The organism is Streptomyces laurentii, assembly GCF_040635425.1.
GTDB classification, from domain to species: domain Bacteria; phylum Actinomycetota; class Actinomycetes; order Streptomycetales; family Streptomycetaceae; genus Streptomyces; species Streptomyces laurentii.
On the sequence record NZ_JBEYHT010000012.1, the window covers coordinates 112,537 to 156,341 of the forward strand.

Annotated in this window: 34 protein-coding genes and 2 pseudogenes (1 of these 36 running past the window's edge); 11 read left to right on the top strand and 25 right to left on the bottom strand. The window is 71.2% G+C overall.

The annotated features are described in order from the left end of the window. A protein-coding gene (locus ABZ693_RS10895; RefSeq protein ID WP_359875485.1) for a hypothetical protein crosses the window boundary here: on the top strand, window positions 1-447 show its 3' portion. 354 nt of this gene lie to the left of the window's left edge; 447 of the gene's 801 nt are visible here — the last part of the coding sequence; the start codon falls outside the window, past its left edge; it ends in the stop codon at window positions 445-447. On the opposite strand, the gene crcB (ABZ693_RS10900) is transcribed toward ABZ693_RS10895, so the two are convergent. The 3 genes from crcB (ABZ693_RS10900) to crcB (ABZ693_RS10910) are packed head-to-tail and all read right to left on the bottom strand — an operon-like array spanning window position 431 to window position 1,655. Beyond that, entirely contained in the window at window positions 431-784 is a 354-nt protein-coding gene (crcB, locus tag ABZ693_RS10900; RefSeq protein WP_359875486.1) for a fluoride efflux transporter CrcB, read from the bottom strand. The genes ABZ693_RS10895 and crcB (ABZ693_RS10900) overlap by 17 nt on opposite strands. Further along, window positions 781-1,236, bottom strand: a complete 456-nt coding sequence (locus ABZ693_RS10905) for a DUF190 domain-containing protein (RefSeq protein ID WP_359875487.1) — start codon at window positions 1,234-1,236, stop codon at window positions 781-783. Before ABZ693_RS10905 ends, crcB (ABZ693_RS10900) begins: the two co-directional genes overlap by 4 nt. Then, window positions 1,233-1,655, bottom strand: coding sequence for a fluoride efflux transporter CrcB (crcB, locus tag ABZ693_RS10910; protein WP_359875488.1), 423 nt, complete (start codon window positions 1,653-1,655; stop codon window positions 1,233-1,235). The genes ABZ693_RS10905 and crcB (ABZ693_RS10910) overlap by 4 nt, the downstream gene beginning before the upstream one ends. A 684-nt stretch (window positions 1,656-2,339) precedes the next feature. On the opposite strand from crcB (ABZ693_RS10910), the gene ABZ693_RS10915 reads away from it, so the two are divergent. Next, window positions 2,340-3,551 (top strand): IS701 family transposase, encoded by a 1,212-nt coding sequence (locus ABZ693_RS10915; protein WP_359875489.1) that lies wholly within the window; start codon window positions 2,340-2,342, stop codon window positions 3,549-3,551. Window positions 3,552-3,719: 168 nt separating this feature from the next. Here ABZ693_RS10915 and ABZ693_RS10920 read toward each other — a convergent pair whose 3' ends face one another. The 4 genes from ABZ693_RS10920 to ABZ693_RS10935 form a co-directional block, all read right to left on the bottom strand. Then, window positions 3,720-5,810 carry a helix-turn-helix domain-containing protein gene (locus ABZ693_RS10920; RefSeq protein ID WP_359875490.1) on the bottom strand — a complete coding sequence of 697 codons (2,091 nt, stop codon included), beginning with the start codon at window positions 5,808-5,810 and terminating at the stop codon, window positions 3,720-3,722. A gap of 224 nt (window positions 5,811-6,034) precedes the next feature. Next, on the bottom strand, window positions 6,035-6,982 hold the full coding sequence (locus ABZ693_RS10925; RefSeq protein ID WP_359875491.1) for an AfsR/SARP family transcriptional regulator: 948 nt from the start codon (window positions 6,980-6,982) through the stop codon (window positions 6,035-6,037). Window positions 6,983-7,293: 311 nt separating this feature from the next. Continuing rightward, window positions 7,294-7,974 carry a ScbR family autoregulator-binding transcription factor gene (locus ABZ693_RS10930; protein WP_359875493.1) on the bottom strand — a complete coding sequence of 227 codons (681 nt, stop codon included), beginning with the start codon at window positions 7,972-7,974 and terminating at the stop codon, window positions 7,294-7,296. Window positions 7,975-8,262: 288 nt separating this feature from the next. After that, window positions 8,263-8,757, bottom strand: a complete 495-nt coding sequence (locus tag ABZ693_RS10935; RefSeq protein WP_359875495.1) for an anthrone oxygenase family protein — start codon at window positions 8,755-8,757, stop codon at window positions 8,263-8,265. 327 nt (window positions 8,758-9,084) lie between these two features. Between ABZ693_RS10935 and ABZ693_RS10940 the strand changes: the two genes are divergently transcribed. Continuing rightward, the gene (locus ABZ693_RS10940; protein ID WP_359875496.1) at window positions 9,085-9,795 is read left to right on the top strand and encodes a helix-turn-helix transcriptional regulator; all 711 of its coding nucleotides are present in this window, start codon (window positions 9,085-9,087) and stop codon (window positions 9,793-9,795) included. Window positions 9,796-9,817: 22 nt separating this feature from the next. Here the strand turns inward: ABZ693_RS10940 and ABZ693_RS10945 are convergent, their stop codons facing one another. From ABZ693_RS10945 to ABZ693_RS10960, 4 genes and pseudogenes are all read right to left on the bottom strand, one after another. Further along, complete coding sequence (locus ABZ693_RS10945; RefSeq protein WP_359875497.1) at window positions 9,818-10,447, bottom strand: DUF4291 domain-containing protein; 630 nt, start codon at window positions 10,445-10,447, stop codon at window positions 9,818-9,820. A 149-nt stretch (window positions 10,448-10,596) separates the two neighbouring features. Next, window positions 10,597-10,728, bottom strand: a pseudogene (locus ABZ693_RS10950) (DUF397 domain-containing protein); the annotation flags it as partial. Between the two features lie 29 nt (window positions 10,729-10,757). After that, window positions 10,758-10,970, bottom strand: a complete 213-nt coding sequence (locus tag ABZ693_RS10955; RefSeq protein ID WP_435842393.1) for a DUF397 domain-containing protein — start codon at window positions 10,968-10,970, stop codon at window positions 10,758-10,760. After that, complete coding sequence (locus ABZ693_RS10960) at window positions 10,967-11,809, bottom strand: helix-turn-helix domain-containing protein (RefSeq protein WP_359875499.1); 843 nt, start codon at window positions 11,807-11,809, stop codon at window positions 10,967-10,969. Before ABZ693_RS10960 ends, ABZ693_RS10955 begins: the two co-directional genes overlap by 4 nt. Window positions 11,810-12,323: 514 nt before the next feature. Between ABZ693_RS10960 and ABZ693_RS10965 the strand changes: the two genes are divergently transcribed. After that, window positions 12,324-12,686, top strand: coding sequence for an ATP-binding protein (locus ABZ693_RS10965; RefSeq protein ID WP_359875500.1), 363 nt, complete (start codon window positions 12,324-12,326; stop codon window positions 12,684-12,686). Between the two features lie 76 nt (window positions 12,687-12,762). On the opposite strand, the gene ABZ693_RS10970 is transcribed toward ABZ693_RS10965, so the two are convergent. From ABZ693_RS10970 to ABZ693_RS11000, 7 genes are all read right to left on the bottom strand, one after another. Further along, window positions 12,763-13,182 carry a hypothetical protein gene (locus ABZ693_RS10970; RefSeq protein ID WP_359875501.1) on the bottom strand — a complete coding sequence of 140 codons (420 nt, stop codon included), beginning with the start codon at window positions 13,180-13,182 and terminating at the stop codon, window positions 12,763-12,765. Between the two features lie 75 nt (window positions 13,183-13,257). Next, window positions 13,258-13,704 (bottom strand): glycine-rich domain-containing protein, encoded by a 447-nt coding sequence (locus tag ABZ693_RS10975; RefSeq protein ID WP_359875502.1) that lies wholly within the window; start codon window positions 13,702-13,704, stop codon window positions 13,258-13,260. Between the two features lie 562 nt (window positions 13,705-14,266). Then, window positions 14,267-15,115, bottom strand: coding sequence for a helix-turn-helix domain-containing protein (locus ABZ693_RS10980; RefSeq protein ID WP_359875503.1), 849 nt, complete (start codon window positions 15,113-15,115; stop codon window positions 14,267-14,269). Between the two features lie 19 nt (window positions 15,116-15,134). After that, window positions 15,135-15,659, bottom strand: coding sequence for a DUF6879 family protein (locus ABZ693_RS10985; protein WP_359875505.1), 525 nt, complete (start codon window positions 15,657-15,659; stop codon window positions 15,135-15,137). Beyond that, window positions 15,640-15,873 (bottom strand): hypothetical protein, encoded by a 234-nt coding sequence (locus ABZ693_RS10990; RefSeq protein ID WP_359875506.1) that lies wholly within the window; start codon window positions 15,871-15,873, stop codon window positions 15,640-15,642. Before ABZ693_RS10990 ends, ABZ693_RS10985 begins: the two co-directional genes overlap by 20 nt. A 161-nt stretch (window positions 15,874-16,034) precedes the next feature. Beyond that, window positions 16,035-18,314, bottom strand: a complete 2,280-nt coding sequence (locus tag ABZ693_RS10995) for a peptidoglycan recognition protein family protein (RefSeq protein ID WP_494485945.1) — start codon at window positions 18,312-18,314, stop codon at window positions 16,035-16,037. Window positions 18,315-18,589: 275 nt separating this feature from the next. After that, entirely contained in the window at window positions 18,590-19,420 is an 831-nt protein-coding gene (locus tag ABZ693_RS11000; protein WP_359875507.1) for a glycoside hydrolase domain-containing protein, read from the bottom strand. A gap of 445 nt (window positions 19,421-19,865) precedes the next feature. Between ABZ693_RS11000 and ABZ693_RS11005 the strand changes: the two are divergent. Both ABZ693_RS11005 and ABZ693_RS11010 read left to right on the top strand, forming a co-directional pair. Then, window positions 19,866-26,146: pseudogene (locus ABZ693_RS11005) on the top strand (DNRLRE domain-containing protein). Between the two features lie 456 nt (window positions 26,147-26,602). Beyond that, the gene (locus ABZ693_RS11010) at window positions 26,603-26,938 is read left to right on the top strand and encodes a hypothetical protein (RefSeq protein ID WP_359875508.1); all 336 of its coding nucleotides are present in this window, start codon (window positions 26,603-26,605) and stop codon (window positions 26,936-26,938) included. A 107-nt stretch (window positions 26,939-27,045) separates the two neighbouring features. Here the strand turns inward: ABZ693_RS11010 and ABZ693_RS11015 are convergent, their stop codons facing one another. The 4 genes from ABZ693_RS11015 to iolC are packed head-to-tail and all read right to left on the bottom strand — an operon-like array spanning window position 27,046 to window position 32,357. Next, entirely contained in the window at window positions 27,046-28,554 is a 1,509-nt protein-coding gene (locus ABZ693_RS11015) for a CoA-acylating methylmalonate-semialdehyde dehydrogenase (protein ID WP_359875509.1), read from the bottom strand. Between the two features lie 14 nt (window positions 28,555-28,568). Continuing rightward, a complete protein-coding gene (gene iolD, locus ABZ693_RS11020) occupies window positions 28,569-30,428 on the bottom strand; it encodes a 3D-(3,5/4)-trihydroxycyclohexane-1,2-dione acylhydrolase (decyclizing) (protein ID WP_359875510.1) in 1,860 nt (619 codons plus the stop codon). Next, window positions 30,425-31,255 (bottom strand): 5-deoxy-glucuronate isomerase, encoded by an 831-nt coding sequence (gene iolB / locus ABZ693_RS11025; RefSeq protein ID WP_359875511.1) that lies wholly within the window; start codon window positions 31,253-31,255, stop codon window positions 30,425-30,427. The genes iolD and iolB overlap by 4 nt, the downstream gene beginning before the upstream one ends. Before the next feature lie 31 nt (window positions 31,256-31,286). After that, window positions 31,287-32,357 (bottom strand): 5-dehydro-2-deoxygluconokinase, encoded by a 1,071-nt coding sequence (gene iolC / locus ABZ693_RS11030; RefSeq protein ID WP_359875533.1) that lies wholly within the window; start codon window positions 32,355-32,357, stop codon window positions 31,287-31,289. Window positions 32,358-32,690: 333 nt separating this feature from the next. On the opposite strand from iolC, the gene ABZ693_RS11035 reads away from it, so the two are divergent. The 4 genes from ABZ693_RS11035 (at window position 32,691) to ABZ693_RS11050 (ending at window position 37,013) form a co-directional block, all read left to right on the top strand. Beyond that, window positions 32,691-33,608, top strand: coding sequence for a sugar phosphate isomerase/epimerase family protein (locus tag ABZ693_RS11035; protein ID WP_359875512.1), 918 nt, complete (start codon window positions 32,691-32,693; stop codon window positions 33,606-33,608). 254 nt (window positions 33,609-33,862) lie between these two features. Then, the gene (locus ABZ693_RS11040; protein ID WP_359875513.1) at window positions 33,863-34,066 is read left to right on the top strand and encodes a helix-turn-helix transcriptional regulator; all 204 of its coding nucleotides are present in this window, start codon (window positions 33,863-33,865) and stop codon (window positions 34,064-34,066) included. A gap of 240 nt (window positions 34,067-34,306) precedes the next feature. Further along, window positions 34,307-34,624, top strand: a complete 318-nt coding sequence (locus ABZ693_RS11045) for a heavy-metal-associated domain-containing protein (protein WP_359875514.1) — start codon at window positions 34,307-34,309, stop codon at window positions 34,622-34,624. A gap of 133 nt (window positions 34,625-34,757) precedes the next feature. After that, the gene (locus tag ABZ693_RS11050) at window positions 34,758-37,013 is read left to right on the top strand and encodes a heavy metal translocating P-type ATPase (RefSeq protein ID WP_359875515.1); all 2,256 of its coding nucleotides are present in this window, start codon (window positions 34,758-34,760) and stop codon (window positions 37,011-37,013) included. 557 nt (window positions 37,014-37,570) lie between these two features. Here ABZ693_RS11050 and ABZ693_RS11055 read toward each other — a convergent pair. From ABZ693_RS11055 to ABZ693_RS11065, 3 genes are all read right to left on the bottom strand, one after another. Continuing rightward, window positions 37,571-38,860 (bottom strand): citrate synthase, encoded by a 1,290-nt coding sequence (locus ABZ693_RS11055; RefSeq protein WP_359875516.1) that lies wholly within the window; start codon window positions 38,858-38,860, stop codon window positions 37,571-37,573. A 179-nt stretch (window positions 38,861-39,039) separates the two neighbouring features. After that, complete coding sequence (recD2, locus tag ABZ693_RS11060; protein ID WP_359875517.1) at window positions 39,040-41,268, bottom strand: SF1B family DNA helicase RecD2; 2,229 nt, start codon at window positions 41,266-41,268, stop codon at window positions 39,040-39,042. A gap of 56 nt (window positions 41,269-41,324) precedes the next feature. Then, window positions 41,325-42,260 (bottom strand): LysR family transcriptional regulator, encoded by a 936-nt coding sequence (locus tag ABZ693_RS11065; protein WP_359875518.1) that lies wholly within the window; start codon window positions 42,258-42,260, stop codon window positions 41,325-41,327. Between the two features lie 206 nt (window positions 42,261-42,466). On the opposite strand from ABZ693_RS11065, the gene ABZ693_RS11070 reads away from it, so the two are divergent. Then, the gene (locus tag ABZ693_RS11070) at window positions 42,467-43,792 is read left to right on the top strand and encodes an MFS transporter (protein WP_359875534.1); all 1,326 of its coding nucleotides are present in this window, start codon (window positions 42,467-42,469) and stop codon (window positions 43,790-43,792) included. The last annotated feature ends 13 nt before the right edge of the window (window positions 43,793-43,805 follow it).

The following is a 43,805-nucleotide window of genomic DNA, read 5'->3' on the forward strand; positions in this document are numbered from 1 at the left end:
CATCTGACGGCCGAGGCGGACGGAGTGCCGCGCACAGTGCGGGTGATCGCGCCGGGGCGGCACTGCCCGTCGAACGCCTTCCTCACGGCGGCCCTGACCCGGACCGGCGCCGGTCTCCTCTTCGTCACCGCGGCCCACCGCCCGGGCGAACCGCCGTACGGCTGCGGGGAGTCGGCGCGGGCGGGCTTCGGCGGCGAGCCGGACGTCCGGGTCCTGGCGCACGCGGACGACGCGGCGGCCCGGCTCCGGCATCCGTTCCACGCGCCCGCGCCCGTGCCGGTGAGCGTGATCGCGTTCCACCGCGCGGCGGGCCATGGCCGGGCGGATCTGCCCGTCCTGACGCTGGAGCGGGCCGGGTCCCTGTCGGAGGACCACATCCGGTCGCTCGCCGCCCGCAACGGCTTCGCCCTGTCCCCCGCCCCGGGTGCCGTCAGAGCAGGTGGGTGAGTTCCACGCCCAGCCACACCGCGCCGAGCCCGGCGGCGGTACTGCCGGCGACGTTCGCGGCGGCGTAGGCGCGCGCCCCGCCCTCGTACAGCTTCAGCGTCTCGTAGGAGAACGTGGAGTACGTGGTCAGGGCGCCGCACAGGCCCGTGCCGACGAGTATCCCGACGCTGGTCGAGGCCACACCGGTGAGCAGGCCGAGGATGAAGGAGCCGGTGACGTTGACGAGGAAGGTGCCCCACGGGAAGACGGAGTCGTGGCGGGACTGCACGGCACGGTCGGTGAGGTAGCGCAGGGGCGCGCCGACGACGGCACCCGCGACGACGAGCAGCCAGTTCACGCGGGCGGCTCCCCCGCGGGACCGGCGCCCGGCTCGGGCGGCGCGCCGGCCGCCCGGCCGTCCCCGTCCCCGTCCCCATTCCCGTCCCCGTCCCCGTCCCGTACGACCTCACAGGCGTCGAGCAGCACGAGGCCGTCCGTCACCAGCTCCTCGATGCCCGGCAGGAAGGCGCGGATCCGCTCCTCGGTGTCCACCACGAGGACGGACACGGGCAGGTCCTGGCCGAGCGAGAGCAGCCGGGCGGTGTGCACGTGCGAGGAGGCGCCGAAGCCCTCGATGCCGCGGAAGACGGAGGCGCCGGCCAGCCCGGCGGCGTGCGCGCGGTGGACGATCTCGGTGTAGAGCGGCCGGTGGTGCCAGGTGGCGTTCTCACTGACCAGCACGGTCAGGCGCAGCGCCCGGCCGGCCGGCACGCGCGGGGAGTGGGAAGAGTGCGGGGGGTGCGGGGTCATCCCTGCCTCCTTGCCGGTACGGCCCGGACGGCGGCCCGGGTCGCCGCGACGGCCGTGGCCACGGCGGCGAGCGCGGTGACGGTGGTCCCGGCCATGTAGAGCAGACCGCGCGGGAGATCGCCGCGGGCGAGCAGCCGCTGGAGGTCGAGCGCGTACGTGGAGAAGGTGGTGAAGCCGCCGCAGACGCCCGTGCCCAGGAAGGGGCGGAGCAGCGGGTGCGGCGGGGTGAGGGTCTCGGTGGCGAGGACCATGATCACGCCGAGGGCGGCACAGCCGACCGCGTTGACGGCGAAGATCGTCCAGGGGAACGCGCCGGGCGGGGTCGGCCAGGCCAGCGTCGCGGCGTAGCGGGCCACGGCGCCGAGCACGCCGCCCACGGCGACCACCCCGACGACCGGCAGCTGCGCGCGGAATCCCATGCGTCCAGGCTATCCGCGCCCCGGACGCCCGTACGAACCGAGGGCCGGAACGCGCACCAGGGCCGCGACGGGGCAAGGGAACCGGGAGGCGGGGCGTGGTGTGCGGTGGTGCCGGGTCGGAACGTGCGGGGCGTACGGTCACGGCCGTACGGAATGCGCGGCCGTACGGATTTCGTGGTCGTACGAATTCCGTGGTCGCGATTCGTGGCCGTGCGCGTCACGCGGGCGTACGCGTCGCGCCCACAAGGCGCACAGGCGGACCCCGGCCTGGGGCATTAACCGGAGTCCGGCCCGTGCAGCCTCGTCCTGATGGTCCGGGCACGGCGTGTGACCGTCAAAGTCCGCGCGGTGAGTCTGTCACCTCCCGGACACGGCGTTTCTCGGAGGCACGTGTCAGGGGCTCATGCCGCGCTCCCGCAGGACTCAGGCGGGACTCAGGCTGGACTCGAGCGGGACTCGAGCGGGGCTCACGCGGCCTTCCCGGAGGGTGTGGCGAGGGCCGGAACGGGGTCGCCGAGGGTCCGCTATAAGATGGTTTCGCATTCCCCCCGGGGGTATAGGGGTGGTCCGGCCACCATCTGGGCGCCCAGACCGGTGCCGAGTCCACCTCGTGCCCGCCGCCCCGAACCGGAAGGGTGGAGGGGCAGCTGGAGGGAGCTGCGAAATCCGTAGGTCAGGAGTGCCGTGAGTACATCCGTCACCACCAGATTCAGAAGCGTCGCGCCCCCACGGGGCCCAGTCGGCGACGATCTGTACGGCGAGCTCTGCGCCGTGCTCTTCTCCGCCTTCCCACGCCGCGACCAGCGGCTGAAGGCCGAACAGTACCTGCGCGGTCTGCTGACCGCGCAGGGCCGCAAATCCATCCGCAACATCGCGGCGCAGATCGGCGGCCCGGCCGCCGAACAGAGCCTGCACCACTTCATCTCCAGTTCCACCTGGGACTGGCAGCCGATGCGGGCCGAACTCGCCCGCTTCCTGCAACGTCAGGGCACCCCGCAGGCCTGGGTGGTCCGGCCGATGCCGATACCGAAGGCCGGCCAGCACTCGGTCGGCGTGGACCGGCGGTTCGACCCGGAGCAGGGGCAGGTCTTCCGCGGGCAGCAGGCGTTCGGGGTGTGGTTCGCCGCGGACGAGACCAGCGTCCCCGTCCACTGGCGGCTCTTCCTGCCCGACCCCTGGGTGAAGGACCGCAACCGCGCGGACCGGGCCGAGGTGCCGGAGGGCGCGACCGAGGAGACGCTGGAGGAGTGCGCGGTCAACGCGGCGCTCGACATGGCCCGTTGGCCGGAGATCGCGCGCAAGCCGGTGCTGCTCGACATCCGGGGCGGCGCGGGACGGGCCGCGCTGCACCGGCTCGGGCTCGCGGGCGTGCCCGTGGTCGCCCGGATCAGCCCGAACAGCCGGCTGACCGTCGCCGACCGCTCGCTGCCGGGCTTCGGCGCCGGTCCGCTGACCGCGCTCCAGATCCTCGAAGCGCTCAAGGGGCTGCGCCGGCCGGTCAGTTGGATCGACTCGGTGGCCGGGGCCCGTACGTCCCGGACCTCGCTGGCCACCGCCGTACGGGTCACGCTGCCCGTACCGCCGGGCGAACGGCAGCGGCCGCTGCTCCTGCTCGGCGAATGGGACGACCCGCGGCGCGCGCCGGTCCGGCTGTGGATCACGGACCTGACCGGCTCGGCGGTCGGCCCGCTGCTGCGGCTCACCAAGCTGTCGCGGCGGGTGGAACGGGACCTGCGCCAGGTCGGCGAGGGCGCCGGGCTGCGGGACTTCGTCGGACGGTCGTTCCGCGGCTGGCACCGGCACATCACGCTGGCCTCGGCGGCGCACGCGGTGACCGTCCTCGGCGCCGACCGGATCGCCCCGTACTGCGAGATCCAGGCCCGCTCGGCGGGCTGACCCACCCACCGTCCGGGGATACGGACGGAGCACGAACACGGGCGGGACCCGCTGTAGGGAGCGGGTCCCAGGGGCTCGGAGGCCGACTGGGGCTTCCGGGCCTTGTTCATGTGCGGGCCTTGTTCATGTGGGCGGTGCGGCGTGGGGCGGCACGGCGTGGTGCGGGGGTCAGCCGCCCAGGGCCGGGCCGGTGCGGTCGACGGCGGAGGCGGCGGGGCGGGGCTCGGTGACGGTGACACGGCGGCGGGCGAGGACGTCGCGGGTGCGCTGGAGCCGCAGCGCGAGCTGGACTTCGAGCACCTGGCCGGGCCTCTGCCATTCCGTGCCGAGGAGTTCGCCGATGCGTTCGAGGCGGCGCGAGACGGTGTTCGGATGGACGTGCAGCGCCTCGGCGGCGTTGGTGGGGCTGCCGCCGGAGGCGAAGTACGCCTCCAGGGTGCGGATGAGGTCGGTGAACCGTTCGGCGTCGTACTCCAGGACCGGCCCGATCGCCGACTGGATGAAGCCGTCCACGTCGTGGTCGTCCGAGAGCAGCAGCCCCAGGAACCCCAGGTCGTCCACCGAGGCCGCCGTGCCCGCCCCGCCCAGCGCGCTCATCGCGTCCAGGCAGCGCAGGGCCTCCTGGTAGAGCCGGGACACGCTGTCCGCGCTCCAGCCGGGCCCGGCCGCGCCCACCGACACCGGGTGGCCGAGCAGCGGGCCCAGTTCGGCGGAGACGGCCTTGGCGGCGGCCGAGGCGTCGGTGCCGGGCAGCAACAGGACGACGCTGCCGCCCTGCACGGTCTTCAGGCCGGACATCCGGTACGCGTACGAGGACGCCCACACGACGGCACGGCCCGGCTCGCCGCCCTCGGCGCGGGCGACCACGACCACGTGCGGCCGGCGCAGGTCGAGGCCGAGGCGGCGGGCGCGCTGGGTGATCTGCTGCGGAGCGTGGCGCGGCTCGGTGAGCAGGTCGTCGAGGAGCTCGTCGCGGACGGGGCCCTCGGCGACGGCGGTGGAGCGCTGCATGAGGAGCAGCAACGCGACGGACTGGGCGGCGAGTTCGAGGAGCCGCTCGTCCTCGCCGGTGAGCGGGACGGCGGCGCGGACGACGAGGACGCCCAGGTCCTCGGAACCGGCGATGACCGGGGCGACCCAGGTGCGGTGCCGGGCCGCCACGCCCTCGTCGCCTTCATGGGCGTGGTGGGCGTCGAGTCCGGCCGCGGTGTCCGCGCGGACGGGGCGGCGGCCGGCGTGGGCGTCGAGCGCGGCCTTGGCCACCGCCGCCTCGTCCAGCCCCTCGAACTCCCCGGTGGACGCGAGGACGCGGCCGCCGGGGTCGCGGATCACGACACAGGCGTCGAGCGCGTCCCCGGCGGCCTCGGCCACATGGCGCAGATCACCGCCGGCCAGGATCAGGTTCATGATCCGGCCGTGCGCCTCACCGGTGTACCGCATACGGGTCAGCGCCGTGCGGGCGCGCGAGCTGTCCTGTTCGAGTTCGGCGACCTCGGCCCGGGTCCGGTCGAGCAGTCCGGCCCGCCCGGCGGCGACCGCCGCCAGATCGGCGAGCGAGGCGACCAGGGCGACCTCGCCGGAGGTGTAGCGGCGGGCCCGGCGGTCGACCCCGTACAGCACGCCCGCGACCACGCCGCCGACGCGCAGCGGTACGGCGAGGACGGCCCGCAGGCCCTCGTTCCGGACGAACGCGTCGAGGCCGGCCGTGTGGGCGAACCGCCGGTCCTGGAGGTAGTCCTCCGTCCAGACGGGTTCGCCCCGCGCGTGCACGAGGGCGCCCAGTCCGTCCTCGTCGAGGGCGGTGGCGCAGCCGGCCTGGTCCAGTGGGGTGAGCACGCCCTCGGAGGCGTGCACGACCCGGACCTCCTGGGCGGTGCCGTAGGACAGGGCGAGACAGACCAGATCGAGGTCGAGCAGCCGTTTGGCCCGGCGGACGACGGTCCGCAGCAGGTCTTCGAGGCCGTACGACAGGGTCAGGTCGCGCGCGGTGTCGGCGAGGGCGTCGAGGCCGGCCTCGCAGCGCTCGCGGCGGGCGAGGGCGTGGCCGACGCCGGTCGCGAGGTGGACCGCCCGGGTCAGCTCGGCCAGTTCGGCGCCCTCGACGCCGGACTGCCGTGCCTGGTCGACGAGTTCGGCGAACCGCTCGGGTGGCTCCTGCCGGGACAACAGCTCCAGCACGGCGAGCGCGCCGGCGCCGCCGCTTCCGGCCGCACCGCGGCGCTCCTCGCCCGCGTGCCCTTCCGTGTCGTGCTGGGTCATGCCTCAACTCCCGCTGCCAAGCGGAGGGATGCCGCAGGGGAGGCCCCGCAGACCCGTACCGCTGACCGATTTCCGTGTCCGTCGTGGATGACGGTCAACGGCGGCACGGATCTCTTCATTCCCGACCGTTGCGCTCGCGCACGGTCATCTGCTAGTGCTGCGCTATTTTTTGATGTCACGTCGGCTCGTTGTTCCGGCGGCGGGCCCGGGGGTGGGCGGGCGGCTCAGACCGTCGCGCCGGCGGCGCTCGGGACCGACAGGGGGGCCGGAATCGACGACAACGGGTGCGGAGGCACCGGGTTCGGCGACCCCGCGTTCGACACCCCCGGGTTCAGCGACACCGCGGGACGCGTGGGCCGGAGGGCGCGCGGCTGAGCGGGCACCCGGCGCGGGGGCGCGTGCCGGGCGGCGAGCAGCAGGTCGCGCAGCCGGCGCAGCCGCGCCGAGGGCTCCCGGCCGCCGTCGCGCCGGAGCAGCGCGCACAGCCGGCGGTGGACCTCCAGGGCGTCCTCGACGCGGCCGGAGCGCAGCAGGGCGACGATGAACTGGGCGTTCAACGGCTCGTCCAGCGGATGCCGGGCGGCGTGCAGGGCGAGTTCGGGGATCAGCTCGGCGTGCCGGCCGAGTCCCAGGTGCGCCTCGGCCCACTGGTCGAGGACGCTGAGCCGGGAGGCGCCGAGACGCTCGGCCTCGGCGCGCAGCCGCGGCCCGGCGGCGACTCCCGCGTACGGTTCGCCGCGCCAGAGCGCGAGGGCCTGGCCGAGCCGCAGCGTGGCGCGGGTCAGGTCGCCGGCCTCCATCGCGCGGTATCCGGCCCCGGCCGCGCGCTCGAACTGCCAGACGTCGTGGGAGCCCCGGCCGGTGTCGAGCCGGTAGCCGCCGGGCTCGGCGGCGAGAATGGTCTCGACGGTGCGCCCGTCTCCGGCGCCCCGGCCCTGCGGCAGCGCGGCGGTGATCAGGAAGCGCAACTCGCCTATATACGCCTTGAGTTCGTGGCGCGCGCGGCGCGGCGCACCGGCCGGCCAGAGTTCTTCCATGAGCACGGACGCCGGGACGATCTGACCGGCGAAGGTGGCCAGCAGGGCGAGGATCTGCCGGGGCACGGCGGCTGCCGGGGTGACCGACGCCCCGTTCTCCCGTACGGAGAGTCCCCCCAGAATCCGGACGTCCACCCTTGCCCCCCTCAGCTCATTCGTCTGCGCAACGGGATGCCCCGGTCGATTAGAAAAGAGACCGTCCGGCATGTCAATAAGAAACCGCAGAGTACGGAATCGGCACCTCCCCGTCGGATGCCGTTGCCCCCTTTGGGGGTTTTGTTGTCATCAACGAGGCTTCCGGACAAGGGAAAACGTACTCGCGGATCGCTCGACTCGCCCCACGGGTATGGTTTTCGGTCCGTTTTCGATCCGCCTTCGATACGTCGCCGATCCGTCGCCAATCCATCGTCGGAACCGACGAGGATACGGCCGCCGGGCGGCCCGGCTCAGCGGAAACCGGCACCGGGGCCCGGCGTCCCGGGTACTTCCGTCTCCTCGACGCCCAGGGCCCGGGCACCCCGGCCGGGCTCCAGATCGAGGGCGGTCAGGACGGCGGGGACGACGACGCTGGGCAGTACGTGGCGATAGAGCGCGGAGGCCCAGCGCTCCATGGACGACCGGTGGCCCTCCAGCGCGTGCGTCATCAGATTGAGCCCGGCGTAGGCGCCGACGAACAGCCCGGCCAGCTCCTCCGGGTCGGCGTGCGGCAGGAGTTCACCGCTCTCCTTGGCCGCGCGCAGCAGCCGCCGGTTGATGTCGGTCCACTCGCGGTACGGGCCGCTGCGGTCGAGCTCGTGCCCGCCCTGGTCGAGAGTGAGCCGCACGCTGCCGCTCAGCACCGGGTCGCGGGTCAGCCGGTGCACGAACACCATGCCGGTGTCCACGAACTCCTGCACCTTGGAGGGCTGCGGCGGCGCCGGGGGCACGACCGACACCTGCGCTTCGAGGACGGCGTGCGCGAGGTCTTCCTTGGAGTCGAAGTGGAAGTACAGCGCGCCTTTGGTCACATGGGCGAGCGCGAGGATGTCGGACAGCTTCGCCGCCTCGTAGCCTCGCTCGTCGAAGACGACGGCCGCCGCCTCCAGGATCGCCTTGCGGGTCCGGATCGCACGGTCCTGCTTCGCCACTGGGAGTCACGTCCCTCTCATCGCGCGAACCGGCATTCCGCGGCCCGGGAAAACAAACCTCCGGGTACCCATTTTCCGGCAGCTGGAAGATACCCGAAGCACTGTGCGCCGGGAACCCGCGACCGGGACATCCACCCGTCGCACCGCCCTGACCACGACTTTTGACGGTGCGACAGCTTTCCAGAACGTCAGGTCCACGATGCGGAGCGCTCCTGACCGCCCGCCGCGGTCACGCTGCGCGACGGGAAAACCGACGCGTCGGCCGCGTACCGGCCGCACCGGACGTGGTCACGCGGACGCCGGGCCGGCCGGATCGGCCAGGACCGCCGAGGCGGCCAGCAGGACGAAGGAGGCGAGGATCAGCAGGGTGCGCAGGAGGTGGAAGCGGTTCCAGCGCGCCTCGAAGGCGGCCCGCACGGTGGCGGCGGGCGTGCCCTCGGCCTCGGGCGCGGCGAGGGCGGCGTTGAGCGGGATGTTGCCGGCGACGGTGACGAGATGGTTGGCCAGAGCGGCCACGAGCCCGGCCACGACCAGCCACTTCCGGGTGTCGCTCCGCCCGTCGACGGGCACGAACAGGGCCGCCGCCGGGAGCACCGCCACGCCGAGGAAGACCAGCAGGAACACCGGCTTCGGCACGTACTCGTTGATCCGTCGCATGACGGTCACGAACTCCTCGTCGGTGAGCCGGGCGAGCGCGGGCATGATCCCCGTACGGAAGATCAGCAGGAACCCGGCGTACAGACCGGTGGACACGACGGCGAGGAAGAGCAACAGGGCGGCCATGGGCCCATGATGCCGATCATGGGGCCGCCGGGGCAGAGGGAAGAGCCCGGGAAATCCGGGCCGACGGCGGGGTCGGGAAGGGGTCGGGACGGGGACGGGAAGGGGCCGGGACGGGGACGGGACGGGGACGGGACGGGGAGGGGACGGGGAGGGACCGTCGGCCAGGAAAGAGGGCAACGGAGGGACACGGAGGGGTCAAAGCGGAAATGGCGGCGAGGGCACGCCGGTGTGGCAGGGACTCGCCATCCTTTTCAACAGGGGTTGTCACCGTGTGAAGTCGCGTGCGTACATGGAGTGGCACAGCCAGGAGGGCGGGGGTGGTCGACGGTGACGGATACCGCGGGCTCCGTGACGCTCGCCCGGTCGGCGATGGGCCGGGGCGGCCCCGAGCCCCAGCGCCCGCCCGGACGCCCGGTCCGCGGCACCCGCCGGGTCAGCGCCGCGCTGGCGGGCCTGGCCGCCTCGGTCCGGCAGGAGTTGCTGACCTTCGACGACCCGGTCGCCTCCATGACCCGCGAGATCCCCGAGCCGTTCCTGGAGCTGGCGGGAGCGTGCATGCGCGCGGCGGTGGAGCGGGCCGCGGAGGTCCGCCGTATCGTCCCGCGTCACGCCGTTCCCCATGTGGCGGGCGCGGCACGGGTCCCGGGCCGGGCTCGGGTCACCGACGCCATCCCGTTCAAGATGATCGTCGTCGACCGCGCCATCGCGGCCGTCCCGCTGGATCTGGAGATCCTCTACAACGGTCTGCTGCTCATCCGCGACCCCGTCGTGGTCCAGGCCCTGGTCCGCGCCCACCACACCTCCTGGGACACGGGCCGGGAACTCGCGGGGCTCGCCCCGCCGTCCCGCGACCTCCCCGCGCAGCTCCGCCCGGTCCTCGAAGCCCTGCTCGCCGGCCTCACCGACGAGACCGCCGCGGCCCGGCTCGGCATGTCCCCGCGGACGTACAGCCGTCGCGTCGGCGAACTGATGGCGGCCCTCGGCACGACCAGCCGCTTCCGCGCGGGCGCGGAGGCCGCCCGGCGGGGATGGGTCTGAGGAGCCGGTCCGCCGGGCGCCGCTACCCGAGGGCGATCCGGTCCAGGAGACCGCCCTCCGCCGGGTAGGGCCGCTCCTCGGGCAGCAGCCGCGCGGCCTCGTCGGTACGGCCGTCCCGGACGAGGGCGTGGATCTCGTGCGCGAGCGGTGTCACGTCGCGGATCGCGACCGTCCACTCGTCCGCGTACCGGCGCGCGGCCTCACCGCTCAGACCGAGCTGGAGCGAGCGGTGCGCGAGCGGCCGGAGGTGCAGATCCCGCTCGGGATCCCACTGCACCCGAGCCGGCGACCGCCGCAGCTCCCGCTTCCAGGCGTCGCGGTCCGGGTGCAGACCCCTCACGTAGTGCGACAGGCAGGCGTTCCGCAGCGCCCAGTCGAAACCCTCCCGGGTGATCTCGACGGCGAGCACGGTCTCCTGCCCCTCCTTCAGGCCCCAGCCGCAGCGGTAGGCCATCCACAGGAACGACGGCTTGATCCACGTCATCCGGTCCCGCTTCCACGCCTCCGGAAACCGCCCGTCCCGAGCCGCCGCCAGCCCGATCTCCGGCCGATACGCCTGATGGACGGTCACCGTGGTGCCGGTGTGAACGGCGCGGATCTGATGCTTCGGGGCGGAGACCGGGGGCGCGGGCTCGGGCATGGGTACGTACATGACCCCAAGGGTGCGTCGGGACGCACTCCGGGGGCCAGTCGATTTCGCCTACGGGCAATCAGCGCACCGCGCGAACCCGGTCAACGCGCACTCTGGTCCTTCAGCCCTCCGACGAACAGCTCCCAGGCGTTCGCCCCGAAGGCCAGTCAAGGCCCTGCGGGCCGCTTGCTGTCCCGCACGGGCACGACGCCCGGCAGATGATCCGCGACCTCGACACACTGTCCGTTACCGCTGCTGTAACTGCTGCTGCGCCACACCGGCGCGACAGATTCATGCCGCATGCCCCACACCGACCTCTCCGGTAGCTCTCTCAAGAACCGTTGCGGGCATGGAGCCCGGCCGTGAAGCATGCCCAGACGTCGGCCGCGAAATGCAGCGCCGGCCCGCAGGGCCTCTTGCTGTCACGCACGACGGCCGCACCCTCAAGGCGACCGGCTTCGACGCAGTTGCTGTTGGCTCCGCTGCGGCTCGACTTACGCCATGCAACGGAGAGAGTCGATGCGTCCGGGGTGATCACGTTCACGATCCTGCCTCTTTCTTCTTGTCCTCGATGAAGGTCAGCGACTGATCGAACGAGAGGGCCGAGGCAGTGAGCCGCTCGAATGCCTCCGTGTAGCCGTCCACATCGGCGGATTCCTCGATGTAGAGGCTGCTGTTCAAGTGTTCCAGCAGTACGACGTCCAGTCCTGGCAGCCCGAAGCCCAAAATGGCAAAGCTGCCGGCCGCGCCAGGGTGCAACGCGGCATCGGCAGGGAGTACCTGGATCGTCACCTGCGGGTACTCCGCCACGTCGAGCAAGCGCTGCAACTGGTCCCGCATGACACCTGTGCCTGGCGCACGGGCAGTGAGGGCGGCCTCGTGGATGATCGCGCGCAGCTTCAAGGGGGTGGGGCGCGTCAGAACGGACTGGCGAGCCATGCGAACTTCGACCAGCCGCGAGACTTCCTCCGGGGTCCTGGTCATGCCCACAGCACCGATGGCGGCGCGGGCATAGGCCGCCGTCTGCAACAGGCCAGGAACCAGAAGAGTCTCGTAGTTGCTGACCGAAGCGGCGTCGCCTTCCAAGCTGATCAGGTCGGCGTACACCGGAGTGATGTCGTAGGTCTGCCACCAGCCCCGCTTCCCACCGTTCTTCGCGAGCGACAGCAGGAACTCCGAGTGGGCCTCATCGGCCCCGAACAGGCCCAAGAGCAGCTCGACATCAGCCGGCCGCGCCCCTCGCGTCGCGCTCTCCAGCCGCGAGAGCTTCGAGGCACTGAGGCCGGTACGCGCTTCTACATCCTCAAGAGTGAGTCCGGCCTGATCCCGAAGTCGGCGCAGCTCCATCCCAAGTCTGCGGCGCCGCACGGTGGGTGGTGCCATGTCCGCGTACCCCCTCTGGCCCGCCGACCACTTCAGATGCCCTGGGTCCCGATGCGGGCACCATGCTCGCACAGATGGCCCGCACCCCATTCGATCGAGTTGGCAAATATGCCAACTCAGTGATTCCGCTTGCCATCACATTGGCATGTGGCCACTCTGATTCTGGATCGCAATCCGCCCCGGCTGTGTGCGATCTACCGCACAAAAACGAAGACCCCCGCGACCGTTGCACCGGTCCGGGGGCGTGGCCAACGCTTTCGAGGAGCGTCAACATGAGCAACCCTATCGTCCACCTCATCGGACTACTCGTGGGGCGGCTGTGGCCTCGCAGGGGTGCCGTCAGCCTCGCGCCGACGGCACCCGTCGGGCCCCCAGGCGCCGGCCTTCGCCCCACCGATCTCCTCCCCCGCGTGATCCGCAGTGTGGAGGTGGCCTGGTGACCCCGTCCTCCGCGGCTTCCTGCGGGAGCGACCCGATCGTCCTGAGGTGGACGCAGGGATCCAAGAGCGTCCCCATGGCCCGGCGTGAACTGCGCAAGACGTTGGCCGACTGGGGGCTCGTCGACATCGAGGACGCCGCGTCGCTCGTACTCTCCGAACTCCTGACCAACGCCGTCCGGCACGCACGCGTGCCAGGGCGGGAGATCGAGACTCGTTTCTTCCCCCTCCTCAACGGGCTCCGGATCGAGGTCCACGACTCCTCCGAGCAGCGGCCCTTGATGGCCATGCCGGAAACCGGAACCGTCGGCGGGTGGGGGCTTCCGCTGGTGGACACGCTCTCGGAGAACTGGGGCGTATCGGACCGTCAGGGTCCGGGCAAACTCGTCTGGGCCCACTTGATCAGCGATCCAGTGGACGGCATTCCCCGACATCTCTGAGCACGCCCGACAGCCCCGGCTTCCCGTCTCCTTCCTCCCGACGGTCGGCCGGGGCTTCTTCCAGCGAAGCCGCGCCTCAAACCGTGGGGCGGGGTGCCACCATGGCGGGCGTGGTGCCCTCGACGGTCAGGTTCCCGGTCCACAGCTCGTACCGGTTGCAGTAGGCAGCGCCACCGAAGTCGACGCGCCGCCCTCCGGGCTCCAGCTTCCAGCCCGCCTCGTCCCAGCGGGCGAGGAGGGCGCCGCAGATGAAGGCCCGATGGGCCTGCAGCATGATCCATTTGCCCTTGTCGGTCTCGGTGGCGGTCTCCTTGTTCAGGTCGGCCGCCAGCCGCCACAGCATGGACCAGTCCGCGCCCGGCGTCAGGGGGCCGACGACACCGACCTCCCCCAGCTTCCGTTCGTTCCAGTGGTGCGTGGCGTAGCCGAAGACGACTCCGAGCATGTGGAAGACGCAGGTGCGAGTGCGGCCTTCCGCGCCGCTGACGTGGTGCATATCGTCTACTCCGGTAACAGCGCGGCCCGGACGTCTTGTCCACGTCCGGGCCGTACCTCGTTCAAGTGAAGCAGGTCAGCAGCACGGGCCGTCGGAGCAGCACGTGGGCTCGTTGCAGTCCGCCGCGATGCCCCACAGGGACTTGTCGACCGCGAACCCGGCGGCGGTGATCGCGTCGGTGACGTCGTACATCAGGCCCCTCGTGCGGGTCTTGGAGTTCGGCGCGTGGTGCAGATAGCGGCCGAAGTGCTGCTCGCACCAGGCGGCGTACTCCTGGGTGTGCAGCATGAACGTGTGCCAGGCGGGATCCACGGCCCTACTGGGCGCCATGATGTGTTCCCGCTCGGTGGTACCGGCCACGTAGAGGAACGCCAGAGCCTCGTCCATGATCCGCGCGGCCATGCCGGCATCGAGGCTGTACTCGTCGGCGCAGAACGTCGTGAGTCTGTCGAACAGTTCGGGGGACACCAGGTCCCGGCCCTGCCGCAGAGCGGCGACCGGCCTCTCAGGTGCAACCGTCATCGGAAGTTCCTTCCATGAGGGTGATCGGCACGTGCAGCCGCCCCACCGCGCCGGCAGGCATCGGTCACAAGAGGGGCGGGGCTTGGGGAAGCGGGGTCGTGCCCTCGCTCGATGGGTTGGCGTAGCCGCACCAGGTGCAGGCGTAGCGGCCGTTCACGCCGAGGACTCTGTGACCGCATTGGCCGCAGCGGTGTGCGGTGATCGCGCTTGCAGGCGGCTGACCGTGTTCGGGGGTGCCAGCCACTCCCTACCACCGTTCTCAGGGATCAGAAATGCCATGCTCTGGGGGCGTCGTTCCGAGGGCATGACGGCCGGGTCCTCGAAGTCGCGGACCACATCGCGGAGGATGCCCACGCGTCCGTGTGCGTCCTGGACGAGATTCCCGATGTCCTTCGCGGTGATCACGACGACTGGTGGCACCCGTCCCCCACTGGCTCGTATGGGCCGCGTTCCTGCTCGCTGTCCGCCGCCATGGCGCACCCTCCGCTGTCGTTCGTCGATGGAACGACGTTAGGAAGTCGGCTGGTTGGCAGTCCACGGTGTTGCATGCGGTTGCACGCATTCACCCGATCGCGGCAAGAGCCTTCCCGATCAGGTCGCGGGCCGGTGCTCCATGTACGGCCAGCTGCGACAACTGCGAGAACGCCCGGAGATACGTCTCGATCTCCCCGGGAGTGGTCACGTTGATTTCTGCCGTCAACGTCTCCACGGCTACCTGTTGATCGTCAAACGCGTAGAAAGCCTCCAGCGGCCACACCGTCCGGCGGGCTCGTGCGGGGATGATCCCGAGCGACACGTTCGGCCTCCCCATGGCAGTGAGCAAGTACTCAAGCTGCTCGGCCATGGCTGCTTCGTCACTGACCAGGTAGTAAAGAACCGTCTCCTCGATGATCAACGCGAACCGGTGATCGCCCTCACTCAGGACTCGCGATCGCCGTTGACGGGCGGCCACCGCCTCAGCCACGTCATCCGGAGTACCTTGAAACGTGGTGATGGCTTTGAGGAGCCCCGTTGTGTATCCGGCGGTCTGGAGCATGCCAGGCACGACGTTCGAGGCGTAGACGCGAAACGAGCGGGTCCGCTGGTAGAGCGGTGTCGTCTGTTCGTGGACGCGGCGCATGCCGTCGCGGTGAAGCTGGCGCCACTCCATATACATGGACTCGGCGTTTCGAGACGCGGCGATGATGTCAGCCGCGTACTCGTCGGCTCCGCAGGCCGCACACCATGCCCGGATGTCCGAGTCCGAGGGTGGGGTGAGGCCCCGCGCAACGCGAGACGACTTCGACTTGTGCCAACCGCACCGAGCGGCCAGCTCGTGCCCTGAGAGACCGGCGTCCTTCATGAGCCCTTGCAGGCGGGCGGCCACGGCTGCCCGCGCTGCTTGGGCGCTGGAAAGCGGGGAGGAAGGCATGAACTGACCGGCCAGTGATTCAGACGGTGTACTTCTCGTGCGGGACGGCGCGGTCCCAAACAGCTTCGAACGCGGCCACGCACAACTCGGTCACGGCTGGGTCGTCAGTCTGGTCGGTGTGAACCCACCTGCCGACGCCGTCGAAGATGTTGAACTGCACAAGTCGGCCATCGAAGATCCAGCAATCATTGCCGGGCAACGCCAAGTCGGATGCTTGGCGCCGGGGTAGCCAGCGGACCTGTTCGCCGGCAGCCACGTTGGTGAAAGTGCCGGAGTGCTCGAAGGCGATGTAGTCGCTGACAGGCTCAGAGACGATGCGGGCCCTTCGAATCAGCACACCCCTAGCAGTGACCTCTTGCACAAGATCGAGCCAAGGCCGCCACCATGAGGCGCAGTCATCTCGGTCGAGCCGGTGGCCTCGCTTCCAGGCGTCGAAGCCCTCGACTTCGTTTGCGACGCCGTATGTATCGCGCATCTCAAGATGCACGGCTGACACCTGCGCGGACCGGATGAGATCAGCGAAGTCAGTCAGACTCTGCGACACGGAGCGCCTCCCTGAGAAGCGGCACCATCCGCTTCGGAACCCTGATCACCGACTCATGCCCGGGGATTGACACGTCCTGAGAACTCTCGCCCGTGGTCTGGTCGTCTGCCGTCCACCCTTGGATCACAAGATCCTTCGTCTCCTGGTCCACCCACACAGCCGGTGATCCGTGATCTCCGGACTCGGGATCTTTGCCGACGAACAGTAAGGCCATGGTGTCCCTCCCTGTCGAGCACGTGGCGCTTGGTTGCACAGGCTCACTCTGGAGGAGAGTGCCGGTCAAGGAGGCCGGAACGACTAAATACCGCCTGAGGGTGGCCAGGGGAATCCGGCATGATGCCGGGCGGGGGTGGGACCCCCGCCCAGCGTGCACGGCTACTTGAGGTAGACGAGGCCGTCGGTGGTGAGGGTGGGACGGCCGCTGGTGCCGACCACGACGACCTTGACGGTGTGCTTGCCGCTGGTGGCCCAGGTCTTGGTCCAGATCGCGTCGCGGTACTTGGTGGTGCCGGACTTCAGATCGACCGTGGCGGTCTTCACGCCGTCGACGTAGATGTACGCCTGGCCCGAGGTGGCCGCGCGGGACACGACCCAGGTGGCCGAGCGGCCGGTGAACGTCCACGTCAGGGACGCGTTCTTCGAGGAGCTGCTGAGGGACTTGCCACCGAGGTAACTGGTGGACGACTTGGACGTCCACGTGCCGGACCTGGTGGCCGAGGTCTCCTGGAGGATCACCGGCGTGGCCGTGACCGACCCGCCCGCGGTGTTGCCCGCCTGGTCGTAGGCGGTCATGTTCCACGCCGTCGCGACACCGGACTTGGCGGTGTGGGCGGCGCTGGTGACGGTCGGGCCGTACGTCTTGGCGGCCGGCGCGGTCAGCCGTACCTCCTTCAGCGCCTTGTTGTCGGCGGCCTTCCAGGACAGCGTGACCGGGACGGCGGTGGTGTTCACCGTGCCGGTGCGCAGGGCCAGGGCGGGCTTGGTGGTGAACGTGGGCGCCGTGGTCTCCGCGACCACGGTCTTCGCCGCGCTGGTGGTCTTCTTGCCGGAGACGTGGGTGGCCCGCACGGCCACCGTGTGCGTGCCCGCGGCGAGGGTGGCGGACGCGGAGGTCGCGGTGCCCGCGACGGTGACCGCCGGCTTGCCGTCGACGAGCAGTTCGTACTGCTTGATCAGCGAGGCCGGGGTGGTGGCCGACCAGCCGACCGTGACGCGGGACTTGGTGTAGTACGTCGTACCGGACAGTCCGGCGCCGGTGACCGACTTCACGGTCAGGCCCGCGACGGGGCCGCCGGCCCAGGTGCGGAGGGTGGCCAGCTGCGGGTAGAACGCGTTGCCGGGGCACTGGGTGTTGTAACCGTCGCGGTGGCCATGGATGACGGGGAACGACAGCTGGGCACCCTTGGCCCAGGACTTGCCGAAGAAGTTGGTTCCCGCGTCGCCCGCCGTGAGCGTGGTCGTACCGGCCGGGTCGACTCCGTACTGGCCCAGCTTCCACGCGGCGATCCGGGCGACCGAGACCATCGCCGCCTGCGAGGGGGCGGCGTCGGTGTAGGTGCCCAGGACCGAGATGCCGGTGGTCTCGGAGTTGAAGCCGTAGGCGTGCGCGCCCTGGACGGGCTGGTCGACACCGCCCTTGCGGCCCTCGTAGACCGTGCCGCACTTGTCCACGAGGAAGTTGTAGCCGATGTCCTTCCAGCCCAGCTGCTTGACGTGGTACGCGTAGATGCCGCGCACCACCGCGGGGGCGTCCGCGCAGGTGTACGTGTTGGACTCGGCCGTGTGGTGCACGACGACCGCCTTGATCTTGCCGCCGGGCAGGTAACCGGGCTCCTCCGGGCTGATCGACTCGTCCGCGCCCCATCCGGCCCGCGACGTGATCGGCGGCCGCGGGGCGGTAGAGGGCGGCGCCGGAGGCAGGGTCGTCGCGGACGGGCTCGGGCTCGTGGTCGGCGTCGCGGTCCCGGTCGGGCCGTCCGTCGGACCGTCGGTCGGGGACGCGGAGGTGGAAGGCGTCGTGGTCGGCGGCTCGGTCCCGGTGTCCGGCGTGCTGGTCGGCGGCTCGCTCGTCGGTTCACCGGTGGCGGGCGTCTCCGGGGTGCCGGTCGCGTCCGGGCCGGGGTCCGTGGACTCGGTGCCGGACGGCGTGGGCTCCTCGGTCCCCTCGACGGCGAAGGCCGCCGGAGTCATGGACTTCACGCTCCCCTTGCCGGGGTCGACCATGTCGAGGCGCAGTCCGGCGGGCAGCCCCGCCGACGTCTTGCCGGCCGAGGTCATCCGTGCCTCGACGCCGTCGGACGGCCCGACCCAGGCCGGTTCGGTGCCGCCGCGCGCGGCACCTCGCTCGCCCTGACCGCTGTCACCGTCCAGCCGCAGCCAGGACGACCACTTCCCCGAGCCCACCGCCCGGGTACGGACCTCGACCGTGCCCTTGACGCGCGCGGTCGGGTCGGTCCACGTCACCCCGAGCATGCTGAACGGCTCGGTCTCCCGCCGCGCGAGCGAGGCGCTGCGCCCGTCCGTGCTCGCGGTCAGCGGCGCGGTCTGCCCCCGCGTACTCACCGGCCCCGTCGTACCCTCCGCTCCAGCCGGGGCATCGGCGTTGCCGGTGACCCCCTGGAAGACCAGCACACCGGTCACACCGGCGACGGCCACAGCGGCCGTTCCCCATATTCGACGCCGCTTCACGCAGCCCCACCCCTCAAGACGAACGAGAATGAACAAAGAACGGCGATGTCCGCGGCTCCCCGCGGCGGCCCGATCCCCTGTCCGACGGTGCGCGTCAATCCGACAGGTCCCGCGCACACCTGCTCCGGGCCCGCTCTACGCGGTCGATGGTACGTAAAAAGGCATATTTCCGGTGCCGCGGGACTGACCCGGCTGGTTCCCCCCTGCCGGGCCATCCCGCTCGACGAAACCTGGCGCCGCCGTCAGCCGACGATGGCGACCGGGGCGTCCCAGGCGTTGCGGTCGACGTTGATGGTGTAACCGCCGCGGGTTTCCTTGCTGTTGGCCTTGTACTGGTGACCGCGGCTGTGGTCGGTGTACAGCTTCGGGTCCCAGGGCCAGTCCTTGGTGGTGGTCTCCTGACCGTTCCACAGCGCGTACCAGAGGTTGCCCGGGAGGTCCGTACGGTCCTTGGCGGTGGCGATCGCCTTGGCGCTGGAGCTGCTGAACCCGTAGAGACCGGCCCGGTAGGTCTTGGCACGCAGGGTCTTGGTGAAGGACCTCACGTAGGTGAGGGTGGCGTCGTTGCACGCCTTGTTCGTGATGTCGTACGACTCCATGTTGAGGTAGATCGGGCTACCCGGCTTCATCCCGAGCGCCGCCGCCTTCGCGACCGCGTCGTTGGCGTTGGCGGCCCCGACCGAGGCCGCGGTGGCGGCGGTGAACCTCTCCTTGTTCCCGCTCTGCTGGCACGGCGGCTGCGCGCCGACGTACAGCGGGATGACCTTCCAGCCGAGCGTGTCGATCGACTTCACCCAGGACTTCGTCAGATTGGCCTGGGTACATCCGCGGTTCTTGCCGCCGATATAGACGGCGACACCGCTGTAGTAGCCGTCCTTCTTCCACGCCGTCATCGCGCTGAGCGAGGGCGCCGCGCAGGCGTCGAACGCCCGGCCCGTGTACGTCTTCTGCGCCGGCCACACCGTCGCGGCCATCGAGGTCTGCGCCGCGAACCCGGCACCGACGACAACGGCGACGCCCGTCGTCGCCAAGGCTATGTAACGGCCTCTCTTCGACAGCCGGTGCTTCGCCATGTCCCCACCCCATCCGGTAAACGCCCCCCGGGATCCCGGGGTTCGCACACTTTATCCAGGGGCGGCGGGCACGCGGCGGCGGGCCGGTCGCTTCCTCATGAGCGAGGGGGCGTTCTGGCGCATCATCGCTCCCGGACGTTCCGCAGACGCTGGTCACTTCCTACAGCAAACGCGACCCGGCATGCGGTTGTTCGGCGCGCCGGTGCAGCGCGAGCTCGCCGGGGCTGCACATCGAACAGTCGGCGCGAAGGCATGCAGTTCCCCTCGCGCAGGGCCGTCGACTGCGCTGCGGGCGCGCAACAGCCCCCTCCGCGCCTCGGGCCAACCACGAGACCTATCGGGCGAGTGCCGATTGGCCATTTTACGATCTTTACCTTTCCACTTCACTCGCGATTGGATCACATTTGTAATTATCATGTAATTGAGAGGTTGAGGATCAGTGAAGATGAATCCACCCGCGCCGGCGGAGCGCGGGCGCATCTGGTCAGGAAGGAGCCTGCGCTACATTGCGGGCAGCCTGTCCCTTGCCTTATCCGTTGCCCTCCTCGATGGCGTGAGTGCCACGGCCGCGGCGCCGGCTGGGCCAGTTGCCGCGCCGAAGAAGCCGGCCGCCGCGCAGGCAGCGGATATCCCCTCGGCTCGTGTGGCGGCCCGGTTGTCCGGGCAGCGGGTTGAGGCGTTGTCGGAGCGGACGGAGACGTCGACGACCTGGGCGAACAAGGATGGTTCGCTCACCACCGAGCTGGCTGCCGGTCCGGTCCGGTTCAAGGACGAGCTCAGCGGGGACTGGCGTGACGTCGATGTCGAGCTCGCAGAGCTCGGGGATGGTTCGGTCGCGGCGAAGGCGCATCCGCTGGGATTGCGGCTCGCGGGCAAGTCGGGCACTCCCGCACGTTCGCTGAAGGCGGCGCAGTCCGAGCCGGCCACGGACCTGGTCACCTTGGGACAGGGCGACGGGGCGATCACGCTGCAGTGGCGAGGGGGACTGCCCGCGCCGGCCATCGACGGAACCCGCGCGACGTACGAGAACGCGGTGCCCGGTGCGGACGTGGTGGTCGAGTCCACCCGGATGGGTTTCGAGCAGTTCGTCGAGGTCAAGGAGAAGCCCGGGAAGGACGGCTTCTCCTACACCCTGCCGCTGAGGACCAAGGGACTGAAGGCCGAGCAGCAGCCGGACGGCAGCGTGCTGTTCACCGACAAGAAGTCGAAGAAGACCGCGGTCATGCCCGCCCCAGTGATGTGGGATGCGACCGTGGACCCGGCCTCCGGTGAGCACACCCGCCGGGCCGCTGTCGCGATGAAGATCGTCAAGGTCAAGGACGGTGTGGACCTGGTCCTCACCCCGGACGCGAAGTTCCTGGCCAACCCGGCGACGAAGTACCCGGTGACGGTCGACCCTTCGGCTTCGTCGCTGTCGAACGTGTTCGACACCTATGTCCAGCAGGGTGAGACGGTCGACTGGTCGAATGATGTCGAGCTCGACCTCGGCAACCCGGGTACGAAGAACGACGCCGACGGTACCCCGCGCACGGCCCATTCCTTCATTTCCTGGAACACCACGCCGATCTCCGACGCGCTGGTGATGGACGCGAAGCTGTCGCTGTGGAACTTCCACTCCGGCAACTACACCGGCACCTCGTGCCCGAACCAGTCCTGGTCGGTGTGGTCCGCCGGCGCCGCGTCGACATCCTCGCGGTGGACGGCCGAGCCGGCCTGGATCGCGGAGAAGGCGACGTCCACGGAGACCCGGGGCAACGCCTCCTGCACCTCGCAGCCCGATGGCTGGATCAACGCCGACGTCACCACGATGGTGCAGGAGTGGGCGTCGGCCAAGGCCGCCAAGTCCCACATGGGCCTGCGCGCTCCCGATGAGGACAACACGGGTCAGTGGAAGCGGGTCAACTCCGCCAACGCCGCGTCCAACCCGCCGAAGCTGACGGTCACCTACAACTACCGGCCACGCACGGGCACCAAGCAGGAGGCGGGTCCGCCGTTCTTCTCCTACAGCGGCGCCTACGTGGTCAACACGCTCACCCCGACGCTGCGGGATACCTTCGTCGATCCCAACGGTGACAAGGTCAACGGCACCTTCCAGATCTTCGACTCGGCCACCAACGCCCAGGTCGGCAACGTCATCGTCTCTCCCTGGGTGAACTCCGGACAGGTCGCCTCCGTGACCGTTCCGGCCGGCGTGCTCGCGAACGGCAAGACGTACAAGTTCCGCACGTCGCCGTATGACGGCACGCACTACATCACCGGCTGGTCGGAGTGGAAGACCTTCACGGTCGACACCCTCCCGCCCGTCGCGCCCACCGGCATCACGTCGACGGACTACCCGTCCACGTCCTGGGTCAAGGGCGCCGGCCAGGCCGGCACCTTCACCGTCACCCCGACCGGCACCGACCACAACTGGCTCGGTCCCTGGACGGCGTGACCTGGACCAAGGTCGCCACCAGCGGCTCGACCGCGGCCAAGGCCATCAGCGTCACCCCGCCGAAGAACGGCACCCACACCCTTCAGGTGCGGCAGGTCGACAAGGCCGACAACAAGTCCGAACCGGTCGAGTACACCTTCCACGCCGGACCTGGTGGCTTTGTCCAGCCGAGCGACGGTGAGCGCACCGCCCGCCGTCTGCCCCTCGTGGCCGAGGCCGACGGCGGCAAGTTCAACGCGGTGTCCTTCTCCTGGCGCCGCTCCGAGGCCGACCCCTGGGTGCAGATTCCGGCCGGTCAGGTCACCTCGGGCGGCACCGCGCTGACCGCGTGGCCGGTGGCCATGACGGGCGGGAAGAACAGCCCGCTCGTGTGGAACGCCACCGACACCGTCAACCCGGACGGCACCGTGCAGATCAAGGCCGATTTCACCGGCCCGAACTCCGCGACCGGCAGCACCGAGCCGCTCTCCGTCGTCGTCGACCGCAACGCCTCTGGTGCCGCGAGCGAGTCAGCCGGTCCCGGTTCGGTGAACCTGCTCACGGGTGACTACACGCTCTCCGCGGGCGATGCCTCCGCCTTTGGGCTGTCCGTGTCCCGTACGGCCGCCTCCCGCACTCCGGACAAGGGGGCCACGCAGGAGGGCCAGGCGCCGATCTTCGGCAAGGAGTGGGTCTCCGGCACCGTCGCCGAAGCGACCGAGTCCGACTACTCCCACATCCGCCGGATCTCCGACACGGCGGTCGCCATCGTCGATTCCGAGGGCGAGGAGACGCACTTCACCGCCAACGCGGCGAAGACCGGCTGGATCCCCGAGACCGGTGCCGAGGACCTGACGCTGACGGGTAGCGTCACGGGCTCGTTCACCCTGACCGACACCGAGGGCACGGTCACCCAGTTCACCAAGCCCGACGCTGCCGCCACCACCTGGCAGGTGTCCTCCACTCTGCTGGACGGGCTGTCCAACTCCACCACCACGGTCGTGTCCGAGACGGTGACCGTGGACGGCAAGAAGTTGGTCCGGCCCAAGCGTGTCATCGCCCCGACCTCGGCCGCGTCGGCCGCCACGTGCACGGCGACGCCCTCCACCAAGGGCTGCCGGGCACTGGAGTTCGTCTACGCCACCTCCACCACCGCCACCGAGGCCGTCTTCGCGGACTTCATCGGCCAGGTGAAGGAGATCCGTCTGTGGTCCACCGAGCCCGGCGCCGCCGCGGCCACGGCCAAGGCCGTGCAGACGTACGCCTACGACGCGTCCGGCCGCCTGCGCCAGACGTGGAACCCGCAGATCAGCCCGGCGCTGAAGACCGAATACGCCTACGACGCGGCGGGCAGGGTCACCGGCCTGACGCCGGCCGGGGAACTGCCCTGGACCTTCACCTACGGCAAAGCGGGAAATGCTGCCACGGCCGGTGACGGCATGCTCCTCAAGGTGTCCCGTTCCGGTCTGAAGCAGGGCGCCGCCGACGTCCAGGAAGGCACCGCCGCCACCTCGATCGTCTACGACGTGCCGCTGACCGGCACCACCGCCCCGTACAAGATGGGCGCGGCTGACGTGAGGACGTGGGGCCAGCTCGACGCTCCGACCGACGCGACCGCCGTCTTCCCCGCGGACTCCGTGCCCGCGTCCAACGCCGGCAGCGGCCTGACCGCCGCCTCCTACACACGCGCCAACGTCACCTACATGGGCGTCTCCGGACGTCCGGTCAACAGCGTCACCCCAGGCGGCCACATCTCCACCACGGAGTACGACCGCTTCGGCAACACCGTCCGCGAACTGAGCGCCGGCAACCGCGCGATCGCCCTGGGCATCAGCACCGCCGACAAGGCCGCCCAGGCCGAACTCGGCATCGCCCAGCGCACCAGCGCCGAGCGCGCCGACCTGCTCGCGACCAAGTCGGTCTACAACGACAACGGCACCCGCGAACTCGAAGAATTCGGCCCGCTGCGCCGGATCGACCTCACCGCCGACCTGAAGTCCGGCACCACCACCCTCGTCCCCACCGGCACCCCGGTGACCGCCCGTTCGTGGACGGTCAACGAGTACGACGCCGGCCGCCCCACCGACGGCACCGCCAAGGTCAAGGACCAGGTCACCAAGGTCACCACCGGCGCCCAGGTGCGTGAGCACCCGACCGTGCTCGGAGAGGCCCGGTCCACCCAGACGGTGTACGACTGGGTCAAGGGCCTGGCCACTCAGACGGTCAAGGACCCCGGTGGTGTCGCGATCACCGAGACCACCGGGTACGACGACCAGGGCCGCGTCACCAAGCAACTGCTGCCCGGTGCCACCGGCACCGACGCCGCGACCCGGGTGACCACCTACTGGTCCGCGACCGGCACCGGCGCCTGCGCCGGCCGCCCGGAGTGGGCCGACCAGGTCTGTTCCACCGGCCCGGCCGGCACGATCACCGGCGGCGGTTCGAACCCGGCCCAGCTGCCGACCACCACCACCGAGTACGACTGGTGGGGCAACCCGGCCAAGGTCACCGAGACCGCCAACTCCATTACCCGCACCACCACGACCACCTACGACAACGCCGGCCGGCCCACCAAGACCGCGCTCACCGGCGGAATAGGCCAGGCCGTCCCGGAATCCACGATTGAGTACGACCCGGCCACCGGCCAGGCCGTCAAGACGGTCTCCCCGACCGGCGGCACCATCACCAAGACGTTCGACAAGCTCGGCCGCCAGATGTCCTACACGGACGCCGACGGCGGTGTCACCACCACCGAGTACGACCTGCTCAACCGCCCGGTCAAGGCCACCGACAACGCGCCCTCGACCGTCACCTACACCTACGACCACGCAGCTGAGCCGCGCGGTTTGGCCACGAAGACCACCGACTCCGTCGCCGGCGCCTTCCAGGCCACGTACGACGAAGACGGCTCCGTGGCGAGCGAGAAGCTGCCCGGCGGCTACACCCTCACCACCACCGAGGACACCACCGGCGCCACGCTGGACCGCGCCTACAAGCGCGACAGCGACGGCACCCTCGTCTACGCGGACACCGTGACCGAGTCCATCCACGGCCAGGTCACCAGCCACGCCGGCTGGTCCGACCAGACCTACCGCTACGACACCACCGGCCGCCTCACCACCGTCGAAGACACCGCCGACACCATCTGCACCAACCGGACCTACACCTTCGACAACCGAGCCAACCGCAAGACCCGCACCACCACGGTCGGCACCCCCGGCCTCGACTGCACCACCACAGGCGGAACCACCACCAGCCACACCTACGACAGCGCCGACCGCCTCGTCGACACCGGCTACACCTACGACGCGTTCGGCCGCACCACCGCTCTGCCCGGCAGCACCCTTGGCTACTACGCCAACGACCTCGCCTACCAGCAGACCGCGAAAGGCCAGCGCCAGACCTGGCAGCTCGACGCCGCCCTGCGCTTCCGCTCCTGGAAGACCGAGACCGGCAGCGGCACCACCTGGACCCAGACCGGATCCAAGCTCAACCACTACGACAGCGACGGCGACAACCCTCGCTGGATCACCGAGGACACCGCCACCGGCACGCTGACCCGCAATGTCGAGTCCGCCAGCGGGGACCTCGCCGCCACTACCAGCAAGACCGGCGACACCACGCTCCAGCTGACCACCATCCACGGCGACGTGGCCCTCCAGCTGCCGCTGGACACGAGCAAGGCCCCGGTGGCACTGGACGCCGACGAGTACGGCAACCCCCGCACGGGCCAGCCGGTCACCCGCTACAACTGGCTCGGCGCAAAGCAACGCTCCGCCGAAACCCTCACCGGCCTCACCCTCATGGGCGCCCGCCTCTACAACCCGCAGACCGGACGCTTCCTGTCGCTCGACCCTGTCTACGGCGGCGGAGACAACCGCTACGGCTACCCAGCCGACCCCATCAACCAATTCGACCTTGATGGGAAGAACTGGTTCACGAAGGGGTGGAACCGAATCAGGAAGAACAAGGTCGTTCGCTGGGGCGGCTGGCGCACGGTCTGGAAGGTCGGCGCCATCGGCGTCGGCGTAGCCGCTGCACTTGGATGTGGTGTGTCCATCGTCTGCGGCATAGCGGCGGGGGCCGCCGTTGGAGCCATGGGCTACTGGGGAAGTTCGGGCCGGAAGACCTGGCGAGGTACGGTATCGGCGGCTGGCTGGGGAGCTGCTGGAGGCTTCTTCGGCCGCACATGGACCAATGCCATCAAGGTTGGGCGGTCTGGTAAGTTCGCTGGCTCCGCTTACCGACGGGTGAGAACTTACCGTGGCTGGCGTTCCTACAGGAACATGCGCTTGTGGCGGACCATGAACTAAGCCCTAGGAGGGGTGGGGCGTACCCCCCCCGCCCCTCCCCGCGTACATCCTCAGCACCCACTGGAGTCACCATGAACCGATGGACTTCATACGGCGCAATTGCCGTAGGCATTGCGCTCCTTGCCCTGTACCTCTCCGACGTCATCGCCATGGTCCCCTACTCAATCTTTGCCATTCTTGTGGGCACAGGTCTCATCGTCGAAGGTCTTCGAAGGCTGCTTCAACACCGAAGTCCGAGGGGCCCCCAGAACCCGTAACAGCCCACGTGTAGGGCCCCGTCGCAATATCGAAGGCGGAGTTCGCGGGCCGCTTCGAGGACGAGAGAATAGGGCGGCGTCTCAGTGCCTGGGGGCCGAATAATACGTCGTGCAGCCGCAACAGATACTGCGCAGCAGTCAACCGGAACTTCGCCTGGAGGCTGTGGTACGGATACGCCCAAGCCCTGAGTAGGTTCATGTGATTGCTGTTCGCGTTGTCCTGCCCGTGGTCGCGCTCGGGTTCTACGCGCTGATCGCACTGTGGCTCGCCGCCCGCGGCATCCACCTGATCGAGGCGGAGGCGCCGACGTTCACGTCCACTCCGGATCCCGAGGTGGGGCTGACGCGCGGTGACGTGGAGCGGCACGGCTATAGGCAGCTGGCGGTGGCCGCCGCTCCGCCGTTGCTCGCCGTCGCCGCGGTGATCGGGGCGGCGGCGCGGGCTCCTCGCTGGGGCCACTGGGCGGTCAGCGGTCCGGTCGTCCTGATCGGCGGCACCCTCCTCGCGGCCATCGTCGCGGTGTTCACCGGCTGACGGCACGACAACGAGGCGCCCGCCCTCTCCCAGGAGATGGCGGGCGCCTCGTTGTCGACGGGCGCCGGGGAGGCTGCTGTCGTCAGGGGCGCCGGGCAGGCGGAGTGTCAGTGGTTGCGCGGGAAGCCGAGGTCGACGCCCGTCGGGGCGTCGGCCGGGTCGGGCCAGCGGGTGGTGACGACCTTGCCGCGGGTGTAGAAGTGCACGCCGTCGGTGCCGTAGATGTGGTGGTCGCCGAAGAGCGAGTCCTTCCAGCCACCGAAGGAGTGGTAGCCCACCGGGACCGGGATCGGCACGTTGACGCCGACCATGCCCGCCTGGACCTCCATCTGGAAGCGGCGGGCGGCGCCGCCGTCGCGGGTGAAGACGGCGGTGCCGTTGCCGAACGGGGAGGCGTTGATGAGGGCCAGGCCCTCCTCGTACGTCTCGGCGCGCAGCACGCACAGGACCGGGCCGAAGATCTCGTCGCGGTAGGCGGCCGCGGTGGTCGGGACGTGGTCGAGCAGGGAGAGGCCGATCCAGTGGCCGTTCTCGTGGCCGGCCCCTTCGTAGGTGTACGCCGAACCGTCGAGGACGACCTCGCAGCCCTCGGCCGCCGCGCCGTGCACGTAGGAGGCGACCTTGTCGCGGTGGACGGCCGTGATGAGCGGGCCCATCTCGGAGGTCGGGTCGTTGCCGGGGCCGATCTTGATCTTCTCGGCGCGCTCGCGGATCTTCTGGACCAGCTCGTCGCCGACCGAGCCGACGGCGACGACGGCGGAGATCGCCATGCAGCGCTCGCCGGCCGAGCCGTAGGCCGCGGAGACGGCGGCGTCGGCGGCCGCGTCGAGGTCGGCGTCGGGCAGCACCAGCATGTGGTTCTTGGCGCCGCCGAGCGCCTGAACGCGCTTGCCGTTGGCGGAGGCCGTGGTGTGGATGTGGCGGGCGATCGGGGTCGAGCCGACGAAGGAGATCGCGGAGACGTCCGGGTGCTCCAGGAGGCGGTCGACGGCGACCTTGTCACCGTGGACGACGTTGAAGACGCCGTCCGGCAGGCCGGCCTCGGCCAGCAGCTCGGCGATCTTCAGGGACGGCGACGGGTCCTTCTCGCTCGGCTTGAGCACGAAGGTGTTGCCGCACGCGATGGCGACCGGGAACATCCACATCGGCACCATGGCCGGGAAGTTGAACGGGGTGATGCCCGCCACCACGCCCACCGGCTGGCGGATCGAGGCGACGTCCACCCGGCTGGAGACCTGGGTGGACAGCTCGCCCTTGAGCTGGGTGGTGATGCCACAGGCCAGGTCGACGATCTCCAGGCCGCGGGCGACCTCGCCGAGGGCGTCGGAGTGGACCTTGCCGTGCTCGGCGACGATCAGCTCGGCGATGGCGTCGCGGTTGGCGTCGAGCAGCGCGCGGAACTTGAACAGGATCGTGGTGCGCTGGGCCAGCGAGGAAGTGCCCCAGGTCTCGAAGGCGGCCTTGGCGGCGGCGACCGCCGTGTCGACCTCCTCGGTGGACGCGAGCGCCACCCGCGTGGTGACGGCGCCGGTGGCCGGGTCGGTGACCGGGCCCCAGTTGCCCGACGTGCCCTCGACGGTCTTGCCACCGATCCAGTGGTGGACGGTCTTCGTCATGACGAGTTACTCCTTCAGAGATGGCGGCGTCGGGCGGTGACGTGCCGTTCGTACTCCTCGCGGGCCTTGACCGCCGACGGACGGGTCGACGTCGCGGCCACGGGCACATCCCACCACGCCGGGGCGGGGGGCGCGCCCGACACACTGTCTGCCGTTTCGGTCTCGACGTAGACACATGTGGGAACCGTCGCCTCCCGCGCGTCCGCGAGGGCTTCCCGCAGGTCACGCATGGTGTGGGCGCGGAGCACGCGCATCCCGAGGGAGGCGGCGTTGGCGGCCAGGTCGACGGGCAGCGGCGGGCCGGTGAAGCCGCCGTCGGGGTCGCGGCGGCGGTAGTCGGTGCCGTACCGCTCGGCGCCGACCGCCTCCGACAGGCCGCCGATGGAGGCGTAGCCGTGGTTCTGGAGGATCACCACCTTGATCGGGAGTTCCTCCTGGACGGCGGTGACGAGTTCGGTGGGGTTCATCAGGTACGTGCCGTCGCCGACGAGTGCCCAGACGGGCCGGCCGGGCGCGGCGAGGGCGACGCCGATGGCGGCCGGGATCTCGTAGCCCATGCAGGAGTAGCCGTACTCGACGTGGTACTGGTCGCTGGAGCGGACCCGCCACAGCCGGTGCAGGTCGCCGGGGAGCGAACCGGCCGCGTTGATCAGGATGTCGTCGGCGGTGACCAGGGCGTCGAGGGCGCCGAGCACCTGGATCTGGGTGGGACGGGCGCGCGGGTCGGGCGCGGCGTAGGCGGCGTCGGTCCGCTCCTGCCAGTCCTGCTTGGAGAAGGTCCACTGCACGGCATGCTGCTGGTGGTCGCCGAGGGCCTCGGTGAGCGCGGTGAGTCCTTCGCGGGCGTCGGCGACGAGCGGCAGGGTGGCGGCCTGCTTGTGGGCGTCGACGCCGGTGATGTTGAGGTTGAGGAAGCGGGTGCCGGGGCGGAAGAGGGTGCCGGAGGCGGTGGTGAAGTCGGTGTAGCGGGTGCCGACGCCGATGACGAGGTCGCTGGTGCGGGCGAGCGCGTTGGCGGTGCCGGTGCCGGTGTGGCCGATGCCGCCGGCGTCGCAGCGGTGGTCCCACGGCAGGACGCCCTTGCCGGCCTGGGTGGTGGCGACGGGCAGGCAGACCCGCTCGGCGAGGGTGCGCAGGGCGTCCTCGGCGGCGCTGTGCTTCACTCCCCCGCCCGCGATGATCATCGGGCGCCGGGCCTTCCGTACCGCCTCGGCGGCGGCGTCGAGTTCGGCGGCGTCGGGCCGGGGCCGGCGGACGGTCCAGGTCCGTTCGGCGAAGAACTCCTCCGGCCAGTCGTAGGCCTCCGCCTGTACGTCCTGCGGCAGGGCGAGGGTGACGGCGCCGGTCTCGGCCGGGTCGGTGAGGACCCGCAGGGCGGCGAGCGCGGCCGGGATCAGGGCCTCGGGGCGGGTGACGCGGTCGAAGTACTTCGAGACGGGGCGCAGACAGTCGTTGACGGACACCTCGCCCGCGTAGGGGACTTCGAGCTGCTGGAGGACGGGGTCGGCGGGGCGGGTCGCGAAGGTGTCGCCGGGAAGGAGGAGGACGGGCAGCCGGTTGACGGTGGCGAGGGCCGCGCCGGTGACGAGGTTGGTGGCGCCGGGGCCGATGGAGGTGGTCACGGCGTGCGTCCGCAGGCGGTTCGACTGGCGGGCGTAGCCGACGGCCGCGTGCACCATGGCCTGCTCGTTGCGGCCCTGGTGGTACGGCATGAGGCCGGGGTACTCGACGAGCGCCTGGCCGATCCCGGCGACGTTGCCGTGCCCGAAGATGCCCCAGGTGCCGGTGATGAAGCGGCGCCGGACGCCGTCGCGCTCGGTGTACTGCGCGGCGAGGAAGCGCACCAGGGCCTGGGCGACGGTGGAACGCGTCACTGGTATCCCTCCGTGTGGTCGGGGTGGAAGCGGATCCGCCACTCCCGCTCGGGGCCCGGTCCGGCCATGACGTTCAGGTAGTAGAGGTCGTGCCCGGGCTGGGCGATGGACGGGCCGTGCCAGCCGTCGGGGACGAGGACGGCGTCCCCCGTGCGGACTTCGGCGAGGAGTTCGGCGCCGCCCGGGCGGGACGGGCTGACGCGCTGGTAGGCGTAGCCGTGCGGCGGCCCGGCCACCTCGTAGTAGTAGATCTCCTCCAGGACGGACTCCTCGCCGGGGCGGTGCTCGTCGTGCTTGTGCGGCGGGTAGGAGGACCAGTTGCCGCCGGGGGTGATCACCTCGACGGCGATCAGCCGGTCGCAGGGGAAGACGCCCGCCGCCGCGAAGTTGCGCACCTGGCGGGCGCGGTTGCCGCTGCCGCGTGTCTCGACGGGGACCTCCGGCGCGGGGCCGTAGCGGGCGGGGAGTCTGCGCTCGCACCTCGCTCCTGCCAAAGCGAAGCGGCCTCCCGCACCGGAGGCGATCTGGACACGGGAGTCCGCGGGCACGTAGGCGAAGTCCGAGACACCCTCGAACACGCTTGACCGGCCCGCGAGTTCGAAGTCTTCCCCGTCTGCGCGCACCGTACCTCTCCCGGACAGGGGAAGCACCACCCATTCACAGACACCTGTCTCGAACTCGTGCGTTCCGCCGGGCGGCAAGTCGAGTACGCGCAGCGCGCCGTACGTCCAGCCGGCCCGCGCGGGGTCGACGTCGACGGCGTACGGGCCGCGGGCGGCGCTGCCGGCCGGGAGGTGGAGGCGGTGCGGGGGCCGCGTGGTGTTCATGGTGGGGTGCCTACCCGTTGTCCCGGCGCGCTCACCGGGGGCGGCCCGGGTTCCGGGTGATCTCGGGGGCGGGGTCCGGGGCGCGCTCGGGGTCTCCCGGATCCGGGGGCTCGGGGATCGACCCGGTGCCGTCGGCCAGGGCGCGGGCGATCTCGGCGTCGTACGGCATGGCGGTGGAACAGGCGAGCCGGCCCGCGACGATCGCGCCGGCCGCGCCCGCGTACCGCAGTGTCCGTTCCAGGTCCCAGCCGGCCAGCAGACCGTGGACGAGCGCGCCGCCGAACGCGTCGCCCGCGCCGAGGCCGTTGACGACGTCAACCGGGAGCGGCGGGACCTCGGCGAAGGTGCCGTCGGCGGCGAGCGCGAGGACACCCTTGGGGCCCTGTTTGACGACGGCGAGGCGCACGCCCGTGGCGAGCAGGGCACGGGCGGCGGCGTGCGGTTCGTGCTCGCCGGTGGCGACGGCGCACTCCTCCGCGTTGCCGACGGCGACCGTGGCGTACCGCAGCGCCTCCCGGTAGAGCGGGCGGGCCTGGTCGGCGGGGGTGTCGCCGTCCCAGAGGGCGGGGCGCCAGTCCAGGTCGAAGACGGTGAACGCGTCCTCGCCGGCGGCCGGGGCCCGCTCGGCCCGGGACCGCAGCGCGGTCAGGGTGGCCGTCCTGCTCGGTTCGGCGCTCAGTCCGGTGCCGGTCATCCAGAAGGCGCGGGCGGCGCCGAGGGCGGGCAGGTCGAGTTCGTGCGGGCGGATCTCCAGGTCGGGGGCCTTGGGGCGGCGGTAGAAGTGGATCGGGAAGTGGTCGGGCGGGAAGATCTCGCAGAAGGTGAGCGGCGTGGACTGCTCCGGGACCTCGGTCACCCAGCGCGGGTCCACTCCGAATCCGCACAGTTCGCGTCGGAGATACGTGCCGAACGGGTCGGCTCCGGTCCGGCTCACGAGCGCGGTGGTCCGGCCGAGCCGCGCCGCGGCGACGGCGACGTTGGCCGGGGAGCCGCCGAGGAACCGGCCGAAGGTCTCGACCCGGTCCAGGGTCACTCCGCCGCGCAGCGGATAGAGGTCGACGCCGAGCCGGCCCATCGTGATCAGGTCGTACGGCCCGTCGATCGGTCCGTCCGCCGGTCCGTCCGTCGGCCTGTCGCGCGGTACGGTCTCCGACTCGACCTCCGGCCCGGTCCCCGGCCCGGTCTCCGGTCGGTCATATGCCGGGCGCGGCCCGTCGTTCGGTGCGGCATATGACTGTTCGTACGGCTTCGACGCCATGCCCTGCCACCTCTCGCCACGGCCCCGCCTGCCCCACCGGGCCCACGCCTCCAGATCTATCCACGGCCCGGGGCCGTGTCAACGCCATCCCCTCGCTTCCGGACCCGCGCCGCCCACCTCGCCCGGTGGCCCCGCGATGCTTGACGACTCTCCGGAAACGCCGTCAAGGTGGCGTTCATGACGAACCCGACGAACCCGACGCCGCCGTCCCGCATCCGGGTCGGTTCCGCCCCGGACTCCTGGGGTGTCTGGTTCCCGGACGATCCGCGGCAGGTGCCGTGGCAGCGGTTCCTCGACGAGGTGGCGGGCGCCGGCTACCGGTGGATCGAGCTCGGCCCGTACGGCTATCTGCCCACCGACCCGGCCGTGCTCGCCGAGGAGACGGCCCACCGGGGGCTGCGGGTGTCGGCGGCGACCGTGTTCACCGGGCTGCACCACGGCCCGGACGTGTGGGACCGCACCTGGGTCCACGTGGCCGAGAACGCCGCGCTCGCCCAGGCGATGGGCGCGGAACACCTGGTCGTGATCCCCTCCTTCTGGCGCGACGACAAGACCGGCGCGGTCCTGGAGGACCGCACCCTCACGGCCGCGCAGTGGCGGCAGCTGACCGGCCTGACCGAGCGGCTCGGCCGCGAGGTCCGGGAGCGGTACGGCCTGCGGATCGTCGTCCACCCGCACGCCGACACCCATCTCGACAGCGAGGAGAACGTGACCCGGTTCCTCGACGCGACCGACTCCCGCGACGTGTCGCTGTGCCTGGACACCGGGCACTACGCCTACTGCGGCGGCGACAGCGTGAAGCTGATCGAGACGTACGGCGAGCGGATCGGCTACCTCCACCTCAAGCAGGTCGATCCGGAGGTGCTGGCCGAGGTCGTCGCCGACGAGGTGCCGTTCGGTCCGGCGGTGGCGCGGGGCGTGATGTGCGAGCCGCCGGCCGGGGTGCCGGCGCTGGAACCTGTGCTGGCCGCGGCGCGGGCCTTGGACGTGGACCTGTTCGCCATCGTCGAGCAGGACATGTACCCGTGCGAGCCGGACCGGCCGTACCCGATCGCCGAACGGACCCGCCGCTTCCTCCGCTCCTGCGGGGTCTGACGCCCGCGGCCCCCACACGGCCGCCGCGGATTCGGTCAGGCGAGTGAGATCCGTACCGCCTTCGTCACGCATGTCTCCTTTTCGCAGTGTTTCTGTCACAACCGGCCGACAGCCGCAAGCCTCCCGCCGGATGCATCCGTTCCCCGGGCACAGGCTCGGTGATCGCAAGTGATCACCAGTGACTTCCGGCGGCTTCCCCCGACGGCCTCCCCCGCCGCCGCGCCGCCGGGCAGCACGCAGGAGAGGTGCCACGCATGACGGACAGAAGGCTCTGGTCGTACAAGGACATCGCCGCGCACATCAGGGTGCAGCCGGACACCGTCCGCTCGTACCGGAAACACGGCCTGCTGCCGACGCCCGACCACGTCGAGTCGGGCAAGCCCTACTGGTACGCGGACACGATCCGCTGCTGGGTCGCGAACCGTCCCGGCAACCGCGGCCGCCGGGTGGACGGCTGACCGCCTCCCCCGCCCGCTCCCCCCCGGGACAGGCCCGGAGCCCCGTACCGCCCACCTCGCGGTGCGGGGCTCCGCCCGTCCGCCGTACACCCGCGGCACCGGGCGCCGTCCACCCGGTGCGACAGGCCCGCCACCGGATTCCATACCCCCTAGGGGTACAGTGGGTGGTAAGTACGGCGTGCGGCCCCGCACACCGCGGGACCACGCACCACAGCGCACCGCCTCGAAGAGGAGAAGCCCATGACCGCCGAGACCCGGACCGAACTTCCGCAGGCCACCGCCTCCTGCTGCTCTCCCACCGGCGCGTGTCACGACGGCGGCGCGAAGGCGGCGGACACGGCGGACGGCATCACCACCGTCTACCAGGTCAAGGGCATGACCTGCGGCCACTGCGAGGGGGCCGTCAACAGCGAGATCTCCGAGATCGAGGGCGTCGCCTCGGTCGCCTCGGTCTCCGCCACCGGCCTGGTCACCGTGGTCTCCGCCGCCCCGCTCGACGAGGAGGCCGTCCGCGCCGCCGTCGACGAGGCCGGCTACGAGCTGGTGGGCCTCGCCTGAATCCGAGGCGTAGAGCACAGACGTCACACAGGCAGTACCTGGTCGGACCCGTCCGGCCCCGAGGCGGTCCCCGCCTCGCCTTCGCAGGGTCGTACGGTGACTACGTACGGCCCTGCTCCTGTTTGGAACCGCCATGACCTCCACGATCACCGAGCTGACGATCGGCGGGATGACCTGCGCGTCCTGCGCGGCCCGCGTCGAGAAGAAGCTCAACCGGATGGAGGGGGTGACCGCGAGTGTCAACTACGCCACCGAGAAGGCCCGCGTCGAGCACCCCGAGGACCTCCCGGTCACCGATCTGATCGCCACCGTCGTCAAGACGGGCTACACCGCCGCGGAACCCCCGCCCCCGGAACCCGAACCGGAACCGGACGCGGAGCCGGCGGAAGCGGCGGACCCCGGCCGGGACCCCGGCCGGGACCCCGACCGCGACCCCGAGGTCGACGCCCTGCGGCAGCGGCTCACCGTCTGCGCCGTCCTCGCCCTGCCGGTCGTCCTCCTCGCGATGGTCCCCGCGCTCCAGTTCGACCACTGGCAGTGGCTGAGCCTCACGCTCGCCGCGCCCGTCGTCGTCTGGGGCGGGCTGCCCTTCCACCGCGCCGCCTGGACCAATCTGCGGCACGGCGCCGCCACCATGGACACCCTCGTCTCGGTCGGCACCCTCGCCGCCTTCGGCTGGTCCCTGTGGGCGCTGTTCCTCGGCGACGCCGGCATGCCCGGCATGCGGCACGGCTTCGACCTCACCGCCTCCCGCGAGCACGCCTCCTCCACCATCTATCTGGAGGTCGCCGCCGGAGTCGTCACCTTCATCCTGCTCGGCCGCTATCTGGAGGCCCGCGCCAAGCGCCGGGCCGGCGCCGCCCTGCACGCCCTGATGCGGCTCGGCGCCAAGGACGTGGCGGTGCTGCGCGGGGGTACGGAGGTACGGATCCCGGTCGGCGCGCTGCGGGTCGGCGACCGTTTCGTGGTCCGGCCCGGCGAGAAGATCGCCACCGACGGCACCGTCACGGAGGGCGCGTCCGCCGTGGACGCGTCCATGCTCACCGGCGAGTCCGTCCCGGTCGACGTGCTGCCCGGCGACAGTGTCACCGGCGGCTGCGTCAACACCTCGGGCCGCCTCGTCGTCGAGGCCACCCGGGTCGGCGCCGACACCCAGCTCGCCCGCATGGCCAAGCTCGTTGAGGACGCCCAGAACGGCAAGGCGGAGGTGCAGCGGCTCGCCGACCGGATCTCCGCCGTGTTCGTCCCCGTCGTCATCCTCATCGCGCTGGGCACCCTGGTCGCCTGGCTCCTGCTGACCGGCGAGACCACGGCCGCCTTCACGGCCGCCGTCGCCGTCCTGATCATCGCCTGCCCCTGCGCCCTCGGCCTGGCCACCCCGACCGCCCTCATGGTCGGCACCGGCCGCGGCGCCCAGCTCGGCATCCTCATCAAGGGCCCGGAGGTCCTGGAGTCCACCCGCAAGGTCGACACCGTCGTCCTGGACAAGACCGGCACGGTCACCACCGGCCGGATGGAGCTGACCGGGACACACGTGTACGGGGGCGCGTACGGCTCCGGCGGTACGGACGAGGCGGAGCTGCTGCGCCTCGCGGGCGCCCTGGAGCACTCCTCCGAGCACCCGGTCGCCCAGGCCGTCGCGGCCGGCGCCGCCGCGGTGGTGGGCGAGCTGCCCGTACCGAAGACCTTCGAGAACGTGCCGGGCCTCGGGGTGCGCGGCTCCGTCGAGGGACATCTGGTCCTGGTCGGGCGCGCCGCGCTGCTCACGGCCGAGGGGATCGAGGTGCCGGGGCAGGCCGCCCCGGGCGTGGTGCACGTCGCCTGGGACGGGCGGGCGCGCGGCACGCTGACGGTCGCCGACGCGGTCAAGGAGACCAGCGCGGAGGCGGTCGAGCGGCTGCGCGGGCTCGGGCTGCGGCCGGTGCTGCTGACCGGGGACGCGCGGAGCGTGGCCGAGCGGGTGGCGGCGGAGGTCGGCATCGACGAGGTGATCGCCGAGGTGCTGCCGCAGGACAAGGTGGACGTGGTCCGGCGGCTCCAGGCCGAGGGCCGGGTGGTCGCGATGGTCGGCGACGGCGTGAACGACGCCGCCGCGCTGGCCACGGCCGATCTGGGCCTGGCGATGGGCACCGGGACGGACGCCGCGATCGAGGCGAGCGATCTGACCCTGGTCCGCGGGGACCTGCGGGTCGCGGCGGACGCGATCCGGCTGTCGCGACGCACGCTCGCGACGATCAAGGGGAATCTGGGCTGGGCCTTCGGCTACAACGTCGCGGCGCTGCCGCTGGCCGCGGCCGGGCTGCTCAACCCGATGATCGCGGGCCTCGCGATGGCCTTCTCGTCGGTGTTCGTGGTGACCAACAGCCTGCGGCTGCGGCGTTTCTCGTGAGCCTGCGGGGGCCGCGCGAGGGCCGCACCGGGGCCGGATCGGGGCCGTACGAGTTCGGCGGCGAACCGCCGCCGAACTTGACCCGCCCGTGACGCCACGGGACCTTCCCAAAGAGATCTAGATCACAGATATTGGGGGGTAACCATCTGGGCCGTTCGTGAGTCTAAGTGGGCGATGCCAAGAACGTCTTGGGGGACGTTCATGGGATGTCTTGGGGGACGTCCCAGGCAAGCGCGGCCGGGGCACGTGCATCGGGGAGCTTTGAGCGGCCCTCCCGTACGTACCCCGGCAGACCGCGCCGACCGGCGCCCGGCCCGGATCCCGTGGGGGGAATCCGCACCGGGGATATGGGAAGCGCCCCGTTCGTCGACCCGTGGGGGGATCGGCGGCGGGGCGCTTCCGCTTACGCGGCTCAGGCGACCGGGACAGCCCGGCGGCCTACGCGTCCGAGACAGCGTGAAGCCGGACCCGGGCGGTACGCACGGTGTCCGGCTTCGAAGCCTTGACAGAGCGGGACCGGCCGCGGCACGGCGGGCCGGGGTCCGTCAGACCTGGCTTCAGCGGGCCTCGACCGGGACGAAGTCGCGCTCGACGACGCCGGTGTAGATCTGGCGCGGGCGGCCGATGCGGGAACCCGGCTCCTTGATCATCTCGTGCCACTGGGCGATCCAGCCCGGGAGGCGGCCGAGGGCGAAGAGGACCGTGAACATCTCGGTCGGGAAGCCCATGGCGCGGTAGATCAGACCCGTGTAGAAGTCCACGTTCGGGTAGAGGTTGCGCGAGACGAAGTACTCGTCGGAGAGCGCGTGCTCCTCCAGCTTGAGCGCGATGTCCAGCAGCTCGTCGGACTTGCCGAGGGCCTTGAGGACGTCGTGCGCCGCGGCCTTGATGATCTTGGCGCGCGGGTCGAAGGACTTGTACACCCGGTGGCCGAAGCCCATCAGGCGGACGCCGTCCTCCTTGTTCTTCACCTTGGTGATGAAGGTGTCGACATCGCCGCCGTTGGCCTTGATGCCTTCGAGCATCTCCAGCACGGACTGGTTGGCGCCACCGTGCAGCGGGCCCCACAGGGCCGAGATGCCGGCGGAGACCGAGGCGAACATGTTCGCCTGCGAGGAGCCGACCAGACGCACGGTGGAGGTCGAGCAGTTCTGCTCGTGGTCCGCGTGCAGGATGAACAGCTTGTTGAGCGCGGAGACGACGACCGGGTCGAGGTCGTACTCCTGGGCCGGGACCGAGAAGGTCATGCGCAGGAAGTTCTCGACGTAGCCGAGGTCGTTACGCGGGTAGACGAACGGGTGACCGATCGACTTCTTGTACGCGTAGGCCGCGATCGTCGGCAGCTTGGCGAGCAGCCGGATCGTGGAGAGGTGACGCTGCTGCTCGTCGAACGGGTTGTGGCTGTCCTGGTAGAAGGTGGACAGCGCGGAGACCACGGAGGACAGCATGGCCATCGGGTGGGCGTCACGCGGGAAGCCGCGGAAGAAGTTCTTGACGTCCTCGTGGACCAGCGTGTGCTGGGTGATCTCGTTCTGGAAGACGGTGAGCTCGTCCTTCGTGGGCAGCTCGCCGTTGATCAGGAGGTAGGCCACCTCCAGGAAGGTCGACTGCTCGGCGAGCTGCTCGATCGGGTAGCCGCGGTACCGCAGGATGCCCTTCTCGCCGTCCAGGTAGGTGATGGCGGATTTGTAGGCGGCGGTGTTGCCGTATCCGCTGTCGAGAGTGACCAGACCGGTCTGGGCTCGGAGCTTCCCGATGTCGAAGCCCTTGTCGCCGACGGTGCTCTCGACCACCGGGTAGGTGTATTCACCGTCCGCGTACCGCAGTACTACAGAGTTGTCGCTCACGTCATCCCTCACCGACGTAGTGCCTCTTCTTCGAGGTGCCCTGACTGTCTCTACCATCCCCCATTTGGCTCAGGAGAGTGCACTCGGGGTCGACCATTGGGCCAATTGGCGGCACTCAGTGCCGCCAACCTGCTTATCCTGCCCCCTTCGCCCCGGTTCCGAAAGCCCCTCGTGATCTTTCACACGACAGCACCCCCTGTGAGCCGGTACGCGAGTGCGGTAAAGCGCCGTCCGGCCGAGACCGTGCGCACCGCCTGGGCGATCGCGCGCCGGGAGCCGACCAGCACCACGAGCTTCCGGGCACGGGTGACGGCCGTGTAGAGCAGGTTGCGCTGGAGCATCATCCAGGCACTGGTGGTGACCGGGATCACCACGGCCGGGTACTCGCTGCCCTGTGAGCGGTGGATGGTCACAGCGTAGGCATGGGCCAGCTCGTCCAGCTCGTCGAAGTCGTACGGCACCTCCTCGTCCTCGTCCGTGCGGACGACGAGCCGCTGCTCGACCGGGTCGAGGGCGGTCACGACGCCGACCGTGCCGTTGAAGACGCCGTTGGCCCCCTTCTCGTAGTTGTTGCGGATCTGGGTGACCTTGTCGCCGACCCGGAAGACCCGGCCGCCGAACCGCTTCTCGGGCAGATCGGGGCGGGCCGGGGTGATCGCCTGCTGGAGCAGTCCGTTGAGCGAGCCGGCCCCGGCGGGGCCCCGGTGCATGGGGGCGAGGACCTGCACGTCGCGGCGCGGGTCGAGGCCGAACTTCGCCGGGATCCGGCGGGCCGCGACCTCCACGGCGACCCGGGCCGCGTCCTCCGTCTCCTCCTCGGCGAACAGGAAGAAGTCCGGCAGGCCGGTCGTGACGGGCGGGACGCCCGCGTTGATCCGGTGCGCGTTGGTGACCACCCCGGACTGCTGGGCCTGCCGGAAGATCCGGGTGAGCCGGACCGCCGGGACCGGGCCGCCGGGGGCGAGCAGGTCCCCCAGGACCTCGCCGGCGCCGACCGACGGCAGCTGGTCCACGTCGCCCACGAGCAGCAGGTGGGCACCCGGTGCCACCGCCTTCACGAGCTTGTTCGCGAGCAGCAGGTCGAGCATGGACGCCTCGTCGACGACCACCAGGTCGGCGTCGAGCGGCCGGTCCCGGCCGTACGCCGCGTCCCCGCCCGGCTTCAGCTCCAGGAGCCGGTGCACGGTCGACGCCTCGGCGCCGGTCAGCTCCGCGAGACGCTTGGCGGCCCGGCCGGTGGGCGCGGCGAGCACGACCTTGGCCCGCTTGGCCCGGGCCAGCTCCACGATCGAGCGGACCGTGAACGACTTGCCGCAGCCGGGGCCGCCGGTGAGCACCGCGACCTTTTGGGTCAGCGCCAGCCGTACCGCCTCCTCCTGCTCCGGCGCGAGCGACGCCCCGGTCCGCCGCGCCAGCCAGGCCAGCGCCTTGTCCCAGTCCACGTCCCGGAACCCGGGCATCCGGTCCTCCTCCGCGCGGAGGAGCCGGCGGACCTGTCCGGCGAGGGACAGCTCGGCCCGGTGGAACGGGATCAGGTACACCGCCATCACCGGCAGCCCCTCGGGACCGGGCACCTTCTCCCGTACGACCCCTTCGGGGTCCTCCGCCAGCCGGCCCAGGCACTCGATGACCAGGCCCGTGTCCACCTGGAGCAGCTTCACCGCGTCCGCGATCAGCCGCTCCTCCGGCAGGAAGCAGTGCCCCTGGTCGGCGGACTGCGACAGCGCGTACTGGAGCCCGGCGCACACCCGGTCGGGACTGTCGTGCGGGATGCCGACGGCCTGGGCGATCCGGTCGGCGGTGAGGAAGCCGATGCCCCAGACGTCGGCGGCGAGCCGGTAGGGCTGGTTCTTGACGACGGAGATCGAGGCGTCCCCGTACTTCTTGTAGATGCGGACGGCGATGGAGGTGGAGACGCCGACGCCCTGCAGGAAGACCATCACCTCCTTGATCGCCTTCTGCTCCTCCCAGGCCGCGCCGATCAGCTTCGTGCGCTTGGGGCCGAGCCCGGGCACCTCGACGAGCCGCTTCGGCTCGGTCTCGATGACGTCGAGGGTGTCCGTGCCGAAGTGGTCGACGATGCGCTCGGCGATCCGGGGGCCGATGCCCTTGATGAGGCCGGAGCCGAGGTAGCGGCGGATGCCCTGGATGGTGGCGGGCAGGACGGTGGTGAAGTTCTCGCAGGTGAACTGCCGGCCGTACTGCGGATGCGAGCCCCAGCGGCCCTCCAGGCGCAGCGACTCCCCCGGCTGGGCGCCGAGCAGCGACCCGACGACCGTCAGCAGGTCGCCGGAGCCGCGGCCGGTGTCCACGCGGGCGACGGTGTAGCCGGTCTCCTCGTTGGCGTAGGTGATCCGCTCCAGGACCCCGGTGATCACTGTCAGGCTGGGCGTCGTCGGGTGGGACATGCACTGACGGTAGCGAAGCCCTCGGACAGCGCGCGGGGCCTGTGGACAACTCGGGGTCAGTGGGGGGATGTCCAGGGCGGGACCCAGGTGCCGGTGGTCGCGGGGCCCGGGGCCGCGGTCTCCAGATGGGCGCGGAGGGCGGTCAGGGCCGGGTGCGGGTTGTCGCGGTGCCACAGCAGCGAGTGCGGGTAGACGGGCGTGGGGTCGGTCACCGGGATCCGGCGCAGGTCGTGGCCGGTGGGCCAGACGAGACGGGTCTGCTCGCTCATGAAGGTGGCCAGGGCCGGGGTGTCGGCGATGGTGTCGAGGAGCGCGTCGGAGCCGAAGTTGGGGCCGGTCGACTCGATGGTGAGGCCGTACGCGGCGACGAGGTCGGCGTAGTAGGCGGCCCACTCGGTCCCGGGGACGACGCCGGGCATCCAGATCCGGTGCCCGGCCAGCTCGGCGAGCGGCACCGAGCGGACGTGCGCGAGGGCGTGGGCGGGGCCGGTGAGGAGCTGGAGGGGCTCGTCGAGGACGCGGACGGACACGATGTCGGCGGGGAGCGGCCGGCCGGGCTCGCCGACGGCCCGGAAGGTCGCGTCGAGGGTGCCGGAGCGGAGGGCGGCGATTGCCTCGTCGATGTCGAACAGTTTCAGGACGTCGAGCTCGATGTCGGGGTGCCGCCGGTGGAAGTCGCGCATGAGGCCCGAGGCGGCGCCGCGCAGATTGATCACGTCGACGCGCAGGGGACGGCGGCCGACGCGGACGGACGCGACCGCGCGGTCGGCGACCCGCAGCAGTTCGCGCGCGTGGGGCAGGAAAGCCCGCCCGTCGATGGTCAGCTCGGCGCCGCGCGGCGTACGGGTGAACAGCCGTACGCCGAGTCCGCGCTCCAGCGCGGCGACGCGCTTGGAGACGGCCTGCTGGCTGACCGCCAGCTCGGCGGCGGCTTCCTGGAAGCGCCCCGTGTCGGCGGCGGCGACGAAGGTCCGGACGGTGTCGAGATCCATGCGGACACTGTAGGGGCACAACTGTTGGTTGTAGCCCGGGCGCCTTTTGGTTGTTTGATCCCTGGTGGTGCCGCTCGCTTGGATGGCTCCGATCGCGGATCGGTTGTACGGGTGAGCGGCGAGAGGGGTCGTGCGTGAGCGGCGGGCAAGGGCGGGGGCCGGCGCGGGGGCGGGGACCGGGACCGGGACCGGGACCGGGGCCAGGGCTGGGGCGGGGGCCAGGGCTGGGGCTGGGGCGGCGGTTCGGGTGGCTCTGGGCGGCGTACGGGACCAGCGCGCTCGGTACGTGGCTCGCGTTCGGCGCGCTGCCGCTGATCGCCATCCAGGTGCTGGACGCCGGTCCGGCCCGGGTCGCCGCGCTGTCCTCCGTGGGGGCGGCGGTGGGCGCGGTGGTGGCGGTGCCGCTCGGCCCGTGGGTGGAGTTCCGGCGCAAGCGGCCGGTGCTGATCGGCCTGGACCTGGCGCGGTGCGCGGCGCTGCTGACGATCCCGGTCGCGTACGCGCTCGGGGTGCTCACCTTCGTCCAGCTGCTGCTGGTGTCCGTCGTCGTCGCGGCGGCCGACATCGGCTTCCGGGCCGCCTCCGGCGCGTATCTGAAGACCCTCCTTCCGGCCGGGGACCTGCTCGTCGCCAACGCCCGGTTCGAGTCCACGGCCTGGACGACCACGATCGTCGGGCCGCCGCTGGGCGGTGTGGCGATCGGGCTGCTCGGGCCGGTGGCGACGGTGGTCGCCGACGCGGTCAGCTATCTGCTCTCGGCGCTCGGCATCCGCGCGATCGGGAACGGGGACGGGAGCGGGGAGGCCCGGCCGGTGAGACGTGCCGAAGACGCACGGATGCGGGCGGGGGACCTGCTCGACGGGTGGCGGTACATCCTCGCCGACCCGACCCTGCGGCCGCTGTTCCTCCACACCGCCGTCTTCAACGGTCTGGTGATGGCCACGGAACCCCTGCTGGCCGTCCTGATGCTGGGCCGGCTCGGCTTCACCCCGTGGCAGTACGGACTCGCCTTCGCCGTGCCCGCGATCGGCGGGCTCGTCGGGGCGCGGCTCGCCCGGCCGCTGGCCGCCCGGTTCGGGCAGCACCGGGTCCTGGCCGGGTCCGGGGCGCTGCGCGCGCTCTGGCCGCTCGGCCTCGTCTTCCTGGGGCCGGGGACCGGAGGGCTGCTTCTGGTGATGGGCGTCGAACTGGGGCTGATCTTCTGCTGCGCGGTCTTCAACCCCCTCTCCGCCACCTGCCGGCTTGAACGCACCCCGGCCGACCGGGTGGCCCGCACGCTGACCGCCTGGTCGGTGACGACCAAGGCGACGATCGCGCTCCTGACGGCGGTGTGGGGCGTGCTGGGCACGCTGCTCGGCCCCCGGACCGCACTCGGGGTGGCCGGCCTGCTCGTCCTGGCGACCCCGCTGCTGCTCCCGCGCCGGGCGGCGGCCCTCCCCGTCGAGCCGGGCACCGAACCGGGCGCGGAGCCGGGCACCGAACCGAGCGCGGAGCCGGGTGCCGCGCACGACCCGGCGCCGGGCCGCACCTGAGGGAAGGGGCGGC

What these genes read in the sequence shown, in the direction of transcription:
- ABZ693_RS10905 (WP_359875487.1), bottom strand. Translation starts at nt 1,236, where the DNA reads ATGACCCCGCACCCCCCGCACTCTTCCCACTCCCCGCGCGTGCCGGCC.
- ABZ693_RS11045 (WP_359875514.1), top strand. Translation starts at nt 34,307, where the DNA reads ATGACCGCCGAGACCCGGACCGAACTTCCGCAGGCCACCGCCTCCTGC.
- ABZ693_RS10990 (WP_359875506.1), bottom strand. Translation starts at nt 15,873, where the DNA reads ATGGCCTTACTGTTCGTCGGCAAAGATCCCGAGTCCGGAGATCACGGA.
- iolB (WP_359875511.1), bottom strand. Translation starts at nt 31,255, where the DNA reads ATGAACACCACGCGGCCCCCGCACCGCCTCCACCTCCCGGCCGGCAGC.
- recD2 (WP_359875517.1), bottom strand. Translation starts at nt 41,268, where the DNA reads ATGTCCCACCCGACGACGCCCAGCCTGACAGTGATCACCGGGGTCCTG.
- ABZ693_RS10970 (WP_359875501.1), bottom strand. Translation starts at nt 13,182, where the DNA reads ATGCACCACGTCAGCGGCGCGGAAGGCCGCACTCGCACCTGCGTCTTC.
- ABZ693_RS11040 (WP_359875513.1), top strand. Translation starts at nt 33,863, where the DNA reads ATGACGGACAGAAGGCTCTGGTCGTACAAGGACATCGCCGCGCACATC.
- ABZ693_RS10980 (WP_359875503.1), bottom strand. Translation starts at nt 15,115, where the DNA reads ATGCCTTCCTCCCCGCTTTCCAGCGCCCAAGCAGCGCGGGCAGCCGTG.
- ABZ693_RS11035 (WP_359875512.1), top strand. Translation starts at nt 32,691, where the DNA reads ATGACGAACCCGACGAACCCGACGCCGCCGTCCCGCATCCGGGTCGGT.
- ABZ693_RS10965 (WP_359875500.1), top strand. Translation starts at nt 12,324, where the DNA reads ATGGCCCGGCGTGAACTGCGCAAGACGTTGGCCGACTGGGGGCTCGTC.
- ABZ693_RS11000 (WP_359875507.1), bottom strand. Translation starts at nt 19,420, where the DNA reads ATGGCGAAGCACCGGCTGTCGAAGAGAGGCCGTTACATAGCCTTGGCG.
- ABZ693_RS10920 (WP_359875490.1), bottom strand. Translation starts at nt 5,810, where the DNA reads ATGACCCAGCACGACACGGAAGGGCACGCGGGCGAGGAGCGCCGCGGT.
- crcB (WP_359875488.1), bottom strand. Translation starts at nt 1,655, where the DNA reads ATGGGATTCCGCGCGCAGCTGCCGGTCGTCGGGGTGGTCGCCGTGGGC.
- ABZ693_RS10935 (WP_359875495.1), bottom strand. Translation starts at nt 8,757, where the DNA reads ATGGCCGCCCTGTTGCTCTTCCTCGCCGTCGTGTCCACCGGTCTGTAC.
- ABZ693_RS11065 (WP_359875518.1), bottom strand. Translation starts at nt 42,260, where the DNA reads ATGGATCTCGACACCGTCCGGACCTTCGTCGCCGCCGCCGACACGGGG.
- ABZ693_RS10945 (WP_359875497.1), bottom strand. Translation starts at nt 10,447, where the DNA reads ATGTACGTACCCATGCCCGAGCCCGCGCCCCCGGTCTCCGCCCCGAAG.
- ABZ693_RS11050 (WP_359875515.1), top strand. Translation starts at nt 34,758, where the DNA reads ATGACCTCCACGATCACCGAGCTGACGATCGGCGGGATGACCTGCGCG.
- ABZ693_RS10960 (WP_359875499.1), bottom strand. Translation starts at nt 11,809, where the DNA reads ATGGCACCACCCACCGTGCGGCGCCGCAGACTTGGGATGGAGCTGCGC.
- ABZ693_RS11015 (WP_359875509.1), bottom strand. Translation starts at nt 28,554, where the DNA reads ATGACGAAGACCGTCCACCACTGGATCGGTGGCAAGACCGTCGAGGGC.
- ABZ693_RS10975 (WP_359875502.1), bottom strand. Translation starts at nt 13,704, where the DNA reads ATGACGGTTGCACCTGAGAGGCCGGTCGCCGCTCTGCGGCAGGGCCGG.